This window comes from Thermobacillus sp. (genome assembly GCF_003390775.1).
In the GTDB taxonomy this organism is placed as follows: domain Bacteria; phylum Bacillota; class Bacilli; order Paenibacillales; family Paenibacillaceae; genus Thermobacillus; species Thermobacillus xylanilyticus.
Genome location: NZ_QEWA01000048.1, coordinates 1 through 52,513 on the forward strand (window position 1 = coordinate 1; position 52,513 = coordinate 52,513).

42 protein-coding genes and 1 pseudogene are annotated in these 52,513 nt (G+C 64.4%); 5 read left to right on the plus strand and 38 right to left on the minus strand.

Features of this window, described 5'->3' with window-relative positions; all coding sequences use genetic code 11:
• Window positions 1–294: 294 nt before the first annotated feature.
• The 3 genes from C6W55_RS14055 to C6W55_RS14065 all read right to left on the minus strand — a co-directional run bounded on the left by C6W55_RS14055 (window position 295) and on the right by C6W55_RS14065 (window position 1,370).
• Entirely contained in the window at window positions 295–738 is a 444-nt protein-coding gene (locus tag C6W55_RS14055; RefSeq protein ID WP_015255230.1) for a GatB/YqeY domain-containing protein, read from the minus strand.
• A gap of 18 nt (window positions 739–756) precedes the next feature.
• Window positions 757–927 (minus strand): 30S ribosomal protein S21, encoded by a 171-nt coding sequence (rpsU, locus tag C6W55_RS14060; protein ID WP_015255231.1) that lies wholly within the window; start codon window positions 925–927, stop codon window positions 757–759.
• Between the two features lie 86 nt (window positions 928–1,013).
• A complete protein-coding gene (locus C6W55_RS14065; RefSeq protein WP_286893314.1) occupies window positions 1,014–1,370 on the minus strand; it encodes a histidine triad nucleotide-binding protein in 357 nt (118 codons plus the stop codon).
• A gap of 269 nt (window positions 1,371–1,639) precedes the next feature.
• Between C6W55_RS14065 and C6W55_RS14070 the strand changes: the two genes are divergently transcribed.
• Window positions 1,640–3,565 carry an FAD-dependent oxidoreductase gene (locus C6W55_RS14070; protein ID WP_286893315.1) on the plus strand — a complete coding sequence of 642 codons (1,926 nt, stop codon included), beginning with the start codon at window positions 1,640–1,642 and terminating at the stop codon, window positions 3,563–3,565.
• A gap of 218 nt (window positions 3,566–3,783) precedes the next feature.
• Here C6W55_RS14070 and C6W55_RS14075 read toward each other — a convergent pair whose 3' ends face one another.
• The 5 genes from C6W55_RS14075 to addB all read right to left on the minus strand — a co-directional run bounded on the left by C6W55_RS14075 (window position 3,784) and on the right by addB (window position 16,753).
• Window positions 3,784–4,422 (minus strand): hypothetical protein, encoded by a 639-nt coding sequence (locus C6W55_RS14075; protein WP_286893318.1) that lies wholly within the window; start codon window positions 4,420–4,422, stop codon window positions 3,784–3,786.
• Window positions 4,423–4,454: 32 nt separating this feature from the next.
• Complete coding sequence (locus C6W55_RS14080) at window positions 4,455–7,928, minus strand: AAA family ATPase (RefSeq protein WP_015255235.1); 3,474 nt, start codon at window positions 7,926–7,928, stop codon at window positions 4,455–4,457.
• Between the two features lie 97 nt (window positions 7,929–8,025).
• Window positions 8,026–9,264 carry an exonuclease SbcCD subunit D gene (locus tag C6W55_RS14085; RefSeq protein ID WP_015255237.1) on the minus strand — a complete coding sequence of 413 codons (1,239 nt, stop codon included), beginning with the start codon at window positions 9,262–9,264 and terminating at the stop codon, window positions 8,026–8,028.
• Between the two features lie 32 nt (window positions 9,265–9,296).
• On the minus strand, window positions 9,297–13,148 hold the full coding sequence (gene addA / locus C6W55_RS14090; RefSeq protein ID WP_286893322.1) for a helicase-exonuclease AddAB subunit AddA: 3,852 nt from the start codon (window positions 13,146–13,148) through the stop codon (window positions 9,297–9,299).
• Window positions 13,145–16,753, minus strand: coding sequence for a helicase-exonuclease AddAB subunit AddB (gene addB, locus C6W55_RS14095; RefSeq protein WP_286893325.1), 3,609 nt, complete (start codon window positions 16,751–16,753; stop codon window positions 13,145–13,147). The genes addA and addB overlap by 4 nt, the downstream gene beginning before the upstream one ends.
• A gap of 151 nt (window positions 16,754–16,904) precedes the next feature.
• Between addB and C6W55_RS14100 the strand changes: the two genes are divergently transcribed.
• On the plus strand, window positions 16,905–17,798 hold the full coding sequence (locus C6W55_RS14100) for a glycerophosphodiester phosphodiesterase (RefSeq protein ID WP_286893328.1): 894 nt from the start codon (window positions 16,905–16,907) through the stop codon (window positions 17,796–17,798).
• 111 nt (window positions 17,799–17,909) lie between these two features.
• On the opposite strand, the gene C6W55_RS14105 is transcribed toward C6W55_RS14100, so the two are convergent.
• The 4 genes from C6W55_RS14105 to C6W55_RS14120 form a co-directional block, all read right to left on the minus strand.
• Window positions 17,910–21,332, minus strand: coding sequence for a glycoside hydrolase family 2 TIM barrel-domain containing protein (locus tag C6W55_RS14105; protein WP_286893330.1), 3,423 nt, complete (start codon window positions 21,330–21,332; stop codon window positions 17,910–17,912).
• 116 nt (window positions 21,333–21,448) lie between these two features.
• Complete coding sequence (locus C6W55_RS14110; RefSeq protein ID WP_286893332.1) at window positions 21,449–22,912, minus strand: nicotinate phosphoribosyltransferase; 1,464 nt, start codon at window positions 22,910–22,912, stop codon at window positions 21,449–21,451.
• Between the two features lie 13 nt (window positions 22,913–22,925).
• Window positions 22,926–23,474: a cysteine hydrolase family protein gene (locus tag C6W55_RS14115; RefSeq protein WP_286893334.1), complete on the minus strand. Its 549-nt coding sequence runs from the start codon at window positions 23,472–23,474 to the stop codon at window positions 22,926–22,928.
• A 131-nt stretch (window positions 23,475–23,605) separates the two neighbouring features.
• The gene (locus tag C6W55_RS14120; protein ID WP_286893336.1) at window positions 23,606–25,039 is read right to left on the minus strand and encodes a class I SAM-dependent rRNA methyltransferase; all 1,434 of its coding nucleotides are present in this window, start codon (window positions 25,037–25,039) and stop codon (window positions 23,606–23,608) included.
• A gap of 128 nt (window positions 25,040–25,167) precedes the next feature.
• On the opposite strand from C6W55_RS14120, the gene C6W55_RS14125 reads away from it, so the two are divergent.
• Entirely contained in the window at window positions 25,168–26,166 is a 999-nt protein-coding gene (locus C6W55_RS14125) for a Na/Pi cotransporter family protein (RefSeq protein WP_286893338.1), read from the plus strand.
• Here C6W55_RS14125 and deoC read toward each other — a convergent pair.
• From deoC to C6W55_RS14190, 13 genes are all read right to left on the minus strand, one after another.
• Window positions 26,069–26,845: a deoxyribose-phosphate aldolase gene (deoC, locus tag C6W55_RS14130; protein WP_286893340.1), complete on the minus strand. Its 777-nt coding sequence runs from the start codon at window positions 26,843–26,845 to the stop codon at window positions 26,069–26,071. The genes C6W55_RS14125 and deoC overlap by 98 nt on opposite strands.
• A complete protein-coding gene (locus C6W55_RS14135; RefSeq protein WP_015255247.1) occupies window positions 26,838–27,275 on the minus strand; it encodes an NUDIX hydrolase in 438 nt (145 codons plus the stop codon). The genes deoC and C6W55_RS14135 overlap by 8 nt, the downstream gene beginning before the upstream one ends.
• Before the next feature lie 120 nt (window positions 27,276–27,395).
• Window positions 27,396–28,730, minus strand: coding sequence for a tRNA (N(6)-L-threonylcarbamoyladenosine(37)-C(2))-methylthiotransferase MtaB (gene mtaB / locus C6W55_RS14140; protein ID WP_286893343.1), 1,335 nt, complete (start codon window positions 28,728–28,730; stop codon window positions 27,396–27,398).
• Entirely contained in the window at window positions 28,731–29,504 is a 774-nt protein-coding gene (locus tag C6W55_RS14145) for an RsmE family RNA methyltransferase (RefSeq protein WP_041854406.1), read from the minus strand.
• A 62-nt stretch (window positions 29,505–29,566) separates the two neighbouring features.
• On the minus strand, window positions 29,567–30,250 hold the full coding sequence (locus C6W55_RS14150) for a site-2 protease family protein (protein WP_015255250.1): 684 nt from the start codon (window positions 30,248–30,250) through the stop codon (window positions 29,567–29,569).
• The gene (gene prmA, locus C6W55_RS14155; RefSeq protein WP_015255251.1) at window positions 30,250–31,233 is read right to left on the minus strand and encodes a 50S ribosomal protein L11 methyltransferase; all 984 of its coding nucleotides are present in this window, start codon (window positions 31,231–31,233) and stop codon (window positions 30,250–30,252) included. The genes C6W55_RS14150 and prmA overlap by 1 nt, the downstream gene beginning before the upstream one ends.
• Window positions 31,234–31,381: 148 nt before the next feature.
• The gene (locus C6W55_RS14160) at window positions 31,382–31,576 is read right to left on the minus strand and encodes a hypothetical protein (protein WP_015255252.1); all 195 of its coding nucleotides are present in this window, start codon (window positions 31,574–31,576) and stop codon (window positions 31,382–31,384) included.
• A 14-nt stretch (window positions 31,577–31,590) separates the two neighbouring features.
• Window positions 31,591–31,740, minus strand: coding sequence for a hypothetical protein (locus C6W55_RS14165; RefSeq protein ID WP_015255253.1), 150 nt, complete (start codon window positions 31,738–31,740; stop codon window positions 31,591–31,593).
• A gap of 124 nt (window positions 31,741–31,864) precedes the next feature.
• Window positions 31,865–32,992 (minus strand): molecular chaperone DnaJ, encoded by a 1,128-nt coding sequence (gene dnaJ / locus C6W55_RS14170; RefSeq protein WP_286893347.1) that lies wholly within the window; start codon window positions 32,990–32,992, stop codon window positions 31,865–31,867.
• A 111-nt stretch (window positions 32,993–33,103) separates the two neighbouring features.
• Window positions 33,104–34,939, minus strand: coding sequence for a molecular chaperone DnaK (dnaK, locus tag C6W55_RS14175; protein WP_015255255.1), 1,836 nt, complete (start codon window positions 34,937–34,939; stop codon window positions 33,104–33,106).
• Between the two features lie 42 nt (window positions 34,940–34,981).
• Window positions 34,982–35,644, minus strand: a complete 663-nt coding sequence (gene grpE / locus C6W55_RS14180; protein WP_286893349.1) for a nucleotide exchange factor GrpE — start codon at window positions 35,642–35,644, stop codon at window positions 34,982–34,984.
• 42 nt (window positions 35,645–35,686) lie between these two features.
• Entirely contained in the window at window positions 35,687–36,712 is a 1,026-nt protein-coding gene (gene hrcA, locus C6W55_RS14185) for a heat-inducible transcriptional repressor HrcA (protein ID WP_286893352.1), read from the minus strand.
• Between the two features lie 114 nt (window positions 36,713–36,826).
• A complete protein-coding gene (locus C6W55_RS14190) occupies window positions 36,827–37,297 on the minus strand; it encodes an N-acetyltransferase (RefSeq protein ID WP_286893353.1) in 471 nt (156 codons plus the stop codon).
• A gap of 173 nt (window positions 37,298–37,470) precedes the next feature.
• On the opposite strand from C6W55_RS14190, the gene C6W55_RS14195 reads away from it, so the two are divergent.
• The gene (locus tag C6W55_RS14195) at window positions 37,471–37,830 is read left to right on the plus strand and encodes a helix-turn-helix domain-containing protein (protein WP_015255259.1); all 360 of its coding nucleotides are present in this window, start codon (window positions 37,471–37,473) and stop codon (window positions 37,828–37,830) included.
• A 625-nt stretch (window positions 37,831–38,455) separates the two neighbouring features.
• Here C6W55_RS14195 and hemW read toward each other — a convergent pair.
• The 5 genes from hemW to gpr form a co-directional block, all read right to left on the minus strand.
• On the minus strand, window positions 38,456–39,619 hold the full coding sequence (gene hemW / locus C6W55_RS14200) for a radical SAM family heme chaperone HemW (RefSeq protein ID WP_286893357.1): 1,164 nt from the start codon (window positions 39,617–39,619) through the stop codon (window positions 38,456–38,458).
• Between the two features lie 157 nt (window positions 39,620–39,776).
• Window positions 39,777–41,591, minus strand: coding sequence for a translation elongation factor 4 (gene lepA / locus C6W55_RS14205; RefSeq protein WP_286893360.1), 1,815 nt, complete (start codon window positions 41,589–41,591; stop codon window positions 39,777–39,779).
• Window positions 41,592–41,680: 89 nt separating this feature from the next.
• Window positions 41,681–42,130: a hypothetical protein gene (locus C6W55_RS14210; RefSeq protein ID WP_015255262.1), complete on the minus strand. Its 450-nt coding sequence runs from the start codon at window positions 42,128–42,130 to the stop codon at window positions 41,681–41,683.
• Between the two features lie 24 nt (window positions 42,131–42,154).
• Complete coding sequence (spoIIP, locus tag C6W55_RS14215) at window positions 42,155–43,429, minus strand: stage II sporulation protein P (protein WP_286893362.1); 1,275 nt, start codon at window positions 43,427–43,429, stop codon at window positions 42,155–42,157.
• Window positions 43,430–43,566: 137 nt separating this feature from the next.
• Window positions 43,567–44,571: a GPR endopeptidase gene (gene gpr / locus C6W55_RS14220; protein WP_286893363.1), complete on the minus strand. Its 1,005-nt coding sequence runs from the start codon at window positions 44,569–44,571 to the stop codon at window positions 43,567–43,569.
• Between the two features lie 205 nt (window positions 44,572–44,776).
• Here gpr and rpsT point away from each other — a divergent pair, with 205 nt between their 5' ends.
• Window positions 44,777–45,052: a 30S ribosomal protein S20 gene (gene rpsT / locus C6W55_RS14225; RefSeq protein WP_041854409.1), complete on the plus strand. Its 276-nt coding sequence runs from the start codon at window positions 44,777–44,779 to the stop codon at window positions 45,050–45,052.
• A gap of 85 nt (window positions 45,053–45,137) precedes the next feature.
• On the opposite strand, the gene holA is transcribed toward rpsT, so the two are convergent.
• The 8 genes and pseudogenes from holA to C6W55_RS14265 all read right to left on the minus strand — a co-directional run.
• A complete protein-coding gene (gene holA, locus C6W55_RS14230) occupies window positions 45,138–46,181 on the minus strand; it encodes a DNA polymerase III subunit delta (RefSeq protein WP_286893365.1) in 1,044 nt (347 codons plus the stop codon).
• A gap of 203 nt (window positions 46,182–46,384) precedes the next feature.
• Window positions 46,385–47,389, minus strand: a complete 1,005-nt coding sequence (locus C6W55_RS14235) for a zf-HC2 domain-containing protein (protein ID WP_286893367.1) — start codon at window positions 47,387–47,389, stop codon at window positions 46,385–46,387.
• The gene (locus C6W55_RS14240; protein WP_015255268.1) at window positions 47,386–47,934 is read right to left on the minus strand and encodes an RNA polymerase sigma factor; all 549 of its coding nucleotides are present in this window, start codon (window positions 47,932–47,934) and stop codon (window positions 47,386–47,388) included. Before C6W55_RS14240 ends, C6W55_RS14235 begins: the two co-directional genes overlap by 4 nt.
• Window positions 47,935–48,119: 185 nt before the next feature.
• A complete protein-coding gene (locus tag C6W55_RS14245; RefSeq protein ID WP_286893371.1) occupies window positions 48,120–50,723 on the minus strand; it encodes a ComEC/Rec2 family competence protein in 2,604 nt (867 codons plus the stop codon).
• An 80-nt stretch (window positions 50,724–50,803) separates the two neighbouring features.
• Entirely contained in the window at window positions 50,804–51,331 is a 528-nt protein-coding gene (locus tag C6W55_RS14250; protein ID WP_286893378.1) for a deoxycytidylate deaminase, read from the minus strand.
• A 317-nt stretch (window positions 51,332–51,648) separates the two neighbouring features.
• Window positions 51,649–51,879: an AAA family ATPase gene (locus C6W55_RS14255; protein ID WP_286893373.1), complete on the minus strand. Its 231-nt coding sequence runs from the start codon at window positions 51,877–51,879 to the stop codon at window positions 51,649–51,651.
• A gap of 54 nt (window positions 51,880–51,933) precedes the next feature.
• A complete protein-coding gene (locus tag C6W55_RS14260) occupies window positions 51,934–52,050 on the minus strand; it encodes a hypothetical protein (protein WP_286893375.1) in 117 nt (38 codons plus the stop codon).
• A gap of 95 nt (window positions 52,051–52,145) precedes the next feature.
• Window positions 52,146–52,513 (minus strand): annotated as a pseudogene (locus C6W55_RS14265) (transposase); the annotation flags it as partial.

Genomic DNA, 52,513 nt, shown 5'->3' on the forward strand with positions numbered 1-52,513 from the left:
GCCTTCGCCCATGTACGCGGGGCTCGGCTTCCTCTTTTCCCTCTTGCGAGGCCTTTTTGACGACGCGGCAGGATTCACTTGATGTTACGGCCTGACATGTTGCTCGCCCTGTCTCTGACAGGTACTTCCGTCGATGCGCTCCTACGCACGGATTTCGCCGTACGCAGGCATCCTGGCTACACGGGGACTTGGCCCCTCCCGTGGCCGGACTTTCACCGGCTAGAAGATACGTGCTTTCTGGGCACGCCGTACAGCAGAAAAGCGCTCCGTAACGGAGCGCTTTGCTTGCTTTTGTCAACTGAGATGCTTCGACACGATCTGATTGACCAGCTTGCCGTCAGCGCGGCCTTTCACCTTCGGCATCAGGGCTGCCATCACTTTGCCCATGTCGGCTTTGGAAGAAGCGCCGGTCTCCTGAATCGTCTGCTGTACGAGGGCTGTCACTTCTTCGTCCGTCAGCGGCTTGGGAAGGTATGCGCTGATGATCTCAATTTCGGCGGATGCCTGCTCCGCCAGATCGGTGCGGCCGGCTGTCTCGAAATCCTGGAGGGAATCCCTGCGCTGCTTGATCTCGCGGCTCAGGACATCGATCACTTCGCTGTCGTCAAGCGCCCGCTTGCGTTCGATCTCCTGGTTCTTGATCGCCGCGCGAACCATTCGCAGGACGGAAAGTTTGAATTTGTCCTGGCTTTTCATTGCCAGTTTCAAGTCTTCGTTCAACCGTTCAGCGAGGGTCATCGTGGGAAGATCCTCCTATTACTTTCTCTTGCGCGCAGCCTCGGACTTCTTCTTGCGTCTTACGCTCGGCTTCTCGTAGTGCTTGCGTTTCCGGATTTCGGCCAGAACGCCGTCCTTCGCAATGGAACGCTTGAAGCGGCGCAGCGCAGCGTCAATGGTTTCGTTCTTGCGAACTCTTGTCTCGGACACCCGTCTTCCCTCCCTCCGGAACGGACCGCAGCCGTACAGCAAACACGGTTATCAAATTTCATTATAGGGGATCGGAAAAGGCAGTGTCAACTTGCGTCAGGCTGTACGAGCGCTCCCAGTTTCCGTCCCGCGAGCAGGTGGACGTGCAGGTGATAGACGACTTGTCCGCCGTCCCGGTTCACGTTGTTCACGAGCCGGTAACCGGACTCGGCGACACCGAGATCGGCCGCGATTTTCCGCGCCGCGGCGAAAATCTTGGCGATGAGCGCTCCGTCTTCGTCCGTTACGTCGTTCATGGTCGCGATGTGCTTCTTCGGAATGATCAGCACATGGACCGGAGCGGCCGGCTGGATGTCGCGGAACGCCAGCACGTCGTCGTCTTCGTACACCTTCGTGGACGGCAGCGAACCCTCAACGATTTTGCAGAAAATGCAATCCGACATCAAGGCTTCCTCCCGTTTTCAAATGCCTCAAGGCGCGCGTCCGTGCCGAATGCCGGAACGTTGCGCCGCCGGCGGCATTTTTTTCTTCCATTGTAGCGTATAAGCCTCCCCCTCGTCCAATCGGCAGCCCGCCGGCGGGCAGCCGAAACGAATTCATCTCAAATTAATTAGACTATCAGTCTAAATTGAGATGGATTCCGCCACCCATCCGTCGTATAATAGACACAAAACCGTCACAAAATCACGTTGGGAAAGGCGGCTGACGGTCCGTGCGCGCCTCCACGCGAAAGAAGAAATACCTGGTCGCGGAGACGGCGTTCCGCCTGTTCCGCGAGCGCGGTTACGACAATGTGTCCGTCGACGACATCATCGCGGCGACCGGCACGTCCAAGGGCACGTTTTATCATTATTTCAAAAGCAAGGATGAACTGCTCGGCGAACTGCCGCAGCGCCAGCTCGCCGTCCTGGAACGATGGGCGAAGGAGCGGAGCCCGCTGCGGATCGGCTCGGTGGAATCGCATATGTTGCAGCTGTTTTTAGACCTCGGGTCGGTATTGGAGCCGGTGCCGCGCGTTGTGCTTCATCTGGCGGCGGTCAGCGCCGACCAGCCGTATCTCAGGCGGCTGCAAAGCCGGCTGCGGGCCGCTCTGCTGGAGGAGCTGATGCGCTGGCTCGGCGACCGGGACAAGGCGGCGTTTCTGCTGGCCGTCTATGACGGAACGGTCACGGCGTGGCTGAACGGCGAAGGCGCCAGCCTCGAGGAGTTGCTGCGCCGCCGGATGGCCGCCGCCTGGGCCGGCATCCGGCACATGCACGAGGCTGAAGATTGGACAATCGGCCGGGGAGCCGGCGCGAAGGAGGAACATCGAATGAAGATAGCCGTCATCGGCGGCGGCCTGGCGGGACTGACCGCAGCCGCCTATCTGTCGGAACAGCCCGGCATGGAAGGCGTACTGTTCGAGCGCAGCCCGCAGCTCGGCGGCCGCGCATTCACGTACGAGAAAGCGGGATTCACCCTCAATTACGGGGCTCATGCCATTTATGGCATTGACCGGCATACGCTGTCTGTGATCGAGCAGGAACTCGGACTTTCGTTCGGCAGCCGACAGGTCGACAAACGGCGCGTCATGTACGCGAAGAACGGCGAGATCACGACCGCGCCGCTCGACTTCGTCAATCTGATGAAGACGGATCTGCTGGATGCGAAAGGGAAAATGCGGTTCGCCGCCGAAGCGGCGGCGGTTATCGCCAACATCCACACCCTGAAAAATTATCCGACGCTCGGCGACTATCTGGCGGAATCCGGAGCCGATGACACGGTGAAGGAATTGTGGGAGCATCTCGTCTGCTCGAATTTCTTCATCGCGCCGGAGGACGCACGCAAGGTGCCCGGCCACGTCATCAGCGACTATTACCACAACCTGTTCCTGTCCCAGCGGCCGGTCAACTACATTCTTGGCAGCTGGGCCGTCATCACGAACCAGCTCAAGCTGAAAATCGAATCGTCCGGCCGATGGAACATCGCGCTTCAGGAAGGGGCGGAAAGCATCCGCTACGAGAACGGGCGCTATGTGATTGCGACGAAGAAGCGGGAAGATGTGTTCGACCGCGTCATTTTCGCCATGCCGGTCCAGCAGGTGGCCAAGCTGCTCAAGGGCACGCCGTGGGAACCGTTCCTCGCGCCGTATGAAAACAACCGTTCGACCGAGGTCATGGTGTACGACATCGGGCTCAGCCGGATCGTGGCGCGGCCGTTCAGCTACATCAGCGACCTCGACAGCAAAATGTTCATCACCGACGTCTCCGCCACGGATGACACACTGGTGCCGGAAGGGGGCCAGCTGCTGCAAGGCGTCGCCTATCTGGCGGACGACGCGTTCGAGAACGAGGAGCAGCGCAAAGCCTATCTGGATGAGCGTCTGGCCGGCATGGAGGCGCTGTTCGACCGGCATTATCCGGGCTGGCGCGAAGCCGTCGTCGTCAAGCGCGTCTCCAAGAAGGCGATGGTGCAGAGCGTCAAGCATACGGCGGACAACCGGATGCTGCCGGTGCGTCTCGAGAGCGTGCCGTTCTATTTCTGCGGCGACGGCTGCGAAGGCAAGGGCGAACTCGCCGAACGCGCCTTCTCCAGCGCGCGCAAGGCGGCCGAGCTGCTCGCGGCCGAACTGAAGCCGCTGGCCGCGGCAGCGCGGTGAAGTCGGTTTTTGCATCACATGGCCCCTCCCCAGAGATAGGAGGCCAATCTGGTGCAAATGTGCACTACATGATGCCTTTCCGGAATTTTGACGGCCAATCTGGTGCAGATGTGCACTACATGGCAGAAAGCGGGACCGCTCCCCATTCGGGGAGGATCCCGCTTTCCGTCTGTTTACGGTCTGCTTCGGTCGGTTTCGATCTGCCCGGTCGGTTTTTATTATCCATCTGCCCAGTCCTTCAGCGCCTGCGCGGCTTCGGCCGCGGCGTCGATCCAGCGTCCGCCCGCCGCCAGCTGCATGGCCGCCATGTCCGTCAGATCGTCCGGCACATGCACGCTGTCGGCGGACGAGGCCAAGCTGCCGAGCAGCGCCTTGAGTCCGTCCAGCTCCCGGAGTTCCGCTTCCGACAGCGGCTCCGTGTGCGCGCCGAGTTCGCGAAGCTTCGCGTATGCGGCTTGCAGCCCGGACAGCGCGGCTTCTTCGATCGCCTTCACTTGCGAGCCCGCGGGTTTGCCTGCCGCCGCCCCGATGAGCCGCGCGACCGCCGGGAGCCCCGCCGACAGATCGCCTTCCAGCTCCACCTTGATGCGAACGCGATCCGCTCCCTGCGCAAGCATAAGCTGGTCCAGCGTCCGGCTGGCGGAGGCGAGGGAAACGGCTGCCGCGGTCAGATCCCCGGCAAGCTGATGGCCTTCCGCTTCCCGCCGGTCGCGGCCGTCCTGCAGCACCAGCGTATACAGATAGACGTTGCCGATCAGGCTGAGCACGAGCAGCACGGACACAACCGGCGCGTACCAGCCGCGCCTGCCGGCCGTCTCGCGGTCGAGCTCGTCTCCATGCGTAGTCTTGTCGTCCATGATGATCACCCTTCAGCAGTGTACCACGGCGGCTAGAGCGTTTCCAGCCGGACGCGGCTGCCGCTGCCCGCGGGCTCCGCAGGCTCGACGATCAGCCGCCTCGGCAGCCGCGCCCTCAGCTCCGGCACGTGGCTGATCACGCCGACTGCCAGGTTGTCCGTATGCAGCCGCTCGAGCGCGGTGACGACCGTGTCCAGCAGCTCGGGGTCGAGCGTGCCGAACCCTTCGTCCAGGAAGAAAAACTGCAGCGGATGCTGGCCGCGCAGTTGAATCTGGCCGGACAGCGCCAACGCCAGCGCGAGCGACGCGAGGAACGTCTCACCGCCGGACAGCGTGCTGACCGGGCGGCGCACGCCGCCGTTCGCGTCGTCCCGGATGACGAAACCGCCGGCGGAATCCAGCTCGAGGGCGTACCGCCGCTTCGTCAGGAAGCCGAGGCGCTCCGAAGCGGCGCGGCACACCTGTTCGAGCTGCGCTTCCGCGACGAATTCGACGAACGCGTTGCCGCGAAACACGGATTGCAGCTTCGCATACCTTCCCGTAAGCTCCTCCAGTTCCCGCCGCCTGCTTTCCAGCTCCGCCCACCGGGCGGCCTTCCGTTCGAGCTCCTCCAGGTCGCGCTCGGCTTTGGCCGCGGCCGCGAGCGCTTCCTCGGCCCGCGCTTTCGCCGCCGCAAGCCGCTCTTCGCCCGCGCGCCAGTCCTCATCACTCACCGATCGGCCCTGCAGCACCTCGTCGATATGGGCGATCCCCGCTTCGATCTGGCGCATCGCCTCGCGGTGCGCCTCGATCTCCGCGGCGGCGGCCGCCTTGCGGGGCAGCGCTTCGAGCGCCGCTCTCGCTTCATCGGCATCGCGGAAGTCAGATGCCTCGAGCTGCTTCTGCAGCCGGCGTTCGGCTTCCTGCGCCCTTACGGCCGCGGATTGCGCCGCCTCCGCCGCCGAGGCGCGGCGTTCGGCCGCCTGCTGGAGCATCCTGGCCTCCGTCTCCCGCCGTTCCCGGCAATCGGCAAGGCGCGCGCGCAGCGCCTCCGCTTCCCGCCGGACTTCCTGCATCAGCTCCGCGGCGGGGCGGCCGCCCGTCCAGGCGGCCAGGCGGTTGCGCAAGTCTTCCAGCGCCCTGCTCCGGGCTTCGAGCCGTTCGCGCCACACCTCGCGCGCCAGCCGGGCTTCGTGCATGCCGCGCTCCGCTTCTTGCGCCAGCTTCTGCTGCTCTTCGACGAACGGCACGCTCCGCTCCAGCTTTTGGCGGATTTCCTGTGCTTCGCGGTCGCGCCGCTCCCATTCCCGGACGGCCTCGTCCGCGTCCTCCGGCTCGAGCGACGGGAACCGGCCGCGCCAGACATCGAGTTGCGCCTGGTGCGCTTCCGCCGCTTCGCGATGCCTTGAGGCGACGGCTTCGCAAGCCGCGGCGAACGCTTCCGCCTCGACGGCTGCGCGCGAATGGACGCGGTCGGCTTCCGCGAGCCCGCGCGCCAGCTCATCCGCTTCGCGGGCGATGGCGCGCCAATCCGCTTCGCACAGGCCGGCGAGACGGCGGGCTTCCTCCGCGCGGGCGGCCGCGGCATCGAGCGCGGACGCCGCCGCTGCGTCCGGATCGGCATCCGGCCCGGCCGCCGCGGCCGCTTCCCGCAGAGCGGCGTCTTCACCGGGGACTTCGCCGCCGCTATCTTCCGGCAGGGCGAACGTCCGCCCGGCGGCTTCGGCCGTCGTCCTCACCGTCTGGCCGGCCTGCTGCAGCAGCGCGTTCACCTTGAGCCGCAGACCGCCCAGCTCATCGGCGAGCCGCTCGCCCCGGCGGACGAACGCTTCCGCCGCGCGGGCATCCTCATCGGCAAGGCCCGGCTCCGGCACATGCGGGCGCGGATGGTCGAGCGCGCCGCACACCGGGCAGGGCTGCCCGTCCTTGAGGGTCTCGGCCAGCCGGGCCGCAAGCTGCCGGCGTTCCGCTTCGCGCACCCGCTCGCGCAGCGCGGCGGTCAGCGCGGGCAGCCGTTCCGCTTCCCGCCGGATCTCCGCTTCCAATCCGCTCACCCGGCGGAACGCGTCGGCTGCCCGGTCGAGCAGCGCCTCCGCCTGCCGCACCATCGCCGCGCGCCGGCCCTCCGCCTCCCGGGCCGCCTCCCGTGCCCGGGATAATGCCTGCTCCGCCTGGGCAAGCTCCCGCTCCGCCTCGGCACGGCGGGCGGCGGCGGCGCGGAGCTGCTCCGCCTGGGCGGCGGCCGCCATCCAGGAGCTGCGCTCCTCGGGCGTCAGTTCGACCGCCTTGAGCTGCTCCCGCAGTTCCTGCTGCCGGGCGGCCGCCCGCCGGAGCAGTCCGGCGGCCTTCGCCGCCTGCGCCTCGCAGGCCCGCATCCGCTCCTCGGCTTCCGCAAGCCGCCGCCGGCCTTCCTCCGCTTCCTCGGCGATGGCCGCCGCCTCGCGCTCCAGCGCTTCCGCCTGCGCGAGCTGTTCGAGGCGCGCCGCCATGCGCGGTTCCGCCTCGGCCGCCTCCCGTTCCGCTTCGGCCCAAGCGGCTTCCGCCGCCGCGGCGGCCTCCTTGCGGGCGGCGTGCTCGCGCTCGGCTTCCGCATGGCGGGCTTCGGCTTCCCGCCGTCCGCGCTGCGCCTCATCCGCCGCCTCCAGCGCGGGCCTGAGCCGCTCCGCCTGCTCCAGCCGGGCCAGCTCGGCTTCCAGCCGCGCGATCCGCGGCGCATCGGCCTGAAGCGCCTCCCGCCGCGAGGCAAGCGCCCGCCGCTCCTCCTCGCGCTCGCGCACCTGGCGCAGCGCGGCATGCGCTTCCTCGGCGGCGGCGAGCTCCGCGCGGGCGATGCCGGCGGCTTCCGCCGCCTGCCTGCGGGCTTCGGCGGCGGCTTCCCGCGCCGCTTCGGACGCGTCGCCGAGCCCCTGCTGCTCGGCGGCCGTCCGGGCCAGCTCCGCGCCCGTTTCCTGGGCGCGCCGGTTCAGCTTCAACAGCAGCTCGTCGCCGTACCGCTCGAGCGCGAACAGCCGCTGCAGCATCTGGCGCCGGTCTTTGCCCCCCAGCGACAGAAACTCCGCAAACTTGCCCTGGGGCAGCACGACCGCGCGGGTGAAATCGTCCATCGTCAGGCCGATCCGCTCCTCGACGCACCGGTTCACGTCGGCGAGCCTGTCCGCCAGCACCGCGTCGCCCTCCGGACGGACCTCGATGAACCGGCACAGATGGCAAGTGACGGATGCGCCTCCGGTCCGCTTGAAGCCGCGCTCGACTCTGTACCGCGTCGTCCCTTCCGCGCCCGTCAACTCGAACGTGAACGCGACCGAGAGCGTATTTTCCGCCTGGTTCAAAATGCCCTGCGTCCCCTTCGCGGCCCGCTCCACCTTGCCGTAGAGCGCCAGCGTCATCGCGTCCAGAATGGACGACTTGCCGCTGCCCGTCGGTCCGAAAATACCGAACACGCCGCCCTCGCAAAGCCGTTCGAAATCGACTTCCTGCTTCTCGCGATAGCTTTGCAGGCCGGCCAATGTCAGACGGATCGGCTTCAAGCCCCGTCACCCCCATACGCCGCATTCGCCGGACAAATGCCGGAAACGACCGTGTCCGTTGGCCTCGCATAAGACATCCGCCGTTCATGCGTCACGGTCATCCGACATCCCCTCCGTCATCGGCTGCCGCGGTCTGCACGGCCAATTCCGCACGGCCGGCAGCCGCATCACCGACGTCCTGTTCGGCCAGCAGTTCGAGGAACAGCCGGATCAAGGCTTCGTCCGGCTCGGCGCCGCCGGTCTTCTGCGCGTAGAACCGGCAGAACAGTTCATCCACCGGGAGCTGGTCGCGCTGCGCCGCCTCCGTCCCTCCCCGGCCTGCCTCTTCCGGAAAAACCGGCCGGATATGTACGATGCCGTCATGCGCCTTGCGCAGCCGGGCGATCTCCTCGGGCGCGATCAGATCGGCCGTATGGATCTCGAGATCGATCCAGGCGCGCGGATCCCGGCCTTCGTCGAGCCACCGCCAGACTTCCGCGAGCCCGCCCGCCGCCGTCCAGCGGACGAGCGGGCGGCCCGAAGACAGCAGCACTTCCTGCGGCTCGACCGGACGGCCGGGAACCGCCTCGAACAGCACGACCGATTTCGCCTGCCCCGCTTCCGAGAAGCTGTAGGCGAGCGGCGAACCGCAGTAGCGCACCGTCTCCCGGCCGGCTGCCCGCTGCGGCCGATGCAGATGGCCGAGCGCCGTGTACTGCGCCTCCGCGGGCAGCGCGGAAGGATCGACCGTATAGGCGCCGCCGACCTGGATCGGCCGCTCCGAATCGGACTCGACGCCCCCGAGCACGTACAGATGGCTCATCGCCAGATTGACCGCATCCGGCCGGAACGCGGAAGCCTGATCCGCCATCAGCCGGCCGACCCGCTCCGAATAGGCGCCGCGCAGCGCCTGTTCGTCCGCTTCCGCCGCAAGCAGCTCGTTCAGCCGCGACTCGGACGGATAGGGCAGCGCCGCGATGACAGCGGTCTCGCCGGTGCGCGGGACGCCGATCACCAGCGGTTCGGCGGCCGGCAGCCCGGCAAGATGGATGCCGCTCCGCACGGCGAGCGGGGCGCTGGCCGCGATCCGTTCGGGATGGTCGTGGTTGCCCGCAATGACCGCCACGGCCCGGCGCCCGCCGTCCGAGAGCCGCGTCAGCGCCTCGAAATAAAGCTGTTCCGCGGCGGCCGGAGGATTGACCGAGTCGTAGACATCGCCGGCGACGAGCACGAGATCGACCGCTTCCTCCTCCGCGATCGCGACCAATTCGTCGACGAACGCCTCCTGTTCCGGCAGGCGGCTCCTGCCTTCCAGCGATCGTCCGAAATGCCAGTCGCCCGTATGCAGCACGCGCATGCCGCTTCCTCCCTTCGTGGACATTCCGCATCCTAGACAATCCGCACCGCTTGTGCGGCGTCGAAGAAAAAGACATGCGCCTCGTCGACGTTCCGGCCGAGGATGATGCCGATCGATTCGGCGTACAGTTCAAGCTGGAACCGGTGGCGCTCCGCGGCGGCTTCGACATTGCCGTCCCAGATCCGGTCCGTTTTGTAATCGACCAGGACGAGACGACCCTCTTCGTCTTCGAACAGACAGTCGATGACGCCCTGGATGAGCACGGGCTCTTCCGCCGCCGGATTGCCCGCGAGATCCGGCCGGATGCGGCCGGCCGGCACGGTGCGGCTGAACGGCACTTCCCGCATCACGCGCCGGGCGGCGGCAAGCCGCCGTCCGAGCTCCCCTGCGAAAAACGCGGCGATCACCGCGCAATCTACCGCTTCGGCCTGCGCCGGCGTCAGCATCTGCCGCTCCACCATCGACCGGACGATGTCGCGCACGTGTTCCTCGCCGTGCGGACCGGCGGCCGGCATGTGCTGCATGATCAGGTGGGCGGCCGTGCCGCGCTCCGCCGGCGTCAGCGACCGCTCTTCCAGAAAGCGCGGCCGCCGCAGCCGGAATGCGGGCGGCTCTCCGCCGCCCGATGCCGGCCGCGGCAGGGCGGACGCCTGCTCCGCCCCTTCGTCCGCTTCGGCCGCCGCCAGCATCCGCTTCATCTCGGTGACGGATGTTTTCGCGGCGATGCCGGCCGCGGCCTCATGCGGATACCGCCAGGACAGGCGGCGCTCCACTTCTTCCGCGTGCGCGCCCGGCGACGGCAGTCTCTCGCCCGCCGACATCAGACGCAGTAATTCTCCGCGCTCATCCTCCGTCGCATCGGCCGCCTCGGCGGCGGCAGCGGCCTCCGCGACCAGGAGTTCCGCAGGCGTCACGCCGAACCGCCATCCGAGCGCGGCCGGCCCGCCCGCGGCCGCCGGCCCCGCTTCCGGCTCGGCCTGCCGGACGATCGGCGGCATCAGCCAGTCGAGATAGCAGCGCGCCGACGTCAGCGCGTGATCCGGCATGCTGCCGTCCTGACGAACCGTTCCCCGCCACCGCTCAAGTTCCGCCGCCGCGTCCTTCGCCGTGCCGAGAAGGATCATTTTTTCCTTCGGACGGGTCATGGCGACGTAGAGCACCCGCATTTCTTCCGCCAGCATCTCGGCCTTCAGCCGACGGCGGATGGCGAGCTGCGGCAGCGACGGAAAGCTGACGCGCAGGTCCGGGTCGACCATCCGCGGGCCGAATCCGAGCTCCTTGTGCATCAGGAAAGAGCCGTTCAGATCGGTGAAGTTGAACCTTTTGCCGAGTCCCGCGACGAAGACGACGGGAAACTCCAGCCCTTTGCTCGCGTGAATGGACATGATGCGCACGACGTCGTCCTGCTCGCCGAGCGTCTTGGCCGTCCCGAGATCCCCGCCCTGGTCGCGCAGCCGGTCGATGAAGCGCAGGAAGCGGAACAGGCCGCGGAACGAGGTCGCTTCATACTGCCGCGCGCGGTCAAGCAGCGCCTGCAGGTTCGCCTGCCGCTGCACGCCGCCGGGCAATCCGCCGGTCAGATCGTAATACCCGGTCTCGCGGTAGATCCGCCGGATCAGCTCGGTCAGCGACCCTTGCCGAGCCTCGCCGCGCCAGCGCTCCAGCCGCGCGAGGAACGCGTTCAGCTTGCGGCGTACGGCTTCGGGAGCCTCGGGATCGGCCGCGGCGCTCCGCACCGCGTCGAAGAACGGCCCCCGGCGCGCGATGATGCGCACGGCGGCCAGTTCCTCGGCATTCAGGCCGCCGATCGGCGAGCGCAGCACGCCGGCCAGCGGAATGTCCTGGTACGGGTTGTCGATGACCCGGAGCAGCGAAAGCACCGTCTCCACTTCCGTCTGCTCGAAGTAGCCGCCCTTCTGCTCGGCATACGCCGGAATGCCCGCCGCGGCCAGCTCGTCCGTCATCGCCTGCGCCCACGTTCCCGGCGCGCGCAGCAGAATCACGAAATCGCGCCACGCCGCCCGGCGATGGGCGCGCCGCTTCGCATCGTAGACGCGGAGCGGCGGGCGCCCGTCTTCGCCGGCGATCATCGCGCGGATGCGCGCGGCGATCCAGCGCGCTTCGAGCTGGGCCGTCTCCAGTTCGGCCGCTTCTTCAGCGGCGGCGCGCGCTTCCGCATCCTCCGCCGTCTCACCGACCGTTTCGCCCTCCGCGCCTTCGTCCTCCGCTCCGTCGGAAGCGGCGCCGCGGTCGAGCAGCACGCATTCGACGGTGAACCTGTCTTCTCCGTCAAGTCCCGGGTCGGCGTCCGGGTACGACGCGCCGTATTTCAGCTCGGCGCGTTCGTCGTAATCCATTTCCGCCGCGCGCTCGCGCATGATGCGGCGGAACACGTCGTTGACGCCGTCCACGACTTCCTTCCGGCTGCGGAAGTTGCGCGCAAGATCGATGCGCAGGCCGGGCGCCTCGCCCGCTGCTTCTCCCGCCGCGTACCGCCGGTATTTGTCCAGGAACAGCCCCGGCTCGGCCAGCCGGAACCGATAGATGCTCTGCTTCACATCGCCGACCATGAACCGGTTGCCGGCGCCCGGACGGGCGATCAGATCGATGATCGCTTCCTGAACCTGGTTCGTGTCCTGGTATTCGTCGAGCAGAATCTCTTCGAACTGCTCCCGGTAGTCGAGCGCGGCGGCGGACGGGATCGTCCGCTCGGGCGTCGAGGCGGGATCGCGCAAAATGCGCAGGCAGTAGTGCTCGAGATCGCCGAAATCGACCAGTCCCTTCGCCCGCTTCGCCGCTTCGTAGCGCCGTCCGAATTCGATGACGAGTTCGGCCAGCGCCTCCATGAGCGGAGCCGCGTCGTTCAGCTCGGCGGCGTATTCCGCCGGCGTCCGGCTGAACAGCTCGTCCGCAAGGCCGCCGACAATCTTCTTCGCGTCGTCGCGCAGCGCCTTGACCCGCTCCTGCAGCTCCTTGTTCACATCATCGCCGCGCTGCCGCTTGAGCTGCCCGAACTGCGCGGCGCGGAAAGCGCCGAACCATTCGGACATCGGCTTGTCCCGCACCGTATCGAGCAGCGCGCGCACCGCGTTCAGATCGTCCCGCAGCGTATCGGCGTAAGCTCCGGGACCGTCCGGCCGAAGGGCGCCGGCAAGCGCCTGATCGAGCAGCGACTCCGCCGCTTCCAGTTCGAGCAGCACGGCGCGCCCGATATCGCGTCCCCATGCGCTGTCCGCCAGATTGTCCGGGCTTGCGGCGCGGAACGCGGCAGCGGAGGCGCGCAGCCACGCTTCCGGCCACGGGTGGCTGAGCGCGAAATGGTACAGATCAAGCACAAGGCGCGCCAACGGCTCGTCGCTCCGGTCGCCGCCGAACGTCTCGGCCAGCCGCGCGAACAGCCCGTCCTCATCTCCGGCATACCGGTCCTCGAACAGATCCTGGAGCGTCTCGGCCTGCAGCAATTCAGCCTCGGTCTCGTTCGCGACCCGGAAGCCGGGATCCAGTCCGATCAGCGGATAGTACCGGCGGATGACGTCCAGACAGAACGAGTGGAGCGTCGTGATCGAAGCTCTGCCCATTAAGGCGAGCTGGCGGCGCAGATGGTCGGACCCGGGATTCCGCTCCAGCGCCTGCTCGAGCGCGATCCGGATCCGCTCCTTCATCTCCGCTGCCGCCGCGTTCGTGAACGTCGCGACCAGCAGCCGGTCGACATCGGTGTCGGAAGAAATTTTGCGGATGATGCGCTCGACGAGCACCGCCGTTTTGCCCGATCCGGCCGCCGCCGCGACCAGCACGTTCCGCCCGGATACCTCGATCGCCTGCAGCTGGTCTTCCGTCCAGGACGGTCCGGCCGGTGTTGCCGTCATGCCGCCCCCGGCCATCATCCTTCACCTCCGCTTTCCACAACGCCGTTCCCGCCGCCTCCGGCCAAACCGCCGCCCGCGGCGGCTCCGTCCGACACGGACGGACCGACCGGCGCTTTCTCGGCATCCGTTCCCTCGCGCAGCAAGTCCCATATCCGTTCCTTCGGAATCCGGGCGATGCGCTTGTACCCGTTGCCTTCGATCAGCGGGTCGAAATGGCACACCGGCTTGTACGGACAGAACGCGCACGGCGTCCGGTTCCCCTGCCGGTATGGCGCAATCGCGACTTCGCCGTCCAGTATGCGGCTGCCGATCCGTTCGATCGTCCGGCGGACGGCGCCGCGCAGCACGTTCCATTCCTCCCGCGTCACAACGGCCGAGTCGCTGTAGAATCCGCCGTCTTTCTTGAGCCCGGCCGGCACCAGATCCGAGCGTCCCGTCTCCAGCTCCCGGTCCATCATCCGGATGATCCGCTCATCCGCCGACAGCAATCCCCGCGTCTTGTAGCGCCGCAGCGTCTGCCGGCGCACCTCTTCGCCCGGCAGCGGAGCGTACGCGGAGATCAGCGGATCGTGCACGTGGAAATAGAGCACGCCCGCCGGATCGGCCGGCTTGCCGAGCCATGCCGGGGCATGGGTGAGCAGCGCGTCCATGTAGGTCAGCAGCTGCAGCGTAAGGCCGAAGACGACGTCTTCCAGGCGCAAGGCCTGCGCCGACGATTTGTAGTCGATGATGCGCAGCAGCAGTCCGTCCTCCGTCTCGGCCGCATCGACGCGGTCGATCCGGCCGATGACCTCGACGGACCGGCCGGATCCGGCCGGCAGCACGAGCGGCGGCAGCTTGCCGCCGGGGCCGAAGGCGATCTCCAGCCCGACCGGCGCGAACAGGCCGCGCCGCGCATGCTCGGCGAGCGCCGCCGCCGTCCGGGTGATCGTCTGCTTGAGCCTGCGCGCGATGAAGCCGTAGCGGCTGCTGCTCATGAGAATGCGGGATTGCAGGCGGGGTACCAGGCTGTCCACGATGTCGGAAACTGTCTTCGCAATTTCTTCCCGGGTCGCCTCGCCCAACCGCCCGCCGTATGTATCCGCCAGCCGGGAAAGCGCCGCGTGGAACAGCTGCCCCACATCCGGCGCCTCCAGCCGGTACAGCCGCCGTTCCTCCAGCTTCAATCCGTAGGCGGCGAAATGCTGGAACGGGCATGCCGTGAACCGCTCCATGCGCGATACGCTCGCCAGCAGCCGGTCGCCGTACAGGCGGAGCGCCGTCACGGGAAGAAGGGGAGGCGCTTCGTTCCGATAGCGGAGCGACGAGACGACCGCCGCCAGCCGATCCCGCCATTCCGGCCGTTCGGCAAACCAGTTGTAAATGTCGCGCCACAGATCCGGCAGCCAGCCGCTCTCCTTGAAGCGGCGGAGCTGGCCGACCAGCAGCGACAGCGCGCGGTCGGGCCGGCGGATATGGCGCAGATGCTCCTCCGCGCCGCCGTCCGCGTCCGGCTCGCCCGTTTCGGTCAGTACCGGAAGCTTCGGGAACAGCGTCCGGACCTGGCGGATCAATTCCGAAGGATACAGCGCCTTTCCTTCCTCGTCCGCCATGGCGCAGCTGATCCACAGCGTGCGTGAAGGCATGGTCAGCACGCCGTAGATCAGAAACCGCTCGTCCAGCAGCCTGCGGCGGGCGCCGGGCGCCATCCGGATGCCGCCGTCCTCGAGCCGCTCCCGCTCCCGCTCGGTCAGCACGCCGTCTTCGCGGGACCGCATCGGCAGCACGCCTTCGTTCGCGCCGAGCAGATAGCCGGCCAGCACGCCGCCCGTGCGCGACCTTTCCAGACTGCCGACCAGCACCTGGTCGACCGACGGCGGCACGCTGCCGAGCTGCAGGCTGTCCAGTCCCGTCTCGACCATGCCCGCGAACAGATCGGCCGGCATCCGCTCTTCGCCCGCGAGCTCGACCAGCTGATCCAGCAGGCTCATGACGCCGTCCCACAGCTGGCGATGCGCCCGCGACCGGAGCAATTCGCCGTTCTCCGCGTCCTCCAGGCTCCATGCTTCCAGCCGATCCGCCGCACCGACCGCATCGAGCAGATCATACAGCGCCGCGCACATCGCCCGGACATCCCGGGCGCGGGCGAGCGCCCGGCCGAACCGGTCGAGCGGGGCGACGATCCGTTCCCGGCATTGCAACAGCCGCCGGAACGCATCCGGATCTTCTTCTTCCGCATGGCCCGGTTCGTCCTCCAGCGGATCGCGCACCATCGGCCGCCAGCTTCCCGGATCCAGCCATCTGCGGCCGTCGATGCCCGCGGCGAGCACGTAGTTCTCCAGCCGGTCCAGATCGCTCCGGTCGACGCCGGAATCCGGACCCGTCAAGAGCTCCGTCTTGATGCACCGGATGACGGCGTCGTGCCGCCAGCCCCCGGTCACCGTCTCGAGCGCGGACCGGATGAACTCGACAAGCGGGTGATGCGGGATGACGGATTTCCGGTCGAGGAAAAACGGGATGCCGTAATCGGAGAACGTCTGCTCGATCAGATCGGCATAATCGGCCAAATTTCGCACCATGACCGCGATGTCGCGCCAGCGAAGCCCGTCCTCCTGCACGCGGCGCAGGATGTCCCGCGCGGCAGCGTCGACTTCGGCGCGCCGGTTCGCCGCGGCGCGGATTACAACCCCGCAGCGCGGATGCTCCGGATCAAACCAATCTTCCGGCACGGCCATCGGCGTCCGGCTGCCGTAATGGCGCTCCAGATGCGCGAGCATCGGGCTGTCGGCCCAGCGGGGGGCCGGTTCCGGCCGAAGCACGAACGGCGGCTCCACGGGCACGTCCGATCGTTCGGCAAGCTCCCGAAGCCGTATGTACGTCTCGGCCGTCGGCCGGAACAGATCGAGTTCGGACGGCTGTTCACCCGGTCCGTAAGGCCGGTCGAGGGTCAGGGTGACGGTCACGCTCCGCGCGCAGCGGATCATCGTCTCCAGCGCGGCGTATTCGGCCGGCGTAAAGCCATGGAAGCCGTCGACCCAGATTTCGGCCGCCGCGAGGCTGCTGGCGCCGAATCGCCGCGCAAGGTACGCAAGGCCGTCTTCGGCGTCCAGATATCGACCGGCAAGCGCGCTCTCCAGTTCGGCGTAGAGCAGCCGGATGTCGTGCAATTTCCTCTCGAGCAGCCCGTCCGGAGATGCCAGCGCGGCGTCCGCCGCCAGCGTTTCAAGGCTTTCCGGCGTCACGCCGTACCGCTTCATCTCGGTCAGCAGTTCGTTCAGCTTGTCGACAAAACCGCGCTGCCCCGCGCTGCCAGCGAACAGGCGCAAACGGTCGGCGTGGCGATGGAGCAATTTGAACAGCAGCATGTTCTTCCCGTTCTCGCCGATCGGGACGAGCGCCGTTCCTCCCGTCTCCTGCATGACGCGGAACGCCAGGCGGCGGAAGCTGAGCGCCTGCGCCCGCATCGTGCCGGGCACGCCGGGCGTTCCGAGAAGCGCATATTCGGTTGTGAACGTCGCCTGCTCGGGCACGAGCAGGATGAGCGGCGGTCCGTCGGGCGCTTCCGCCAGTCTGGCGCGCACTTCGTCCAGACAATGGCGCGTCTTGCCCGTTCCCGCGCGTCCGAGCACGAATCGCAGCTTCACGGCGATTCCCCCTGTCCATGATTCTCTTATTCTAGCATACCGGCCGGGGAAAATCACGAAGAAAACAAACGTTTGTTCGTGTTTTCCGTGCATGCCCGCGCGGGAATGAGCCACCCTAATGGAGGAAAATGTTGCGGAAGGAGGGCGGATGTTGCGCCGCACATTGTCCCATCGCATCCTGCTGCTGACCGTTGCCGCCGCAGCCCTGGTTTTCACGCCGGCTGCGGCAGGCACCGCCGACCCCGATGTGTTCAGCGCCGGCCGAAACGCCGCGGCATGGTCCGTGCACGCGCGTCTCCCGGATGCCCGCACACCGGCGGCCGGGCCGCTGATCGCCGCCCATCGCGGCGCTTCGAAATATGCGCCCGAGAACACGATGGCCGCCTTCCGCCTCGCCGAGACCATGGGCGCGAACTTCATCGAGCTGGATGTGCGGGCGACGCGGGACGGCCGGCTCATCGCGCTGCACGATGAAACCGTCGACCGGACAACGAACGGCAAGGGGCGGGCGGGTGAGCTGACCTTCGGCGAAATCCGCCGCCTGGATGCCGGCGGGTGGTTCTCCCCGGCCTTCAGGGGCGAGCGGATTCCGTCCCTGGAAGAAGTGCTGGACCGCTTCGGCGGCGGCATCGGCCTGATCCTCGAACTGAAGCAGCCGTCCGCCTATCCCGGCATTGAGCAGGCCTTGGCGCGGCTGTTGACCGAGCGCGGATTGGACCGGCCGGAGCGCGGACGGATCATCATTCAGTCGTTCGACACCGGCTCCCTGCGCCGGGTGCGCGAGCTGCTGCCGAACATGCCGATCGCCGTGCTGGTCCGCCCGCGCCAACGCGTCACGTCGCGCGACCTGGCCGAATACCGGAAATTCGCCGATGCCGTCCATCTGCCCGGCGCGTCGGCGCGCAAGCCGGTTATCCGCAGAATTCAATCCTGCGGCCTGTCCGTCATGGTCTGGAACATCCATGGCGAGCGGCAAGCCCGCCGGCTGCTGCGGTACGGCGTCGACGGCATCCTGACGGACGATCCTTTGCTGCTTGGCCGATGACGGTTCGCCGCCCGCGCGCATAAAAAAACGCCGCACGCCCCGGACCGAAATCCCGGACATGCGGCGGACCGCAGAAATCCCGACTTGTCTCCCGAGTCGTAACCATCCGATTTACCGCTCAAACCGGAACCATCCGAAATCGAACCGGCTCCCCGGCAGGAACACGAACGTCACATCCCGGACGCCCGCCACCGGCTCCAGCTCAAATACGCGCTCTTCATACCCGTTCGACTCCGTGAACTCGATCGCCCGGGCCTGCTCGCCGTCCGGACCGGCGAAGCGGATATGGATCGTGTTCCGGTCGATCGGCGAGCGTCCGCAGATGACGATCCTCGACGCGCCGGCCTCGCCGAAATCCATCCCGCCGAATACCAGCGAGACGTTGTTGCCGATCTCCTCGACCCTGCCGCCGGCCACTGTAAACGTGTCGCCGTAGATATGATCGCAGGAAGCCGCGTCGTTCCGCTCGAACGCCCGGTTCCTCCGCGCGAACGAGAAGCCTTTGATGTGCATTTTCGCGCGGGTGACAAAACTGATCGACGTGACGCCCTTCAGCACCTTCGACAGCTTGTACGTCTCTTCCTGATAGACATTCCAGCGCGACGGCTTCTGGTAAATGACGTCCGCCAGCCGTTCGGCCCCTTCCTCGCCGGGCATCCCTTCCCAGATTTGCAGCGAATACGGCTCGCTCGTCAGCGCGAAGATCGGAATCGTGATCGTGTCCGACCCGACAGGCCCGAAATCGATGCCGCGCCAGCAGACAACCGTTTCGCCGTCCCGCGCCGTCGCGACGCCGCGCTCGTTGCCGTTGCCGGCCTCGCCCGCCGCCTCATCGTACAGCCCGCCCGCGATGAAGCCGTACGGGTCCTTGTACGCCGGACCCAGGCCTTCGACCTCGAACTCGAGACTCGCGATCAGCCGGATCTTGTCCGTGCCGTTCCGGCTCATGCAGCGCAGGCGAAAGTTCCCGTCGCCGAGCGCCGTCACCTTCGCGACCAGCCCGTCCGCCTCGACTTTCGCGAGATTCGAGTCGATGCCGGCGTCGTTCACGACGCGCCATTCGACATCGCGGTACGACGCATTCTCCGGGTGCAGCCTCGCTTCCACGACGATCTCCCGCAGGGTCGGATCGAAACGCTGCCCCGCCGCGCTGACCAGCTCGATCTTGCGCACCGGCACCTCGTCTTCGCGTCCCGTCACGACCGGCAGCGGCCGGTTCGCCATACGCGCGGAGACGCCCTTCGGCGCGCCGCCCGCAGGCGCGACCGCTTCAAGCTCCAGCACCGCCGTCTCCAGTCCGGGGGACGAGACTTCGATCCGGACCGGTCCCGGTTCCGTGCCCGCCGCGATGATCGCCATCAGCTTGCCGCTGAACAGCCGGCGGCTCACACCCTTGTACGGGTCGTAATCCGTGCTGTCGCCGTTGTCCAGGCCGACGAGCCGGCCCGCGCCGGAAACGTCCACCCGCACGCGGTTCACGGCATTTTCGACGGGGTTGCCGTCCCCGTCCTCCATTCCGATCTCGACGAAAACAAGGTCCGTTCCGTCCGCCGCCAGCATCGGCTTGTCCGCCCGCAGCCGGATCCGCTTCGAGTCCCCGAACGAGCGCCGCACATCGGTCGCGATGACGTTGCCGTCCTCGTCATAGGCGATCGCCTCCAGCACGCCCGGTTCGTACGGCACTTTCCACCACCCGACGAGCTGCGTGCCATGCGCATGGTCGAGCTGCTGCACACCGAGCGACCGGCCGTTCAGCCGGAGCTCCACGCACGGCGCGTTCGTCGCGGCCCGCACATCGATCATCTGCCCCGGGCTGAAATCCCAGTAGGGGAACAGATGGACCACCGGACGCTTCCGCCGGTCCGTCCACGCGGCCTGATAGATATAGTAGGAGTCCTTCGGGAACGTCGCCGTATCGAGCTGCCCGAAATATGAATTCTTCGTATGATACGGCGTCGGCTCGCCGATGTAGTCGAAGCCGGTCCACAGAAACTGGCCGAGCGAGAACGGCGCGTCGCGCTCCGCGATAATGCACGCCTCCGCCGACTTCGCGCCCCAGCTCGTCGAGCTGTTGCCGAGGGCGGAGCATTGCTCGTCGTCGTCCGCGAGAATCGATGCTTCGAACGGGAAATGGTAGATGCCGCGGCTCGACACGACCGACGCCGTCTCGCTGCCGTAGATGACCCAGTCCGGATGCTCCTGATGGTGCTGATGGTAATATTTCTCCCCGTAGTTGTACCCGACGACCTCGATGAGATCGGCGCACTTCTGCGCGTTCGGCCACGGCATGTAGTTCGAGCCGATCGTCACCGGCGCGTTCCCCTTCGGATCGTGCTCGCGCACATAGCCGGTCAGCAGCCGGGTCAGCTCCCGGCCGCGCTCGCCGGCATGGGTGTCGTAGATCTCGTTGCCGATGCTCCACATGAGCAGGCTCGGATGGTTCCGGTCGCGCCGCACCCAGCTCCGCACATCCTTCGCCGCCCATTCCGGGAAAAACCGCGCGTAGTCGTACGGCGTCTTCGGCCGCTCCCACATGTCGAACGCCTCCGAGACGACGAAGAATCCCATCTCGTCCGCCATGTCCATCAGCTCCGGCGCCGGCATGTTGTGCGCGGTGCGGAGCGCGTTCACGCCCATTTCCTTGAGCAGCCCGAGCCTGCGCCGCAGCGCGACGGGGTTGAACGCCGCGCCGAGCGCCCCGAGATCGTGGTGTTCGCAGACGCCGTTCAGCTTCATTTTCCCGCCGTTCACGATCAGCCCCCGATCCGGGTCCATCACGACATGGCGGAAACCGATCCGCTGGACCACCCGCTCATACGGTTCGGCATCAAACGCCGCGTCCGCCGGCCGCAGTTCCGTCACGAGCGTGTACAGGTTCGGCTCGTCCGGGTGCCACAGCTTCGGATCTTCGACGATGAGCTCGTGCGACAGTACGGAACAGCCCGCCTCCGCGCGCCCGGACGTCTCCGCAACCACCCGTCCGCGATGCATGATCGCATGCGTCAGCACCGCTGCGTCAGCCAGCACAACCTCCGTGTCGATCCCGACCAGCCACCGCCCGTCCTCCTGCCGCCGCACCGACACATACACGCCGTCCGTCTCGATCCAGTTCGGCCCCCGCGTTTTCAACCAGACATTGCGGTAAATGCCGGCGCCCGAATACCAGCGGCTGTTCGGACTCTGATGGACGACTTTCACGACAATCTCGTTCTCGCCGTCCTCAAGCGCATCGGTGATCTCGTGCTCGAACGAGGAGTAGCCGTACTTCCATTCGCCGACCGCCGCGCCGTTCACGTAGACGGTGCTGTCCATATAGACGCCGTCAAAACAAATCAGCGCCCGCCGGCCGTCCTTCCTCCATCGGAACGTCTTGCGGTACCAGCCGATGCCGTTCTCGTACAGGTTCCGCGTGTCCCAGATCAGCCAGTCGTGGGGCAGGTCGACCGGCTCAAAGGCGAGCCCCTGCCAGCCTTCCCGATTCAGGCCGGTCTTCGCGAACGTCCAGCCGTCGTTGAACAATATCCGGGTATTCATGTCGACTCCTTTGCGCCTGCCATTTTTTCCAACAAGCCGATTATAGTCGAGCGCGCGCCGTTTCGATACCCGGAAAAACGGACAATCCCCCCGATCCGGCAAAGATTGTCTTTAATTCAGCCCCTTTTCTGTTCAATGTCCTCCCTGACTTTGCGGATGATCGCCATTTTGTTGTCCCAGCATGCCTGGCTCAGATCCACGGGGTATTCCGCCGGATTCAGCGTCCGCTTGTACTCGTCCCAGAGCAGTTCCAGATTGTCCGCCGCAAACCGTCGGATTTCATCGAGCGGCGGCAGCTCGTAGACCAGCTTCCCGTCTTCGAAAATGGTATGGTGCAGCTCCCGCGCCTCGAAATTCGTCACGAACTTCATGATGTGCGTATGGACGGGATGGAACATTTTCAGCCGTTCTTCGTCCTGCGGTTTTTCGTGCTCCAGCGCGATGTAGTCGCCTTCGGCCTTGCCGCTTCGCCGGTTGATGATGCGATACACTTTTTTCAGCCCGGGCGTCGTGATTTTTTCGGGGTTCGAGCTGATTTTGATCGTATCGGCCATCCGCCCGTTCTCGTCCTCGATCGCCACCATCTTGTAGACGGCACCCAGCGCGGGTTGGTCCCAGGCCGTGATTAGCCGCGTCCCGATTCCCCAGACATCGATTTTGGCGCCTTGGGCTTTCAGGTTCAGAATCGTATGCTCGTCCAGATCGTTCGAGGCGATGATCTTGGCGTTCGTGAATCCCGCTTCGTCCAGCATCTGTCTGGCTTTCTTCGACAGATAGGCCAGGTCGCCGCTGTCCAGCCGGATGCCGACGAAGTTGATGCGATCGCCGAATTCCCTGGCCACCCGGATCGCATTCGGCACGCCCGAGCGGAGCGTATCGTAAGTGTCGACCAGGAAGACGCAGTCCTTGTGGGTGCCGGCGTATTTCCGGAATGCCTCGTATTCGTCCCGGTAAGCCTGCACCATCGCGTGGGCGTGCGTGCCGACGATCGGAATGCCGAACATCTTGCCGGCCCGGACATTGGCGGTTCCGTCGAAACCTCCGATGATCGCCGCCCTTGCCCCCCACACCGCGGCATCCATTTCCTGCGCCCGTCTTGTGCCGAATTCCAATGCCGTGCCGCTGCCGATCATGTGCTTGATGCGGGAAGCTTTCGTCGCGATCAGCGTCTGGTAATTGACGATGTTCAATATCGCGGTCTCGATCAACTGGCATTGGATAAGGGGAGCTTCAATGCGCATCAGCGGTTCGCCCGCAAATGCGAGCTCCCCTTCCCGCATGGAGCGGATCGTGCCCGTAAACCGCAAGGTTCTCAGGAAATCCAGGTAGTCCTCGTTGTACCCTTCTTCCTCCAAATAGGCAAGGTCGGTGTCCGAGAAGCGGAACTGCTGCAGATACCGCACCACCCGCTCCAGTCCGGCGAAAATCGCGTACCCGTTGCCAAACGGCATCTTCCGGAAGAAAACTTCGAACACCGCCCTGCGGTTGTGTACATTGTCCGCCCAGTAAACTTCGCCCATGTTCAATTGGTAGCGGTCGGTATGAAGCGCCACGCTGTCGTCCCGATAGACCTGGTTCATGGTTCATTCTCCCTTACAAGACGGTAGCGCCGAGGGTGTTCCGGAAGTGGCGCAGCGCCCATTCGTGGCCTTGCGGATCAAAGCTTGCCACGGCGCCCTGATGCACGACGATTTTGAACCCTTTGTTGTAGGCGTCCACCGCCGTATGCAGCACGCAGATGTCCGTGCAGACGCCGACCAGATGCAGCTCTTCGATCCCCCTCGCGCGCAACACGATGTCGAGATCTGTTCCCGCAAAAGCGCTGTACCGCGTTTTGTCCATCCAGATCACGTTCGGCTTGTCCTTGTTCGCTTCATAGATGGCTTGCAAGGTCCCGTACAGTTCCCGGCCTTTCGTGCCCGCCAGATTGTGCGGCGGGAACAGTTTCGTCTCGGGATGGTACGGATCGTCCTTGTGGTGGATGTCGATCGCGAACACGACCAGATCCCCGGCGGCGATGAATTGGTTCGTCAGCTCCGCGATTCTGCCTTCGATCGCCCGGGCCGGTTCGCCGCAGGTCAGGGCGCCGTCCGCCGCGACGAAATCGTTCGTGTAATCGATGTGGATCAGCGCTTTTTTCATGCATCATGCCTCCCTTTAGACTTATCGTTCACAATCGGCTTACACCCATTTAAGCAATCGGCATGGAAATGTCAAGCAAGAAAAAAAGACTGCTCCCGGAAACCAGGGTTCCCGGAAACAGCCTTGGCCGGTCAGATCGATGCGCGGCTGCGCACTTCGAAAATCGCGAATTTCAGATACTGCCCTTCCTGTACGCCGAGGATCTGCGGATGGTCCTTCGCCTGCGTCCGCCATTCGATCAGGCGGAGCAGCTTGCCCGCATCTTTCGCGGCATCGGCGATCGCGCCCAGGAACATCTCCGGCGAGACGTGGTACGAGCAGCTCGCGGTGACGAGGTAGCCGCCCTCGTTCACGAGCTTCATCGCGTGCAGGTTGATGTCCTTGTAGCCGCGCACGGCGTTCTCCGCGGCGCTCCGCGTCTTCGCGAACGCGGGCGGATCGAGGATGACGACGTCCCAGGTCCGCCCTTCGCCGCCGATCGGCACGGAGGTGTCGATCTTCTTCCCTTCCTTCGCGGCGAGCGCCCGCCGCACCCGTTCCTCCAGCGCCTTCGCCTGGCCGCGCAGGTAGTCGAACGCGTCGGCGACAACGAATTCGACGCGGTCTTCGAAGCCGTTCCGCTGGACGTTGCGGCGCGCCGTCTCGATCGCGTGCTCCGACACGTCAAGGCAGGTGACCTTCTTCGCGCCGTAGCGGCAGGCGTGCAGCGTGAAACTGCCGGTGTGGGCGAAACATTCAAGCACGGTTGCGCCGTCCCAGTGGGGATAGGTCACGACGCGTCCGTTCGCGTTCACCGGAACGCGCATCCGTCCGCCGTCATCCGGCCTTCCGATGCCGCGCAGGGCGAAATAATCGTCCGGCACGTCAAGCGCATCCCGCTCCTCGTACCGAATGCCGCTGCGCGCTCCCCAGCCGGTCATGAGCGGGGCGATCGCAGCCCGGTTCTCGCGATGGTCGTAGAAATGGCCGGTCTTCTGCCCGTTTACGATGTCCACTTCGAGTTCGATGCCGTTCTCGACGATGACGACGGTCTCGGGGCATTCGCCGTACAAGAGGCCGGTTCGCTCCTCCAGCCCTTCCAGCTTGCGGACGGGTACGTCGGACCGTTCGTAAATGCCGTCGGGCTGGAAAACTTCCTTGAGCGCTTCCACGATCTCCAGCCGCCTGACGTCCATGCCGAGCGTCAAAATCTGCACGACGAGCACGCCGCCGAACCGGTCGACGATGAGCCCGGGCAGAAAATCGGCTTCGCCGTAAACGAGCCGGCAGTCCCGCGGATGCTCCACGAACCGTTCGCGATGACGCCGGCACGCTTCAAACCGCTTGACGAAGAATGCGCGGTCCATCCGCTCCAACGGGCCGAACGCGACGGCGCGCACCGCGATCTGCGAATGCGGATTCCAGTAACCCGTCGCGAGCAGCCGGCCGCGATGGTCGCGCACGGCGACGAGATCGCCCGGTTCGGCTTCGCCCTCCATTCGTTCGATCTCGTTCGCAAAGATCCACGGATGCCCCGCTTCCAGCCGCTTGCGGCGGCTGGCGTTCAGTATGACTTCAGCGCCCATTTGCGCGCCCCCCTGCTGAATCTGTCTTGAGCTTTCCTTGTCGGCCGCCGGCGCGACGGCCTGTCATGCCCGTCCGGATTCCGGCATACATTGAGATGACCAGCACGCGCGGAAAGGAGGCCGTCCGCATGACCGATATCGCGCTGCCGATGCTGCTCGGCTTTGCCGTCTTCATGGCCGGCATGAAATTGATGGAGCTGGCGCTCCACCGCTGGGGCGGCGGAAAACTGACGGCCTTGCTCGAGAAGGCGACCGCGACCCCGCTGCACGGCCTGCTGACCGGCACGGCCGTAACCGCGGCGCTGCAGAGCAGCACGGCGGTTACGGTCATGACGATCGGCTTCGTCAACGCGGGACTGATGACGTTCCCGCGGACGCTCGGCATCGTGCTCGGTACGAATATCGGCACCTGCCTGACGACCGAACTGATCGGTCTGAACCTGAATCAGTGGGCGATCCCGCTCATGGCGATCTCCCTGCTCGGCTGGGTCGCCTCCGTCCTGCTGCGGGAAGCGAGCCCGTGGCATGACCCGGCGGCGCCCGAACCGGGCTGGTTCGTCTCGCTGCGCTTCGGCTCGCTCGCCCTGTTCGGATTCGGCCTGCTCCTGCTCGGCATGACGGTCATGCAGTCCATTGCGCCGGCGGTCGAGCAGACGCGGATGTTCGCCTTATTTCTCGACCGGGCGGACGAGAGCGTGCTGTGGGGCATCGCGGCCGGCGCGGCGCTTACCGCCGCCGTCCACAGCAGCGCGGCGGTCATCGGCATGATGATGGGACTCGCCGCGTTCGGCGCGATGCCGGTGGAGATCGGAATCGCCGCCGTTCTCGGCGCGAACGTCGGCACCTGCTTCACCGCCCTGCTGGCCGCGACCGGCGGATCGCCGGGCGGACGTTTCGTGGCATGGTCGCATCTCGCGCTCAACGTCGGCGGCTGCCTGCTGTTCGCGCCGATCGTCGACGTCCTCGCGCTCGCGTCCGGCTGGATTTCCGCATCGCCCGCCGCCCGGATCGCGCATGCGCAGACGATTTTCAATATTGTCTGTTCGCTTCTTGCCCTTCCGCTCTGCTATCTGCCGATCTGGCACCGTCCGGCTCGTCCCCGGACCGATGACCGGCTGGCGGCGTAGCATCCGCCGGCCGGCCGGACAGGATCGCGACGCCGGCGCTCGTCCCGAGCCGGTTCGCGCCGGCCGCCAGCATCCGCCGGGCCGTCCGGCCGTCGCGGATGCCGCCCGACGCCTTGACGCCGATCGTCGGCGAGACGCTCGCCCGCATGAGCCGGACATGGGCTTCCGTGGCACCGCCGGGACCGAAGCCCGTCGACGTCTTGACGTAATGGGCGCCCGCCGCCTCGGCGACGCGGCACGCTTCCGCAATCTGCGTATCGTCCAGCAGACCGGTCTCGAGGATCACTTTTACGATCGCCTGTCCTTCCACCGCCCGCACGACGCCCGCGATGTCGCCCGCAACGAAGCCGAACCGGCCCTGCAGCACATGGCCGACCGACAGCACCATGTCGATCTCGGATGCGCCGTCTTCGACGGCCGCCGCCGCTTCATGCGCCTTCACCCGCGGATCGTTCGCGCCGAGCGGAAAGCCGACGACGGCGCTGATGTTGACGGGCGAGCCCGCCAGCCGCTCCCGGCAGTAATCGACCCAGACGCCGTTCACGCAGACGCTGTGAAAGCCGTAGGTGAGCGCTTCTTCGCACAACCGCGCAATGTCCGCTTCGGTCGCATCCGGCTTGAGCAGCGTGTGGTCGATAAATTTTTCAAGTGTATCTCCCGGTTTCCAATACTTAACCAACGCCGTCCACCCCGATTCCGAGCAGACGGAACGCGCCGGACAGCACCCGGTCGTTGTTGTCGTAGCCCAAATCCCGCTGCAGCCGCCACGCCTCTTCGGGCGAATGCCAGCTGACGCCGCTGATCTCTTCCTCCTGCGCCTTGAGCCGGCCGCCGACCGCTTCCACCAGGTAATAATGGACCTCCTTGTCCACCGTTTCGTTCTCCTGGTTCACATAACGGTAGGAGATCCGGTCGATCGGCGCTTCGATCCGGCCGCGGATGCCCGTCTCTTCCTCGATCTCGCGCAGCGCGGTCTGCTCGGCTGTCTCGCCCGGCTCCATCTTCCCCTTCGGCAGCGTAATCTTGCCGAAGCGGTCGCGGATGAGCTGGATCTCGATCCGTCCGTCCACGCGCCGATAGACGACGCCGCCTGCAGAGATTTCGTTCATCCCAAGCTTCCTCCGTCCATTCGTTGATGGCCTTGAACATGCGGCGGGGATTCCCCGGCCGCCGCTGGCGGACACGGGCAATCCCCGTTCATTCGCTTTCGCCCCGGCGCCGTACCGTCGTCAGACGGCTGCCGTTGCGTCAGCCTGAACCCGTTCCCCGCGGCATTCATTGACGCCCGCTTCCGTCAAGCGAACGGGCACCACGGACCGGATCAGCGACGGGTCGCCGCGGAACGTAATCTGCAGATAGTTGTCGCTGTAGCCGGTGAGCCAGCTTTCGCCGGATTCGCCCTTCGTCTCCCGTTCGGGAATGACCTCGAGCACGCGGCCGACGAACGGCTGCGCATAGGCGAGCTGCATCCGCTCGGACAGTTCGATCAGCCGGTGAACCCGCTCGTGCTTCGTCTCCTCGTCCACCTGGTCTTCCATCCGCGCCGCCGGCGTGCCCGTCCGTTTCGAGTACGGGAACACGTGCATTTCGGCGAACCGCATCTGCTCCATGAACCGGTAGCCGTTCTCGAACATCTCGTCCGTCTCGCCCGGGAAGCCGGCGATGACGTCCGTCGTGATCGCGACGCCCGGCATCGCCTTGTGCAGTTCCTCGATCTTGCGCGCGTACTCTTCGGTCGTATATTTGCGCCGCATCCGCTTCAGCACCGTGTCGTCGCCCGCCTGCAGCGGAATGTGGAGATGGCGGCACATTTTGCGCGAGCGGTTGAGCACGTCGATCATCTTCTCGCTGATCTGGCTGGCCTCGATCGAACTGATGCGGATCCGCTCAAGTCCCTCGACCTTGTCGAGATCGACGAGCAGGTCGGCGAGATCGTAGTTCTCGAGATCGTCGCCGTAGCCGCCCGTATGGATGCCGGTCAGCACGATTTCCTTGTAGCCCGCCGCCGCCAGCTTGCGAGCCTGCGCAATGACGCTCTTCGGATCGCGGCTGCGCGACAGCCCGCGCGCCCACGGGATGATGCAGAACGTGCAGAAGTTGTTGCAGCCTTCCTGGATTTTCAGGAACGCCCGCGTCCGGTCGGTAAAGGCCGGCACCTCCAGATCCTCGAACTCGCGCGTCTTCATGATGTTGCGCACGGCGTTCACCGGTTTGCGCGTCCGCTGGATCTCGGCGATGTAGTCGAGCAGTTTCGACCGGTCCTGGTTGCCGATGACAAGGTCGACGCCGGGAATGGCCGCCACTTCGGCCGGCGACGTCTGGGCGTAGCAGCCCGTCACCGCGATGACCGCATCCGGGTTGCGCCGGATCGCCCGCCGGATGATCTGGCGGCTCTTCTTGTCGCCGGTGTTCGTCACCGTGCAGGTATTGATCAAATAGACGTCGGCCGGTTCGCCGTCGAAATCGACCTGTTCGTAGCCCGCATTCTTGAACAGCTGCCAGATCGCTTCCGTGTCGTAGAAGTTCACTTTGCAGCCCAGCGTATAGAACGCGACCGTCGGCATCTATTCGTTCCCTCCCATCTCTCCGGATTCGTACATGAGGCAGGCGAGCGCCGCCAGCGCCGCCGTCTCCGTTCGCAGAATGCGCGCGCCGAGCCCCGCCGGCCTGGCGCCCGCCGCTTCGGCTTCGGCCGCTTCCCGTGCGGTGAAGCCGCCTTCCGGTCCGACGACGATGAGCAGTTTGAGCGGTCGGTCCCCGGCGCGGCTCATCGTCTCGCGCACGCGCGTCCTGAGGCCCGCGGCCGGCTCTCCGCCCTGCCTCTCGTAGCAGAAATAGACATCGTCATATTCGGCGAACGACTGGAGCAGTTCCCGCCAGGAAGCGACGCCGGCCACTTCCGGCAGCCTGCCGCGGTGCGCCTGTTCGGCCGCTTCCTTCGCGATTTTGCGCCAGCGTTCGAGACGCTTGGCTTCCTGCTTCCCGTCGTACTGGACAACCGCCCGCTCCGAGCGGAACGGCACGAATGCGGCGGCGCCAATCTCCGTCCCCTTCTGGATGATGAGCTCCATCTTGTCGCCTTTCGGCAGGCTCTGGGCGACGACGACCGTCCATGCCGGTTCTCCCGATGACGGCCGCAGTTCTTCCGCCTCGGCTTCCGCCCGGACGGGCGTAACCTCGGTCAGCACGGCGGTCGCTTCGCGCCCGGCGCCGTCGCAGACGACGACCCGATCGCCCGGGCGCATCCGCATCACCCGCGCGATATGGAACGCATCATCGCCCTCCACGATAACCGTCCGGCCGCGGAAGGCGGCCGGCGGCACGATGTATCGCTGCATGTCCATCTACCAACCTTCATCATACACGTTTTGCAAGGCAGCCGCCACAGGAAATCCGTGCGTCAATGCACCTGGACCGACAGGCCGAACAGCGAGAACAGCCCGGTGATGATCGGCTTCGAGAGACCGAACAGCGGCGTCAGCGTCACCGCCCGGAGAGGCGGAATGAACACAATCAGGAGAAAAATGATCACGCCCCATTGCGCGTACCGGTCCAGCTTCTCCCGCGCCCGGGGCGGCGAGAGATCCTCGATGATCCGGTAGCCGTCAAGCGGCGGCAGCGGAATCAGATTAAAGATAAAGAGCAGAACGTTCAAGCTGATCAGATAATTGAGGAATACGCGGACCGCCTCTGTCACGCCGATCGATGCGCCGGAGAGCCAGCCGGTGTAGGCGAACAACGCGTACAGCGCGACTCCGATAACCGCGAGCAGCAGATTGCTGAGCGGACCGACGGCGGACACGACGATGCCCATCAGGCGCGGATACCGGAACCGCGACCGGATGACGGGCACCGGCTTCGCCCAGCCGAAACCGGCGATCAGAATGAGCAGCGTTCCGATCGGATCGAGGTGGGCCATCGGATTCAGCGTCACCCGGCCCTGGTCGCGGGCGGTCGAATCGCCGAACTTGTACGCGCTCCAGGCATGCGCGAATTCATGTACCGTGAACGCCAGCGCCAGGACGATCACGATGAACGGCAAATGTTCGAGCGGATACCAGAGGAATCGTTGGAGAAAATCCATCAGCGACCCTCCGGCTTTCTCGCCGTCAACGCGATCCAATCGTCCTGCTCGTCCCGGCGGACGATCTCGAATCCCGCTTCTTCGAGGCCGCGCCGCACATCCTGTTCCTTGTTGATGTAGATGCCGGATGCGATGTACAGCCCGCCCGGCTTCAGCGCCGCGTAAACGTCGTCAATAAACCGGAGGATGATCTCCGCGAGGATGTTCGCGACGACCAGATCAACCGGCAGCTGCACATTGAACGGCTTGCCGTTGGACGTCTCGCAGCCCCTGAGCACGCCGAGCAAGTCACTCTCGCGGACGTCGATTCGGTCCGACAGTCCGTTCAGCTCCGCATTCGCCTTCGCGCTTGACACGGCGACCGGATCGAGATCGAGCGCGAGCACGTTCCGCGCGCCCAGCTTTACGGCCCCGATCGCGAGAATGCCGGAACCGGTGCCGACGTCGATGACATCCTCGCCGCCCTGTATGATGCGATCGAGCGCGCGCAGACAAAGCGCCGTCGTCGCGTGGGTGCCCGTCCCGAACGCCATGCCGGGATCGAGATCGATCACGAGCTCGCCGGGGCCGGGCTCGTAAGGCTCCCAGGTCGGCCGGATCGTCAGCCGTTCCGATACGCGCAGCGGCTTGAAATACTTCTTCCAGGCATCCGCCCAATCCTCTTCGTCGACAAGCGCTTCCTCGAGCGCGTATTCGCCGGGGTCGATGCCGTAGTCTCGCAGTTCACCGATCCTCGCATGAAGCGTCCGCTTGACGGCTTCCATGTCAGCGTCTTCGACGAACCAGCCCTTGATCTCGACCCAGCCGGCCGGTATCGCATTGAGCGGCCGGTCGTACCATTCGCCGAGCGGCGTCACTTCGGGCTTCCGATCCGCCCAGGACTCCTCGACCGATACGCCGTCCGCCTCGAGTTCATGCAGAAAATTCGTCACCATCTCGACCGCTTCCGTTCGCGTCCGGATGGTCAGTTCGTGCCATTTCAACCGAACACCCTCCCCCTGCTTCCGGCGGCCGCACACGGCCGCTTCATCCATTGTACAATACCGGAGCCGCATGCACAAAAAAGGTTCCCCGAACAAGACGAACGCCCCGGTTCGGACAGCGAATCCGGGGCGCTTGTCTGATTGTCTGTCAATGCCATTCCGCCGTTCCGCCATGGGTCTCGATCAGCCGGGTCGCCTGCTCGACGATCGCGTCGTCGACCGTCGCCGTCAGCGACATTCCGCCGTCATCCGGCCGGACGGCGGCGGCCCGCAGCGCTTCCAGCTTGCGCTGCGCTTCGCGGGCGCGCGCGGCGTCGGTGAACGACGCGTTCAGTTCCGCCATGTCCGCTCACCCCGTCAGCCGCGCTGACGGCTGTCCGCCGCCCGCGCCCTGGCCGCCGCTTCGCGATCGTCGGCGTCCGCCGTCTTCGGATCGACCCGGACATCTTCCCTGCCCGCGGTCGGCAATTTCCTTTGGCCGTTCCGCCTGCTGCTGTCTGCCGGCATAGGACTTCCTCCTTCGCGCAACATGCTCCCGCACCGATAGTGTGCGGCGGCTTCACCCCGAATATGCGGGTGAAGCCTGCGCGCGGCATACGCCGGTCTGCAGGCTACATCGGTCGCTGCTGCTTCACTCGCCGCGGAACGCCCGCTTCATCCGTTCGAACAGCGTTTCGGATTGGCCATTGGGCACATAGGCGCTTTCCTGCGACAGGCCGGCGAACTGACGCAGCAATTCCTTCTGCTCTTCGGTCAGATTCGTCGGTGTCACGACGGTCACCTTGACGTGCTGGTCGCCCTGGCCCATGCCGCGCAGCCGCGGCACCCCTTTGCCTTTCAGGCGGAAATAGGTACCCGTCTGCGTCCCCGCGGGAATGCGCAGCTTCACTTTCTCCGTCAGCGTCGGCACTTCGATCTCGTCTCCGAGCGCCGCCTGCGTGAACGTCAGCGGCACTTCGCAATAGATGTCATCGCCTTCCCGCTCGAAGAATTCATGCGGCTTCACGTGGATGACGATGTACAGGTCGCCGGGCGGACCGCCGCGCGAACCGGCTTCGCCTTCGCCGGACAGCCGGATTTGCGCGCCTTCGTCGACGCCCGCCGGAATGCGCACATGGATGGTGCGCTGCCGCTTCACCTTGCCCGTGCCGCGGCAGGTCGCGCATTTGTCGCGCACGACCCGGCCGTTGCCGCCGCACTGCGGGCAGAGCCGACGGTTCACGATGCGCCCGAACGGCGTATTCTGGACGATCTCCTGCTGTCCGGTGCCCCGGCACACCGAGCACGTCTCCGGCTTCGTTCCCGGCCGGGCGCCGCTGCCGCGGCAGGTATCGCACGTTTCCGTCCGCGGAATGGTAATATCTTTCTCAACGCCGAATACGGCTTCTTTGAATTCGATGGTCATCGTATATTGCAGGTCGCTGCCCCGCTGCGGCGCGTTCGGATCGCGGCGGCTGCCGCCGCCGAAGAACATGTCGAAGATGTCGCCGAATCCGCCGAAATCGGCGCCGCTGAAACCGCCGCCGAATCCCTGGTTCGGGTCGATGTGCCCGTAGCGGTCGTATTGCGCGCGCTTCTGCTCGTCGCTGAGCACGTCGTACGCTTCCTTGACTTCCTTGAACCGCTCCTCGGCATCCGGCGCCTTGTTGACGTCCGGATGGAGCTTGCGGGCCAGGCTGCGGTAAGCCTTCTTGATCTCTTCCGCGGACGCGTTCCGGTCGACGCCCAGCACTTCATAGTAGTCCCGCTTCTCCGCCACTCAGCCACCCCCTCCAAATTGGGTTATGCCGCCCGCACCCCTGCATAACCGAGGGTCAAAGCCGATTGGACCGACTTTGACCCTCCGCCTGCAGCCGATTCAGGTTGCGGCTTATTTCTTGTCGTCGACGACTTCGTAGTCGGCATCCACGACGTTGTCCTTGCCTTTCGCGGCACCTTCCGCGCCGGCGGCGCCGGACGCGTCCTGCTGCGCTCCGGCTTGCTGATACAGCTTCACGGAGAGCTGCTGCACGACGTTCGACAGCTCTTCGGTTGCCGACTTGATCGCGTTGATGTCGTTCGACTCCATCGCTTGCTTGACTTTTTCCTTCGCGTCGTTCGCCTTCTGGATCTCGGAAGCGTCGACTTTGTCGCCGAGGTCCTTGAGCGTCTTCTCGACCGTATAGACCAACTGGTCGGCGCTGTTCTTCGCCTCGACGAGCTCGCGGCGCTTGCGGTCTTCTTCCGCGTACTGCTCCGCTTCCTTCTGCATCCGTTCGATCTCTTCCGGCGTCAGACCGCTCGAAGACGTGATCGTGATCTTCTGCGATCTGCCCGTGCCCTTGTCAACCGCAGACACATTGACGATGCCGTTCGCGTCGATGTCGAAGGTGACTTCGATCTGCGGCACGCCGCGCGGCGCCGGCGGAATGTCGCTCAGGATGAAGCGGCCGAGCGTCTTGTTGTCCGCCGCCATCGCGCGCTCGCCCTGCAGCACGTGGATCTCGACGCTCGTCTGGTTGTCCGAGTAAGTCGAGAAGATCTGCGACTTGCTCGTCGGAATCGTCGTGTTCCGCTCGATCATCTTCGTGAAGACGCCGCCCGCCGTCTCGATGCCGAGCGACAGCGGCGTGACGTCAAGCAGCACGACGTCCTTCACTTCGCCCGTCAGGACGCCCGCCTGGACGGCGGCGCCGAGGGCGACGACTTCGTCCGGGTTGACGCCCTTGTGCGGCTCCTTGCCGATCAGCTTCTTGATCGCTTCCTGAACCGCCGGAATGCGCGTCGAACCGCCGACGAGCACGACCTTGTCGATGTCGGCCGGCGTCAGACCCGCGTCGCTGAGCGCCTGGCGGGTCGGGCCGAGCGTCCGCTCGACGAGGTGGGCCGTCAGTTCTTCGAACTTCGCCCGGGTCAGATTCATTTCAAGGTGTTGCGGCACGCCGTCAACCATCGTGATGAACGGCAGCGAGATCGTCGTCGTCAGGACGCTGGACAGTTCCTTCTTCGCTCTCTCCGCCGCGTCTTTGAGGCGCTGCACGGCCGCCCGGTCCTTCATCAGGTCGACGCCGTGTTCCTTCTTGAACTCGGAAGCGAGCCAGTCCATGATCGCCTGGTCGAAGTCATCGCCGCCGAGGTGGTTGTCGCCGCTCGTCGCCTTGACTTCGAAGAAGCCGTCGCCGAGCTCGAGGATCGACACGTCGAACGTGCCGCCGCCGAGGTCGAAGACGAGGATCGTCTGATCTTCTTCCTTGTCGAGGCCGTAAGCGAGCGCGGCCGCCGTCGGCTCGTTGACGATCCGCAGCACTTCGAGACCCGCAATCTTGCCGGCGTCTTTCGTCGCCTGGCGCTGCGAGTCGTTGAAGTAAGCCGGCACCGTGATGACCGCCTTTGTCACCGGCTGGCCGAGATACGCTTCCGCGTCGGCTTTCAGCTTCATGAGAATGAACGCCGAAATCTCTTGCGGCGTGTATTCCTTGCCGTCGATATTCACTTTATGGTTGGTGCCCATATGCCGCTTGATCGAAATGATCGTGCGGTCCGGGTTCGTGATGGCCTGGCGTTTCGCCGTTTCGCCGACGATCCGCTCGCCGTCCTTCTTGAACCCGACGACGGACGGCGTCGTGCGGTTGCCCTCCGAGTTCGGAATGACGACCGCTTCGCCCCCTTCCATGACGGCGACGCAGGAGTTCGTCGTGCCGAGGTCGATGCCGATCACTTTGCTCATCGATCGTTCCTCCTTAATGGATTGCCAGATTCACAACACGCTTCAGCCGCTGACCTTGACCATGGCCGGACGGATCACGCGATCCTTCAATATATAACCGCGCTGAAGCTCTTCCAATATGGTTCCTTCTTCATGCTCGTCGGATTCGACGCGCATGACCGCCTCGTGGAATTCGGGATTGAACGGCTGTCCGACCGTCTCCATCGGCTTCAGCCCCTCCTGTTCAAGCAGCTGGAGAAACTGGCGGTGAATCATGTCCACGCCCTTCGCCAGCGACTCGAAATCTCCCGAACCTTTCGACGCGCCGATGGCGCGCTCAAAGTTGTCCAGCACGGGCAGGAGCCGGGTGATGAGCTCCATGGAGGCGTATTTCGCCATCTCTTCCTTCTCGCGCTGGGTGCGGCGGCGGTAGTTGTCGAAATCGGCCTGGGCGCGAAGCAGCCGCTGCCGATATTCCTCGAGCTGGCTCTCGAGCTCCGCGATGCGCGCATCCTTCGGATCCGCTGCGGGCTCCGCTCCCTCGCCGGACACGCCTTCACCGCCGGCGGACGCGTCCGCCGCGCCAGCTTCCGCATTCAGCGTATCGGCCGGCGCTTCCGCAGCCGGCCTGTCGCGTTCATTGTCCGCGTTTGCCGCTTCGCCGCCATCGGCTGCGGCCTCCTGTTCCAACCGTTCTTCTGCTGCTGCGTTCCTTGCTTCCGTCATTGCAGCAGTCCACCTCCTGATACCGTGGTCAATGCATTATGCTTAATTGTACCATTTTGCAAGTACGGCGGCCAAATCCTTGGACAGGATGTCCATCAGCGTAATCGCCTTGCCGTAATCCATGCGCATCGGCCCGAGCAGGCCGATCGTCCCGACCGTTGTGCCGTCCACGACATAGGTGGCCGTAATGAGGCTGCAGTTCTGCAGGGCTTCGTCCGCGTTTTCCTGACCGATCCGGACCTGGATGCCTTCCTGCTTCGGGCTGAACGAACGTACCAAAGCCGGCGTTTCGTCCAGCCATTCCAGGATCGACTTCACCTTGTTCACGTCCCTGAACTCCGGCTGCGCCAGCATGTTCGAAGTGCCGCTCGTGAAGGCGCGATGCTCGGTCCGCTGCTCCAGCGCCTGCGCCAGCGTGTCGATGATCTCTTCGCAATGGCTGACGTAGCGATTCAGTTCTTCGCTTACTTCGGTGTACAGCTTCGTCTGCAGCCGGTGAAGCGGCACGCCGACGAGTTTCGCATTCAGAATCGCCACGACCTTCTCGAGTTCGTTTATGTCAAATCCGGACGGAATGGAGATCGTCCGGTTTTCGACATGACCGGTGTTCGTCACAATGATGGCGACGGCCGACTGGTCGTTCAGCGGTACGAGCTGGAAGGCCTTCAGCGAATTGCTGAACACCTCGGGGCCGAGCACGATGCTCGTATAGTTCGTCAGACTTGCCAGAATCATCGCGGCATGCTGGATGATCTGCTCCATCCGGGTCATCTTCCGGGCGAAAAACGAACGAACGCGCCGCAAATCTTCCTCATCCACTTCGCCGATGCGGACGAGGTGATCGACATAGTAGCGGTAACCTTTCGCCGACGGAATTCGACCGGCTGATGTGTGCGGTTGTTCCAGGAAGCCGAGCTCCTCCAAATCTGCCATCTCATTCCGGATTGTCGCGGGACTGTAGCCGACGCCGCTCTTCTTCGAAATGCTGCGCGATCCGACCGGTTCGGCGGACCGAATGTAATCGTCAACGATGGCATTCAAAATCAGACGCTGTCTCTCGGTCAACATCTCCCGAACCCCTCCCGACCGGATGATGAGAACCTTTCGACCGCGTTAGCACTCAACGGCGGAGAGTGCTAACCAACAATACAAAAATACCAAACCGGCTCAACGATTGTCAAGTCAGTTCAGTACTTTGAGAACCGCGATTTCATCGCACGCATGCCGCTTCGGACAACTCACGCAATCGGTCCACACTTTCTCCGGGAAGATCTCTTTGTCGACCACTTCGAAGCCGTTCTTGCGGAAAAAATCAACCGCGTACGTGAGCGCCATCACCCTTGGAATGCCCCGCGCGCGGGCCTCCTCCACGAGCAGGTCCACCAGCTTCGTGCCGATGCCGTAGCCCTTGTATCCTTCCTTCATGCCGAGCGAACGGATCTCGACCAGTTCGGGCCCGAGCTGGAACAGCGAACCGCAGCCGACGATGTCGCCGTCGATCTCCGCCACGACGAAGGAGTCGATATGGCGGGCGAGCGCTTCCCGCGAACGCGGCAGCATGATCCCCTGAACCGCATAGCTTTCGATCAAGCGGTGCAGATCTTCCACATCGTCCGCCGTCGCCCATCTGCACACCGCTTCTTTTACCGTCATCTCCGCGTTCCTCCTGCATCCGGGCCGGGGCTGGCCCGAAACGAATATGAATAAATATACAACAAGATGAAATTCATTGCAATCCTTATTTTGCGGACGTGTTGTTGTTCTGTGATATTGTCAGGATGTAACTGATCCGAGAAAATGTCAGTATGAGCAAGGAGCAGATCACCTTGACGAAGAACGAACTGAAACGCGCTATGGTTCTTGAAAAATGGATCGATGGCCGTCTCGCGGAACAGGATGTTGCGCGCATTCTTGGCATCAGTATTCGGCAAGCGTATCGGCTCAAGGCCAAATATCGTCACGGAGGTGCACAAGCGATCGCACATGGGAATCGGGGCCGTAAGCCGGCTCACACCTTGACCGATTCGCTCAAACAACGCGTTATGCTCTTGTATCAGGAGCGCTACTTCGGAAGCAATGCCACCCACTTTGCCGAGCTGTTGGCCGAACACGAAAACATCCATTTAAGCGTCTCTTCGGTCCGCCGCATTCTGCTGGAAGGCGGGTTGGCGGCGGGCACGCGGTAACCAGGATGCGGCAAGCGCTGACTGCGTGCCGGCGGCGGGGGCAGGATGCGGACCGGCTGTCAGGCAAATTTCGTACTGGCGCTGCGTGCGACGACCTGACGCAACCGATCCGGCCGCGACCGGGCATCGTTCCGTAACGAAACTGACAATCGCTATTTGTGACAAATCCCGGGTATCCGTGGATCTTACGAAACTGAGACACGTTATTCGCGCCGATGCGGGGCAAGAATCGCCTTTAAGAGGTAAATAAGATCGCTCAGTTTCGTTAGAACTTCGATTGAGGCCATTTTCGACAAAATAGCGTTTCTCAGTTTCCTTAAGGATTTCCGCGACCACCTCTGCAAGCCGAAATGGCCTGCACGCATACGGGGACGAGCAAGCAGACGGCCTCTGGCACCTTGCGACTGCGCGAGACCGCCGAGCTCGTCAGACGCCACACAATACCGGCATCTTGTGCCGTTATTGCCTGTCCACGCCCGACGGTCGGGCCGTCTAACGGCACATTTTGCCGTTAACTCAACGGCGAGCTTGCCCGTTCCATCCGATGCCGCCGATTAACGGCATTCCGTGCCGTTATTGTCGGTCCACTCCCGGCGATCGGACCGATTAACGGCATCCCGTGACGTTAATCCTCCAGCACGCCGACGAACGCGCCGAACACTTCGTTGCCGAGCGGGATGCCGCGCTCGGTGAGCCGCCATCCGGCGCCGTCGGGACGGCGCTCGATGAGGCCGGCCTCCCGCAGCGGACCGATGACGCCGCCGAACACGTCGTCAATCGAGCGGCCGCCGAACTGAGCCGCAAATTCGGCGTCGAGGACGCCGTCCCGCATGCGAAGCCCGACCATCATGAAGTCTTCCATCGCCTCGCTCTCGGTCACCGTCTCCTCGGACAGCCGGGGCAGCCGCCCGCTTGCAGCCTCGATGTACGGCGTCACGCCCTTGAGGTTGACGTGACGGACGCCGCGCGCATAGCCGTGGGCGCCGGCGCCGATGCCGTAATACGGCTCGTTGCGCCAATAGGTCATATTATGCCGGCTTTCAAAGCCCGGCAGCGCGAAGTTGCTGATCTCGTACTGCCGCCGGCCCGCCGCTTCCAGCCGCTCCATGATGAACAGGTACATCTGAAGCTCCTCTTCTTCGGCGGGAAGGGGCAGTTCGTTGCGCTCGTAGAGCACATGGAACAGCGTGTTTTCCTCGATCTTGAGTCCGTACAGCGAGTAATGCGGCAGATCGAGCTCGACCGCCCGCCGCACGCTGTCCGCCAGCAGTTCCATCGTCTGGCCCGGCAGGCCGAACATCAGGTCGATCGAAAGATTGTTGAACCCGGCTTCCCGCGCCAGCTCTATGCTGCGGTAGACATCGTTCGTGTCGTGGATGCGGCCGATCCGCTGAAGCAGCGCGTCGTCGAACGCCTGCACCCCGAAGCTGATCCGATTCACGCCGCCTTCCCGCATCGCGGCAAGCAGCTCCGGCTCCGTCGTTCCCGGGTTCGCCTCGACGGTGAACTCCGCATCCGGCGCGACGGGAAACCACCGCCGCACGGCGCCCAGGAAACGCGCCATCTGTTCCGGCGTCAGCACCGTCGGCGTGCCGCCGCCGACGAACACAGTGTCGATCCGCTCCGGCGGCAAGGCAAGAACCGTGAGCTCCATCTCGCGCTCAAGCGCGTCCAGATACGCGTCGACCGGCTGTCCCGCAAGCACATACGTATTGAAATCGCAATAGTGGCACCTGTGCTTGCAGAACGGGATATGGATATAAAGCGCCCTCGGAGGATGCATCAGCATTTGTCTTTCAACTCCTTCAGACGGGGAAAAAGGATCCGCCGGGACGGGGGCTTCCTCCTCGATGCGGACAGGCAGACATCGGAACTCATGGCCGAACAGGCAACCCGCCTTACGAACAGGCGAGCCACCGGGATTCCCCCGGCGGCTGCGGCGGCCTTTATTTGTCGATGCGCAGCACCGCCATGAACGCTTCCTGCGGCACTTCCACGCTTCCGACCTGTTTCATTCGCTTTTTGCCTTCCTTCTGCTTCTCCAGCAGTTTCCGTTTCCGGGTGATGTCCCCGCCGTAACATTTCGCGAGGACGTTTTTCCGCATCGCCTTGACCGTCTCCCGGGCGATGACCCGCGAACCGATCGACGCCTGGATCGGCACTTCGAACATTTGCCGCGGAATGAGATCCTTCAGCTTTTCGCAGACGGCCTTCCCGCGCTGGTACGCGCGATCGCGGTGCACGATGACCGACAGCGCGTCCACCACTTCGTTGTTGAGCAGAATGTCCATCTTGACCAGGTTCGACTTCTTGTATCCGGACAGCTCGTAGTCGAACGAAGCGTAGCCGCGCGTGCTCGACTTGAGCTGGTCGAAGAAGTCGTAGACGATTTCGGACAGCGGGAGCTCGTAGGTCAGCGTCACGCGGGACGTGTCGAGGTACTCCATGTTGACGAACTCGCCGCGCCGGCTTTGGCACAGCTCCATGATCGCCCCGACGTAGTCGTTCGGCACGATGATCGACGCCTTGACGTACGGCTCCTCGACATAGTCGATTTTGCCCGATTCCGGATAGTTCGACGGGTTGTCGATCTCGAGCGTCTGGCCGTTCGTCAGCTTCACCCGGTAGACGACGCTCGGCGCCGTCGTGATGAGCGGAATGTTGAACTCCCGCTCGATCCGCTCCTGGATGATCTCCATGTGCAGCAGCCCGAGAAAACCGCAGCGGAAACCGAAGCCGAGTGCGGACGATGTCTCCGGTTCATAGCGCAGCGAAGCGTCGTTCAGCTCCAGCTTCTCGAGCGCCTCGCGCAGATCGTTGTAATCCTGCGTGTCGATCGGGTAAAGCCCGCAGAACACCATCGGATTGATTCGCCGGTATCCCGGGAGCGGCTCCGCGGCCGGGCGCTTCGCGTCGGTGATCGTGTCGCCGACCCGCGTATCCTTGACGTTCTTGATGCCGGCCACGACGAAGCCGACATCGCCGACGGACAGTTCGTCGACGATCGTCATCCGCGGCTTGAACGTGCCGACTTCGATGACTTCGAATTCGGCGCCCGTCGCCATGAAACGGATCCGCTTGCCGGCCCGGATGCTGCCGTCCACGACCCGGACATAGACGATGACGCCTTTGTACGCATCGTAGTGGGAGTCGAATATGAGCGCCTTCAACGGAGCGTCCGGATCACCCTGCGGCGCCGGCACCTTCGTGACGATCTGTTCCAGAATCTCTTTGATGCCGATGCCCGCCTTCGCGGACGCGAGCACCGCATCACTGGCGTCGAGACCGATCACGTCCTCGATCTCCCGCTTGACCCGTTCCGGATCGGCGCTCGGCAGGTCGATTTTGTTGATGACCGGCAATATTTCAAGATTGTTGTCGAGCGCGAGATACACGTTCGCCAGCGTCTGCGCCTCGATCCCCTGCGCGGCGTCGACGACGAGCAGCGCGCCTTCGCAGGCGGCCAGGCTGCGCGACACTTCATACGTGAAGTCGACGTGGCCGGGCGTGTCGATCAGGTGCAGAATGTACTCCTGACCGTCGTCGGCGCGGTAGCTCAGGCGGACGGCCTGCAGCTTGATCGTGATGCCGCGTTCCCGTTCGAGGTCCATGTTGTCGAGGACCTGATCCTGCATTTCCCGCGACGAGAGCACGCCGGTATATTCGAGAATGCGATCGGCCAGCGTCGATTTTCCGTGGTCGATATGGGCGATAATGCAGAAATTGCGGATGTTCCGCTGCTTCGATAGAGCGTCCGTCATGCAGTTCCTCCAACAAGAGCATGAATGCCGTTCGATCTCCTATTATATCAGCAGCGGGAGCCCGGCATCAATGCGCGATGTCGGCGGCGTCATTTCGTCACGGACTCGAACAGCGACACGATCAGGCGGATTCCGCCCTTCGCCACGGATTGCAGCAGGCCGGCCGTGCCGTCGGCAAGCCTGCTCACGGCTCCGCCGCCCTCCGCGGCACCCTCGTAAGAATATCCGTAGCCGTCATTGCCGTCAGGCAGCGCGCCGACATCGTCCCTTTCCGGATCGATTCCCGCCCCGGATTCGCCGTATGCGCCGGACCACGGGTCGTACGGATCCGGCTGCGCCGCCGCCGTACCGCGCTTCCCCGCCGGGTACGGATCGCCGTATTCATGGCCGTTGCCGCTTCCCGTTCCGGCTCGGTCTGCCGCCTGCTGTTCAAGCGGACCGTACACGTCTTCCATGCCGTCCGATGACAGCTCGATGCCGTACAGGACGAAAAATGCGATCACTGCGCCAAGCAGCGTGTACTGCCAGGGCTTGCGCATCCCTGCCTCCCCCTTCCTCCGGACTTATTCCGCTCCGGCGTTCGTCTCCACCGCATTCCGGTACAATTCGGCGATCACCTCGGCCAGCGCGTCGGCTGTCCGGTAGCATTCCTCCAATGTATTTTCGATGCCGCCGATCTCGATGAGCAGACTGTTCGGCGACAGCGACTGGTTGTATTCCCCGTTGCCGTTTGAGGAGTCCTTGCCCCAAATGCCCCGCGAAATGCCGGGGTACCGCTCTTCCAGCAGCCGGTGAATGTCCGCCGCGAACGCTTCGTTCTTGCGCCAGTCGGGATTTCCTTTGCCGATGATAAAGTAAACCTGCGCATAGTCCTTCCCATTGATCGTCGCCGTCGTGTAGCCGCGCGGCTGCGAATCGCGGTGGATATCGAACAGATACATCAGACTGTCGTGCTCGGCCATCGCTTCGAGTACCGTCTCTTTTGAATATTTATAGGATAGTTCCCAACGGTAGTCCTCAATCGCCGTGACGTAGTCGACATCGGCGTGGATCGCGCCGATGCCGGCTTCCTCCAGCCGCTGCGCGAGCCGTTTGCCGACGAGCGTGATGTTGATCTCGTCCGACTCGGCGTTCTTCACGCCGTCTCCGAGTTCCGGCAGCCAGGATTCGCGGTTGTGGGAGTGATAGATGAGGGCGACTTTCCGCTTCGTCTCCGTTGGCGCTGCGGGCTTCTCGGGCGATGCGGGCTGCTCGGGCGCCGCCTGCCCGCCGTTCGGCGCGGCACCGCCGCCGGCCGCTTCATCCGGATCCGTTCCGTCCGCCTGCTTGCCCGGCGGATCGGACGTCTCCGGCTTCTGAGCGTCATCATGCTCATCGCCGTCCGGTGCCGGGAGCGGCGGATGATCTTCCGGGCCGGTGACATGCTCGCCGACGCTTCCCCGCCGAAGCAGCACGGCGCGGCTCGTTTCCAGTCCCGGCATTTCGCTGGCGAGCAGGCTGCGGGGTTGATGCGGATTGATGCCCGTGATGAAACGGATAAGGAACGACGCCGCCCGTCTGCCGTCGAAACCGGTTCGGGATTCGGAAGACTTGAACGACGGAAGTTCCATGCCGGCCATTTCCCCCAGCACACCATCCGGAAGCGAAGCCGCCGCGCCGTTCATCGCCGGCCAGTCGGCTGCGGATGACGAATGAAAGGCCATGCCGGCCAGGCCGGCCGCAACGAATGCGACGAAAGTGCAGACAGACAGCAGAACGAACGTGCGCCACTGCACCAGCAATCTGCGCAGCGCTTCGGAAGTCCGCGGCGCATGCCATTGAACCGTAATCCGTTTCATTGAATGCTCCTCCCCATCGGCTGCAGCAAGTGCCGTATCTTGCTATCAGTCTATGAGAGAGTCGCGGATCATAGAACGGAAGAAAAGCGGAGAAAAATAGAATGGAAGAATGAAGGGGAAAAAGAAAACCGGCGCTGTCAGCGGGTGTAAGCGCCGGTGTTGTCCATGTTGACCGCTTCGTGCAGCGCGGCGTTCAAACCGCTGGCGATGATGTTGGCGATATCTTCAATGAAGGAATCGACTTCCTTCGGCGTGACGAGCAGATCATGCCCCATCGGCTGGAGCACTTCCTTCACGAGCTGCAGCCGCTCCTCGCCCGAGATGGCATGAAGCATGCCGAGAATGGGCGCCGCGTTGTCCGTCTGTCTGCGAAAATGCTCCGCCATCAGTTCGATGCAGTTGTTCACGATGGTTGACGCATAGACGACGGTGGGGACGCCGATCGCAATGACCGGCACGCCGATAATCTCGCGCGTGAGACCCTTGCGCTTGTTGCCGATGCCGGAGCCGGGATGGATGCCCGTATCGGCGATCTGGATCGTCGTGTTGACCCGTTCCACCGCCTTCGAAGCCAGCGCGTCGATGGCGATGATCAGGTCGGGTTTCGTCTGCGCGGCGATGCCGAACACGATATCGCTGGACTCGATGCCGGTAATGCCGAGCACGCCGGGCGCGACCGCGCTGACGGGACGGTAGCCCGGCGCCACCTGATCCGGCATCAGTTCGAACAGGTGGCGGGTGACCAGCGTATTCTCGACGACAAGCGGCCCGAGGGCGTCCGCGGTCACATTCCAGTTGCCGAGCCCGACGATCAGCGTCTTCGCGTTCCGGTTGACGCCGACCCGCTCGAGAAACGCCTCAAATTCGCGCGCGAACACTTCGGCGACGCGGTCCTGCAGTTCCGTATCCCGGTTTCTCAGTCCCGGCACCTCGAGGGTGACGTAACGTCCGACCATTTTGCCGATGGCCTTCGCTCCCTCTTCGTTGTCGACGCTCATCCGCGTGATCGTGATGCCGTCTTCGGTGACCGTCTCCGTCGTGATGCCGGTCAGGCGGCCGTCCTTGCCCGACTGGGCCATTTCTTTCGCTTCCAGCGCCAGGTCGGTGCGGATGTCGTATTGGCGCAATTCGATGTCGTGCATGGCAGCGCATTCCTCCAATGTTCGGATCAGCCTTATTGTTCAGCGGCGGACGGTGTTTTATGCAGGCGCAAATCAAGGGATCATGTCCGGGCGTCTTGCGCATTCGGCGATGCGTTCCCGCTCTTGCATTTTCAAGGACTGCATGATAGAATATTTCAAGTTGACTCAAGATGAGGAATGGCTTGTTGTCCGGGAGGTGAACCGAGTGCCGAACATTAAATCCGCCATCAAGCGCGTGAAGACGAGCGAGAAGCGCCGTGCCCTGAACGCGTCCCAGAAATCCGCGCTTCGCACGGCCGTCAAGGCAGCCGACACGGCAATCGCAGCCGCTGACCTCGAAGCTGCAAAGGCCGCTGTCGCCCTTGCTTCGAAGAAGCTGGACAAGGCCGTCACGAAGGGCCTGATCCACAAGAACAAAGCTGCACGCAAAAAATCCCGCCTGGCCCAAAAGCTGAACGCGCTGCAAGCGCAGCAGGCTTGAAGCCGCGACAAATGAACGCCCGCCCGATCCGTCCGGATCAGGCGGGCTTTGTCATGTTGTTTAAGGGACCGGCGGTCGCGCTGTCTTATGCGCGCGCGGGCTGTTTCCGCCATGCGCCGGACTGCAGCAAATACAGTTCCAGGCCGAGCTCCTTGTCGATCTGCCCGGTTTTCATGCGGTAATCGAGCTCGGCGATCTCGCGGAGCCGCTCGGCCAGCCGCTCCTCCGGCCAGGAGCGCGCCTTCTCCGCCGCCAGCCGGACGGCGTACGGATGCAGGCCGAGCTGACCGGCAATCTGCTGGTTCGGCCAGGAGCGTGCCGACAGCTCCTTGACCTGCAGCATGATCCGGAACTGGCGCGCAATCAGCGCCGCGATCCGGATCGGCTCTTCCTTCCGTTCGAGCAATTGCCGGTACAGCGAAACGGCTCGTCCGGTATCGCCTTCCGCCAGCGCGTCGACGAGCGCGAAGACGTCATCCTCCAGCACGGGCGCGGTAAGCGACTCGACATGCTCCCGCAGGATGGTCCCCCCCGTTCCGGCATACAGGCACAGCTTGTCCGTCTCGGCGGCCAGCGTCTGCAGATTGGCGCCCGCCCGGCGGATCAGCGCTTCCGCGGTCGCCTCATCGATCGCGCGCCCCTGGGACGCGGCACGCCGCACGACCCACCGGACCAGATCCCGGCCATCGAGCTCGGCGAATTCGATGACCGCATCCATCTCCTTCAGCAGCTTGACCGCTTTGCGCCGCTCATCCAGCTTGTCGCTGTGCACGACGAACAGCAGGACGCTCGTCTCGCTCGGCTTGCGCAAGTAGGCGATCAGCCGGTCGACATCATGCTGCAGCCGCCCGTCTTTGCCGCCGGCGGCGAGCACGGTCTCATCGCGCACGACAACCAGCTTGCGGCTGACGAAGAACGGCATCGCGTCCGCCTCCTCAACCGCGGCTTCCACCGGCGTCTCCGACGTGTCAAATTTGAAAAGGCCGAGCTCCCGCCCGTCTTCGCCGAGCAGCTTGTCCGCCGTGAACGCGACGAACTCCTGCATCCGGTAACGATCCCGCCCGAACACCGCGTAGACCGGCCGGAACCGGCCCTCATTCATCTCTTTCGCCGCTGCGCCAGGATTCATGTAGCCTCCGTTTCCATTCTTCCGCCGTGACGAAGGGATGAAACCTTGCGGCTTCATCCCTCCGCCCTTGATCTATGTCAACACCAGCGGGAAGATCCATGGCTCTCCCCGCGGATGGTCGGACCGATTGAAACTCTCTCGGTCCGCCTCAACTTATCTTACGCAGGCGGCGGAAGAATTGTGCATCGACTTCACATGATTCGTTATTCCTTCGTCTCCGTGCCGTCGGCGGGATTGATCCGATAGATCTCGCCTGCGCCGTCCTCGCGCCGGATTTCGTACCGGAAGAACGCTCCGTCCTCCGACCAGCCCATCGCGGCAATCGAACCCTGCCGCTCTTCGCTCTCAAACCGCGTGTTCCCGTCCCGGTCATAGATGATGACGCGGGATTCGGAAAACACGGCAATGTAGGAGCCGTCGGGAGACACCGACTCTACCGGACCGAACGCCGGCTCTTCCGTGAAGCCGGCAACGCCCATCTGAACGTCATCTTCCGGTGATTCTATACCGCCGTTGACACCTTGAAGCACCGCCGGCGGCGCCATGCGGACGTCTCCCTCGCCGGAGCCGGCATCCGCGTCCGTTGCGCTGTCGCCGGAACGGCCGGCCGAACCGGGCGAAGATTCCATTGCCTGTCCGGACTGATCCCGGACTTCGGTGAGATGAAAGGACTTCTTCATCGACACATCGGATCCATCCTGCGCATCGGGCGAATCGGCAGCGGCATCCATCATGAGCATGGATTCGGACGATCCGGACGAGGCCGATTCCTTTGCGGCGCGGTCGCCGGAGAAGCTGTCCGAGAGCCTGTCGGGATCGTAGGTTGCGAAGAAAATGCCCGCCACGACCCCGGCTGCGACAACGCCGCTCAGAATGCGCAGGGAGAACCGGTTGTTCCGGCGGCGCGGCGCCGTCCTCGCCGGGCTTCCGGCCGAACCTGCGAGCTCTGCCGCTCCGGCGTCCGCGCTTGCCGCGGCTTTGACCCGGTCGATCTCGTCGAGCTTCGGCAAAATGGCGTCCACGAGGCTGATCGGCGGCGTCACTTTCGGCAAGCTCTCCAGTTCGGCCGACAGCCGCTTCAGGCGCTCGAACATGGCCGCACATTCCGCGCACTGCCGGATGTGCTCGCGCGCTTTCGCGGACTCGAATTCGCCGAGATCGCCGTCGAGCTCGCGCTGCATATATTCCATCACCTCTTGACAGTTCATCCCCGGACACCGCCTTTCTGATAATCTCGGAGCAGGACCTGCAGCTGTTGTCTTGCCCGGAACAGGTACGATTTCACCGTGTTGAGCGGCAGATCCAACGAATCGGCGATCTCGTTATAAGAGAAGTCCTGCAAATACCTCAGCACGACGACCGCGCGGTGATGTTCGGGCAGGCGGTCGATCGCTTCGCGGATATCCTTCGCCGCATAGGCCGCCATGACCTCGCCTTCGACCGAATCCCTGCCTTCAAACACCATCTCGTGTTCTTCGATGGAAACGGTCGGCTTGTTCCGGCGGAACTTGTCGATGCAGATATTCGTCACAATGCGCTGCACCCAGGTTTTGAATTGCGCTTTCTCTTCATAGGAGCCGATTTTCGTATAAATGCGGATCAAGGCCTCCTGCGCAGCGTCCATCGCATCCTGTTCGTTGCCGACAAGATAATAGGCAGTTCGGTAAACATGCGTCTCGATTTCGCGCAAAAGCGTGATGAGAGCTTCGCGGTCGCCCTCCCGGGCGGCACGGATCAGCGACGGCTCTACCACGAGGATCCCCCTCTCTTGCACCCTCTCAAACGAAACGATCCGCAAAAATGTTGCAGACCGCGCGCGAAAAAGGGTGGAATTTCGTTCGGCTTCATTCCTCTCCCCGGCCCGTTCCGCGGCCGGGCTCCTTCCGTCCACCCCCAAGCATAGCAGAAATCCGGTAGACCGTATACCGGAGCAAGCTGCTAACTGTGATTTTCCAGCTGCCCGCCGGCGGCTGTTCGGACCGAAAGCGCGCCGCCCGCGATCCGGTATTGCGTCTCGCCGTTCAGATCCGTCCGGCGGACCTGCGCGCCGACGGCCGCAATCCGGCCGAGCGTGTCGGGATGCGGGTGGCCGTACACATTGTTCCGGCCGGCGGAGATGACCGCCTCCCGCGGACGCCAGTAATCCAGCCATTCGGCGGCAGTCGAATGGCGGCTGCCGTGGTGCGCGATCTTCATCACATCGATGTCTGCGCCTGTTTCCTGCCGCCGGGCGATGATCACCCGCTCTTCGGCAACGCCGATATCGCCCGGGAGCAGAAACGTGAACCCTTCGAGCGCCAGCTGCAGGACGACGCTTCGTCCGTTCTGATCCCGCATGACCGGCATCCGGCCGTCCGATGTGAGCGGCTCGGCGGCCGGCCAGAGCACCGTCAGTTCGGTGCCGTCGTCCAGCCTGTAAGGTGCAAGCCCGCTGTGCGCGGCGATCAGCCTGAGGCCCCGCGCATCCGCCAGCCTGAGCAGCGCTTCCCCGTCCTCCTTGCCGGACAGCGTGCCGTTCCAGAGCAGCGCCTTCGCCGGGATCGCCTTGAGCACGGCGGAGAGCCCGCCGATATGGTCGGTATCGAGATGGGAAGCGACGACCAGGTCCAGCCGGCGGACGCCGCGCTTCATGAGCAGCGGCACGACCACGTCTTTGCCGACGTCGTACGGGTCGAGGCGCCGGCGCCATTCATCGCCCGGCTTCTCGAACCGCAGCGTGCCGCCGCCGTCCACGAGAATATGGCGGCCGGTGGGCGTGCGGATCAGCACCGCGTCGCCCTGCCCGACGTCAAGGAACGAGACGATTGCCGACCGGTCGAAGCGGTCGGGTTGATAGGCATACGCGAGCAGCAGCACGGCCGCGGCTGCCGGCAGGATGATCCGGGCCCGCATCCGCCGCCGGCCCGCCGGATTGAAGCGCGGTTCGGCGTGCGGGCGGCCGGGAGCGGCGTGCAGGTCGAGCGTCTCCGTCTCCTGCCCGCCTTCCGAGGTTTTCTCCCGTTCGCTTGAACGATCAGGCAGCCGGGATGCGATCAGCAGCAAAGCGCCGTACCAGGCCAGTATCCACCAGAGCGGCGGCGAAGACCAGATCGTCGCCAGCTCCAGCCGTTCGGCAAGCTTCTCCACGAGCCTGAACGTGGCGTCGTTCGCCGCCTCCGCCGCCCGGGCGAGCAGCCGGCCCGCGTCCGGCCAGAGGAACGAAATGAGCAGCGCAACCGTGCCGAGCGGCAGAATGACGAAACTGATGAACGGCACGAGGATGGCGTTCGCGGGAAGCGACAGCAGGTGAAACCGGTTGAAATAAAAAACGGTGAGCGGAAATGACACGGCTTGCGCGACGACGGTGACGACCAGCAGATCGGCGACCGCCCGTCCGCGCTTGAGCGGCGGCAGCGCGCGCCTGACCGGCGGCACGAGCGCGATCAGGCCGGCCGTCACGGCGAACGAGAGCTGGAACGCGATGTCGGAGAGATAATACGGATCGTACAGCAGCATGGCCAGCGCGGCGGCGGCCAGCAGGTTCATGCCGTCCTTCAGCCGGTTCATCCGCGCCGCGGCAAGGCCGAGCATCGCCATCAGCCCGGCCCGCACGACGGACGGCGACGCGCCGGTCAGCAGCACATAGAACGGAACGGCGGCCGCCGTCAATTCCAGCGTCGTCTCCCGCGGCAGCCTGACCAGGCGGAGCAGGAAACCGACGCCGAGCAGAAAGACGCCGACATGGAGTCCGGAAATGGCGAGAATGTGGGTAAGTCCGAGCTCCGCGAACCCGGCGTACAGCTCCGGGTCGAGCTGCTCGCGCACCCCGAGCACCAGTCCGTTCATGTAGCCGGATTGCCTGCCGGAAAACAGCGATTCCATCCGCCCGGCCAGCGACTCGCGCAGCCGGTCCATGGCGCGCAGCACGGTCAGCCCCGCGCCGCCGCCGCGGCCGAGCGGCTCCAGGCTGTCCGCCGACTTCGCTTCCAGCAACCAATGAATCCGGTGTCTGTACAGGTAGGCGCGGTAATCGAATCCGCCGAAATTGACAGCTTCGCCGGGCCGTTCCAGCACGCCGGAGACGGCGGCCCGGTCGCCCCGCCGCCATCGGGAAGCCGTCTCAAGCTCGGCTTCTTCCTTGAGCCTGATCCGCACCTGCACCCGTTCGCCGCGCAGCTCCCGGGGCTCCCCGCCGCCGAAAGCGGCAGATTCGAGCCTGGCGCGGAACATGACGCGGTCGCCGTCAATCCGGGGAACGGAATCGATGGTCAGCACAGCTTCGACGGCGGCGGGCGGTTCACCCGCCTCGGCGGCTTCGGCCAGTTCGGCCAGTTCGGTCACATTGCGCTCGTCGGTCCAGACGCGGTGAACCGCGGCAAGCGCGTACGCGAGCGCGCAGGCCGCGGCCGTCCGCGGGCCGATCCCGCGCACCAGCGCAAGGGCGGCCAGCGCGGCCGCAAGCGACAGGCCGGCCAGCAGCACGCCCGCGCGGCCGAACGTCGCGGCCGACGCGCCGCCCGCGATCCAGCATGCCGCGAATGCGGCAAGCGGCCTCCGGAACAAGGCATCTCCCTCCCTTACCAAAGAAAAAACCTCCGTGCGTGATTCACACGCACGGAGGTGCTTCCTCCGGACGATTCCGTTCAATTGTCGTTGATGCCGCCCGCGGCCTGCGCCGGCGGTTCATAGGACGCCAGCGGCCGGAAGATGATGCCTTTCTGGCTCATCAGCCGGCTGACTTTGTCCGCGTCCTTCGGATAGGGGCGATGGTAGACGATCTCGGTGACGCCGCTGTTCGCCAGCATGTTGGCGCATGTCCAGCACGGCTGATCGGTGACGTACACCGTCGAACCTTCGCGGTCGATCCGGTCGGTGAACAGCAGCAGATTCTGCTCCGCGTGGATCGTCCGGATGCAGCGCTCCTTCTTGACGACCCGCTCCTCGCCGTCCACGATCTCGACCTCGTACTGCTCCGCGATCATGCATCCCGCCTCGGAGCAGTCCGGCACTCCCATCGGCGCACCGTTGTACGCGGTTCCGAGCAGCTTCTTGCCCTGCACGAGCACGGCGCCAACCCTGCGCCTCAGACAGCGCGAGCGCGTCGACACCATGTAGGCGATGTCCATGAAATAGGTATCCCAATCCTTGCGCACGATTGCGGTCTGCGACATCCCTTGCACCGTTCCTTTCGCGTCCGGCTTGACGTCCGGCATCCGTCTCCGACACCCATTGTCGCACATCCGCCGATTTGCGGCAACCGGCCGAAGCCAGCATCGACCACAACGGTGTATTACTGTACCACTGTCCTGGGAACACTCGGTGAGGCCGCTTTGTGGCGCCAGGGTTCGAATACACTGTACATCGCTTGAGGTTTCAGCATCGTTCAAAGTGTCAGCGCTCACGTAATTTGTTGGCGGAGGAATCACCGTCAATGGCGTGAGCACTTGCGCGTCAGGCACGTCATCGTTCTGGGAGTTCTACCCGCCAATCATCCCTCTGAAAGAAAAAATACTCGGCCAATATGCATTTCTTCTACAACGTCGGCATCTTTCCCTTCTGCCTCGAAAAGCGCCTGGCTGCAAATCTGGTTCACGACACGCGGAATGCCTTGGCTTGCGGCATATAACATCTGGATTGCGCTCTCTGAAAAGACCGGACGCTGAAATCCAGCCGCCTCCAGATGGTGACGCACGTAGCCGGCTGTTTCTTCACGATTCATTCCGCCAAGGTGGTACTGGATCCCAATGCGCTGGCTAATCGCTTCATACTTCTTTTACCGCAGTTTCCTCCTCAACTCCGGTTGTCCCGAGAGCAACACCGGAAACAAGGATCGAGAGTCCATCTGGTGGCTCATCACAAATCGCAGTTCCAGCAGCATCGCTTCGTTCATCTCATGTGCCTCATCAATCACAATCACGCCCCCGCGCTCTGCTTGCGCTTCCCGCCTCGCGATGACCTCGGCTGTAGACAGATTGTAATATGAAGTGGATTCGGCGCAAGCCGGATATGCTGGTATCGGCCGGAGCCGACCACATTGCCGGGCACCCGGATCACCGACCGGCGAATCGTTTGGACTTCGCACCGCTTGAGCGACTCCGGCATCAGCGTCTGCTTGAACCAGACCATCACGTTGTAGGCAATGGCTTTGATCCAACTGAACAGCAGGTTCCGGAGCAGGGAATGCTGGCTGTTCTGTTCCACCGCATAACCTTCTTTCAATTCATCAATGCGATTCTCGATGTTGGCCCGCTTGTTGTACGAGCGAAGCAGCGGCAAAGGCTTGAGATCGGCATTCGTGACGATGGCTTGGAAGGAATAGGTCGTAAGTGCCATCGTCAATTGGTCATCGGTTG

What these genes read in the sequence shown, in the direction of transcription:
- C6W55_RS14055 (WP_015255230.1), bottom strand. Translation starts at nt 738, where the DNA reads ATGACCCTCGCTGAACGGTTGAACGAAGACTTGAAACTGGCAATGAAA.
- C6W55_RS14065 (WP_286893314.1), bottom strand. Translation starts at nt 1,370, where the DNA reads ATGTCGGATTGCATTTTCTGCAAAATCGTTGAGGGTTCGCTGCCGTCC.
- C6W55_RS14075 (WP_286893318.1), bottom strand. Translation starts at nt 4,422, where the DNA reads ATGGACGACAAGACTACGCATGGAGACGAGCTCGACCGCGAGACGGCC.
- C6W55_RS14085 (WP_015255237.1), bottom strand. Translation starts at nt 9,264, where the DNA reads ATGCGCGTGCTGCATACGGGCGACTGGCATTTCGGACGATCGCTGGAA.
- addA (WP_286893322.1), bottom strand. Translation starts at nt 13,148, where the DNA reads ATGATGGCCGGGGGCGGCATGACGGCAACACCGGCCGGACCGTCCTGG.
- C6W55_RS14105 (WP_286893330.1), bottom strand. Translation starts at nt 21,332, where the DNA reads ATGAATACCCGGATATTGTTCAACGACGGCTGGACGTTCGCGAAGACC.
- C6W55_RS14110 (WP_286893332.1), bottom strand. Translation starts at nt 22,912, where the DNA reads ATGAACCAGGTCTATCGGGACGACAGCGTGGCGCTTCATACCGACCGC.
- C6W55_RS14115 (WP_286893334.1), bottom strand. Translation starts at nt 23,474, where the DNA reads ATGAAAAAAGCGCTGATCCACATCGATTACACGAACGATTTCGTCGCG.
- C6W55_RS14120 (WP_286893336.1), bottom strand. Translation starts at nt 25,039, where the DNA reads ATGGGCGCTGAAGTCATACTGAACGCCAGCCGCCGCAAGCGGCTGGAA.
- C6W55_RS14125 (WP_286893338.1), top strand. Translation starts at nt 25,168, where the DNA reads ATGACCGATATCGCGCTGCCGATGCTGCTCGGCTTTGCCGTCTTCATG.
- C6W55_RS14135 (WP_015255247.1), bottom strand. Translation starts at nt 27,275, where the DNA reads ATGAACGAAATCTCTGCAGGCGGCGTCGTCTATCGGCGCGTGGACGGA.
- mtaB (WP_286893343.1), bottom strand. Translation starts at nt 28,730, where the DNA reads ATGCCGACGGTCGCGTTCTATACGCTGGGCTGCAAAGTGAACTTCTAC.
- C6W55_RS14145 (WP_041854406.1), bottom strand. Translation starts at nt 29,504, where the DNA reads ATGCAGCGATACATCGTGCCGCCGGCCGCCTTCCGCGGCCGGACGGTT.
- C6W55_RS14150 (WP_015255250.1), bottom strand. Translation starts at nt 30,250, where the DNA reads ATGGATTTTCTCCAACGATTCCTCTGGTATCCGCTCGAACATTTGCCG.
- C6W55_RS14160 (WP_015255252.1), bottom strand. Translation starts at nt 31,576, where the DNA reads ATGGCGGAACTGAACGCGTCGTTCACCGACGCCGCGCGCGCCCGCGAA.
- C6W55_RS14165 (WP_015255253.1), bottom strand. Translation starts at nt 31,740, where the DNA reads ATGCCGGCAGACAGCAGCAGGCGGAACGGCCAAAGGAAATTGCCGACC.
- dnaK (WP_015255255.1), bottom strand. Translation starts at nt 34,939, where the DNA reads ATGAGCAAAGTGATCGGCATCGACCTCGGCACGACGAACTCCTGCGTC.
- grpE (WP_286893349.1), bottom strand. Translation starts at nt 35,644, where the DNA reads ATGACGGAAGCAAGGAACGCAGCAGCAGAAGAACGGTTGGAACAGGAG.
- hrcA (WP_286893352.1), bottom strand. Translation starts at nt 36,712, where the DNA reads ATGTTGACCGAGAGACAGCGTCTGATTTTGAATGCCATCGTTGACGAT.
- C6W55_RS14190 (WP_286893353.1), bottom strand. Translation starts at nt 37,297, where the DNA reads ATGACGGTAAAAGAAGCGGTGTGCAGATGGGCGACGGCGGACGATGTG.
- hemW (WP_286893357.1), bottom strand. Translation starts at nt 39,619, where the DNA reads ATGCTGATGCATCCTCCGAGGGCGCTTTATATCCATATCCCGTTCTGC.
- lepA (WP_286893360.1), bottom strand. Translation starts at nt 41,591, where the DNA reads ATGACGGACGCTCTATCGAAGCAGCGGAACATCCGCAATTTCTGCATT.
- C6W55_RS14210 (WP_015255262.1), bottom strand. Translation starts at nt 42,130, where the DNA reads ATGCGCAAGCCCTGGCAGTACACGCTGCTTGGCGCAGTGATCGCATTT.
- spoIIP (WP_286893362.1), bottom strand. Translation starts at nt 43,429, where the DNA reads ATGAAACGGATTACGGTTCAATGGCATGCGCCGCGGACTTCCGAAGCG.
- gpr (WP_286893363.1), bottom strand. Translation starts at nt 44,571, where the DNA reads ATGCACGACATCGAATTGCGCCAATACGACATCCGCACCGACCTGGCG.
- holA (WP_286893365.1), bottom strand. Translation starts at nt 46,181, where the DNA reads ATGAATCCTGGCGCAGCGGCGAAAGAGATGAATGAGGGCCGGTTCCGG.
- C6W55_RS14235 (WP_286893367.1), bottom strand. Translation starts at nt 47,389, where the DNA reads ATGAACTGTCAAGAGGTGATGGAATATATGCAGCGCGAGCTCGACGGC.
- C6W55_RS14250 (WP_286893378.1), bottom strand. Translation starts at nt 51,331, where the DNA reads ATGTCGCAGACCGCAATCGTGCGCAAGGATTGGGATACCTATTTCATG.
- C6W55_RS14255 (WP_286893373.1), bottom strand. Translation starts at nt 51,879, where the DNA reads ATGAATCGTGAAGAAACAGCCGGCTACGTGCGTCACCATCTGGAGGCG.
- C6W55_RS14260 (WP_286893375.1), bottom strand. Translation starts at nt 52,050, where the DNA reads ATGAACGAAGCGATGCTGCTGGAACTGCGATTTGTGATGAGCCACCAG.